Origin of the sequence: Collinsella aerofaciens, assembly GCF_039062315.1 — a bacterium.
GTDB lineage: Bacteria > Actinomycetota > Coriobacteriia > Coriobacteriales > Coriobacteriaceae > Collinsella > Collinsella aerofaciens_BG.
Window position 1 is genome coordinate 1 of sequence record NZ_JBCJBG010000001.1, and the last position, 57,671, is coordinate 57,671.

At 62.6% G+C, this 57,671-nt stretch carries 46 protein-coding genes and 4 tRNA genes (1 of these 50 running past the window's edge); 7 read left to right on the forward strand and 43 right to left on the reverse strand.

What is annotated here, in order from left to right:
* Nucleotides 1-192: 192 nt before the first annotated feature.
* From ABCP74_RS00005 to ABCP74_RS00050, 10 genes are all read right to left on the reverse strand, one after another.
* Nucleotides 193-1,614 carry a lipopolysaccharide biosynthesis protein gene (locus tag ABCP74_RS00005; RefSeq protein ID WP_343001627.1) on the reverse strand — a complete coding sequence of 474 codons (1,422 nt, stop codon included), beginning with the start codon at nt 1,612-1,614 and terminating at the stop codon, nt 193-195.
* Nucleotides 1,611-2,804, reverse strand: a complete 1,194-nt coding sequence (locus ABCP74_RS00010; RefSeq protein WP_158553172.1) for an O-antigen ligase family protein — start codon at nt 2,802-2,804, stop codon at nt 1,611-1,613. Before ABCP74_RS00010 ends, ABCP74_RS00005 begins: the two co-directional genes overlap by 4 nt.
* Nucleotides 2,805-2,868: 64 nt before the next feature.
* The gene (locus tag ABCP74_RS00015) at nt 2,869-3,393 is read right to left on the reverse strand and encodes an acyltransferase (RefSeq protein ID WP_117743633.1); all 525 of its coding nucleotides are present in this window, start codon (nt 3,391-3,393) and stop codon (nt 2,869-2,871) included.
* A complete protein-coding gene (locus ABCP74_RS00020) occupies nt 3,390-4,508 on the reverse strand; it encodes a glycosyltransferase (RefSeq protein ID WP_333790145.1) in 1,119 nt (372 codons plus the stop codon). Before ABCP74_RS00020 ends, ABCP74_RS00015 begins: the two co-directional genes overlap by 4 nt.
* On the reverse strand, nt 4,508-5,827 hold the full coding sequence (locus ABCP74_RS00025; protein ID WP_117743631.1) for a nucleotide sugar dehydrogenase: 1,320 nt from the start codon (nt 5,825-5,827) through the stop codon (nt 4,508-4,510). The genes ABCP74_RS00020 and ABCP74_RS00025 overlap by 1 nt, the downstream gene beginning before the upstream one ends.
* Nucleotides 5,828-6,652 (reverse strand): glycosyltransferase family 2 protein, encoded by an 825-nt coding sequence (locus ABCP74_RS00030; protein ID WP_343001626.1) that lies wholly within the window; start codon nt 6,650-6,652, stop codon nt 5,828-5,830.
* A complete protein-coding gene (locus tag ABCP74_RS00035; protein ID WP_343001625.1) occupies nt 6,598-7,242 on the reverse strand; it encodes a sugar transferase in 645 nt (214 codons plus the stop codon). Before ABCP74_RS00035 ends, ABCP74_RS00030 begins: the two co-directional genes overlap by 55 nt.
* A gap of 177 nt (nt 7,243-7,419) precedes the next feature.
* Nucleotides 7,420-8,010, reverse strand: coding sequence for a hypothetical protein (locus ABCP74_RS00040; protein ID WP_343001624.1), 591 nt, complete (start codon nt 8,008-8,010; stop codon nt 7,420-7,422).
* 326 nt (nt 8,011-8,336) lie between these two features.
* Nucleotides 8,337-10,100 (reverse strand): threonine--tRNA ligase, encoded by a 1,764-nt coding sequence (gene thrS / locus ABCP74_RS00045; protein ID WP_055251577.1) that lies wholly within the window; start codon nt 10,098-10,100, stop codon nt 8,337-8,339.
* Between the two features lie 220 nt (nt 10,101-10,320).
* Entirely contained in the window at nt 10,321-10,752 is a 432-nt protein-coding gene (locus tag ABCP74_RS00050) for a double zinc ribbon domain-containing protein (protein ID WP_055251579.1), read from the reverse strand.
* A gap of 326 nt (nt 10,753-11,078) precedes the next feature.
* Between ABCP74_RS00050 and ABCP74_RS00055 the strand changes: the two genes are divergently transcribed.
* From ABCP74_RS00055 to ABCP74_RS00070, 4 genes are all read left to right on the forward strand, one after another.
* Nucleotides 11,079-12,533, forward strand: a complete 1,455-nt coding sequence (locus ABCP74_RS00055; RefSeq protein ID WP_343001623.1) for an NAD(P)/FAD-dependent oxidoreductase — start codon at nt 11,079-11,081, stop codon at nt 12,531-12,533.
* Between the two features lies 1 nt (nt 12,534).
* Nucleotides 12,535-13,881 carry an NAD(P)/FAD-dependent oxidoreductase gene (locus ABCP74_RS00060; RefSeq protein ID WP_343001622.1) on the forward strand — a complete coding sequence of 449 codons (1,347 nt, stop codon included), beginning with the start codon at nt 12,535-12,537 and terminating at the stop codon, nt 13,879-13,881.
* Nucleotides 13,882-13,884: 3 nt separating this feature from the next.
* Entirely contained in the window at nt 13,885-14,283 is a 399-nt protein-coding gene (locus tag ABCP74_RS00065; protein WP_343001621.1) for a DUF1667 domain-containing protein, read from the forward strand.
* Nucleotides 14,284-14,789: 506 nt separating this feature from the next.
* Nucleotides 14,790-15,878 (forward strand): M24 family metallopeptidase, encoded by a 1,089-nt coding sequence (locus ABCP74_RS00070; RefSeq protein ID WP_343004399.1) that lies wholly within the window; start codon nt 14,790-14,792, stop codon nt 15,876-15,878.
* 350 nt (nt 15,879-16,228) lie between these two features.
* On the opposite strand, the gene ABCP74_RS00075 is transcribed toward ABCP74_RS00070, so the two are convergent.
* From ABCP74_RS00075 to ABCP74_RS00215, 29 genes are all read right to left on the reverse strand, one after another.
* Nucleotides 16,229-17,572 carry a bifunctional folylpolyglutamate synthase/dihydrofolate synthase gene (locus ABCP74_RS00075; RefSeq protein WP_343001205.1) on the reverse strand — a complete coding sequence of 448 codons (1,344 nt, stop codon included), beginning with the start codon at nt 17,570-17,572 and terminating at the stop codon, nt 16,229-16,231.
* Nucleotides 17,573-17,852: 280 nt separating this feature from the next.
* Nucleotides 17,853-20,549 (reverse strand): valine--tRNA ligase, encoded by a 2,697-nt coding sequence (locus ABCP74_RS00080; protein WP_343001206.1) that lies wholly within the window; start codon nt 20,547-20,549, stop codon nt 17,853-17,855.
* A gap of 352 nt (nt 20,550-20,901) precedes the next feature.
* On the reverse strand, nt 20,902-22,308 hold the full coding sequence (gene clpX / locus ABCP74_RS00085; RefSeq protein ID WP_343001207.1) for an ATP-dependent Clp protease ATP-binding subunit ClpX: 1,407 nt from the start codon (nt 22,306-22,308) through the stop codon (nt 20,902-20,904).
* A gap of 1 nt (nt 22,309) precedes the next feature.
* Nucleotides 22,310-22,930 (reverse strand): ATP-dependent Clp protease proteolytic subunit, encoded by a 621-nt coding sequence (locus ABCP74_RS00090; protein ID WP_022095182.1) that lies wholly within the window; start codon nt 22,928-22,930, stop codon nt 22,310-22,312.
* 163 nt (nt 22,931-23,093) lie between these two features.
* Nucleotides 23,094-24,395, reverse strand: a complete 1,302-nt coding sequence (gene tig / locus ABCP74_RS00095; protein WP_343001208.1) for a trigger factor — start codon at nt 24,393-24,395, stop codon at nt 23,094-23,096.
* A gap of 88 nt (nt 24,396-24,483) precedes the next feature.
* Nucleotides 24,484-24,567, reverse strand: a tRNA-Leu gene (locus ABCP74_RS00100).
* A 140-nt stretch (nt 24,568-24,707) separates the two neighbouring features.
* Nucleotides 24,708-27,539, reverse strand: a complete 2,832-nt coding sequence (locus ABCP74_RS00105; protein WP_343001209.1) for a molybdopterin-dependent oxidoreductase — start codon at nt 27,537-27,539, stop codon at nt 24,708-24,710.
* A complete protein-coding gene (locus ABCP74_RS00110) occupies nt 27,539-28,441 on the reverse strand; it encodes an FAD binding domain-containing protein (RefSeq protein ID WP_343001210.1) in 903 nt (300 codons plus the stop codon). The genes ABCP74_RS00105 and ABCP74_RS00110 overlap by 1 nt, the downstream gene beginning before the upstream one ends.
* Nucleotides 28,442-28,608: 167 nt before the next feature.
* Nucleotides 28,609-29,964 (reverse strand): NADP-specific glutamate dehydrogenase, encoded by a 1,356-nt coding sequence (gene gdhA / locus ABCP74_RS00115; RefSeq protein ID WP_195239674.1) that lies wholly within the window; start codon nt 29,962-29,964, stop codon nt 28,609-28,611.
* Nucleotides 29,965-30,221: 257 nt separating this feature from the next.
* The gene (locus ABCP74_RS00120) at nt 30,222-30,617 is read right to left on the reverse strand and encodes a putative Se/S carrier protein (RefSeq protein ID WP_343001211.1); all 396 of its coding nucleotides are present in this window, start codon (nt 30,615-30,617) and stop codon (nt 30,222-30,224) included.
* 15 nt (nt 30,618-30,632) lie between these two features.
* Nucleotides 30,633-31,265 (reverse strand): molybdenum cofactor guanylyltransferase, encoded by a 633-nt coding sequence (gene mobA / locus ABCP74_RS00125; protein WP_343001212.1) that lies wholly within the window; start codon nt 31,263-31,265, stop codon nt 30,633-30,635.
* 154 nt (nt 31,266-31,419) lie between these two features.
* Nucleotides 31,420-31,516: transfer RNA gene (locus tag ABCP74_RS00130), tRNA-Sec, on the reverse strand.
* Nucleotides 31,517-31,552: 36 nt separating this feature from the next.
* On the reverse strand, nt 31,553-33,520 hold the full coding sequence (selB, locus tag ABCP74_RS00135; RefSeq protein WP_343001213.1) for a selenocysteine-specific translation elongation factor: 1,968 nt from the start codon (nt 33,518-33,520) through the stop codon (nt 31,553-31,555).
* Nucleotides 33,517-34,974 carry an L-seryl-tRNA(Sec) selenium transferase gene (selA, locus tag ABCP74_RS00140; protein ID WP_343001214.1) on the reverse strand — a complete coding sequence of 486 codons (1,458 nt, stop codon included), beginning with the start codon at nt 34,972-34,974 and terminating at the stop codon, nt 33,517-33,519. The genes selB and selA overlap by 4 nt, the downstream gene beginning before the upstream one ends.
* A 76-nt stretch (nt 34,975-35,050) precedes the next feature.
* Nucleotides 35,051-37,168, reverse strand: a complete 2,118-nt coding sequence (locus ABCP74_RS00145) for a molybdopterin-containing oxidoreductase family protein (RefSeq protein WP_343001215.1) — start codon at nt 37,166-37,168, stop codon at nt 35,051-35,053.
* 122 nt (nt 37,169-37,290) lie between these two features.
* Nucleotides 37,291-38,130, reverse strand: coding sequence for a formate/nitrite transporter family protein (locus tag ABCP74_RS00150; protein ID WP_343001216.1), 840 nt, complete (start codon nt 38,128-38,130; stop codon nt 37,291-37,293).
* Between the two features lie 39 nt (nt 38,131-38,169).
* A complete protein-coding gene (gene hycI / locus ABCP74_RS00155) occupies nt 38,170-38,673 on the reverse strand; it encodes a hydrogenase maturation peptidase HycI (RefSeq protein WP_343001217.1) in 504 nt (167 codons plus the stop codon).
* The gene (locus ABCP74_RS00160; protein WP_343001218.1) at nt 38,673-39,254 is read right to left on the reverse strand and encodes a formate hydrogenlyase maturation HycH family protein; all 582 of its coding nucleotides are present in this window, start codon (nt 39,252-39,254) and stop codon (nt 38,673-38,675) included. The genes hycI and ABCP74_RS00160 overlap by 1 nt, the downstream gene beginning before the upstream one ends.
* Complete coding sequence (locus ABCP74_RS00165) at nt 39,255-40,037, reverse strand: NADH-quinone oxidoreductase subunit B family protein (protein ID WP_022095195.1); 783 nt, start codon at nt 40,035-40,037, stop codon at nt 39,255-39,257.
* A gap of 2 nt (nt 40,038-40,039) precedes the next feature.
* Nucleotides 40,040-40,756, reverse strand: coding sequence for a formate hydrogenlyase complex iron-sulfur subunit (locus ABCP74_RS00170; protein ID WP_124786290.1), 717 nt, complete (start codon nt 40,754-40,756; stop codon nt 40,040-40,042).
* Nucleotide 40,757: 1 nt separating this feature from the next.
* Nucleotides 40,758-42,530: a hydrogenase large subunit gene (locus tag ABCP74_RS00175; protein WP_196031942.1), complete on the reverse strand. Its 1,773-nt coding sequence runs from the start codon at nt 42,528-42,530 to the stop codon at nt 40,758-40,760.
* Between the two features lie 3 nt (nt 42,531-42,533).
* A complete protein-coding gene (locus tag ABCP74_RS00180; protein WP_343001219.1) occupies nt 42,534-44,093 on the reverse strand; it encodes a hydrogenase 4 subunit F in 1,560 nt (519 codons plus the stop codon).
* A 3-nt stretch (nt 44,094-44,096) separates the two neighbouring features.
* Entirely contained in the window at nt 44,097-44,750 is a 654-nt protein-coding gene (gene hyfE / locus ABCP74_RS00185; protein ID WP_055286167.1) for a hydrogenase 4 membrane subunit, read from the reverse strand.
* Nucleotides 44,751-44,763: 13 nt separating this feature from the next.
* Nucleotides 44,764-46,221 carry a hydrogenase 4 subunit D gene (locus ABCP74_RS00190; RefSeq protein ID WP_343001220.1) on the reverse strand — a complete coding sequence of 486 codons (1,458 nt, stop codon included), beginning with the start codon at nt 46,219-46,221 and terminating at the stop codon, nt 44,764-44,766.
* A gap of 15 nt (nt 46,222-46,236) precedes the next feature.
* Nucleotides 46,237-47,163 carry a respiratory chain complex I subunit 1 family protein gene (locus ABCP74_RS00195; RefSeq protein ID WP_343001221.1) on the reverse strand — a complete coding sequence of 309 codons (927 nt, stop codon included), beginning with the start codon at nt 47,161-47,163 and terminating at the stop codon, nt 46,237-46,239.
* A gap of 12 nt (nt 47,164-47,175) precedes the next feature.
* Nucleotides 47,176-49,194 (reverse strand): hydrogenase 4 subunit B, encoded by a 2,019-nt coding sequence (gene hyfB, locus ABCP74_RS00200; protein ID WP_343001222.1) that lies wholly within the window; start codon nt 49,192-49,194, stop codon nt 47,176-47,178.
* Nucleotides 49,187-49,804, reverse strand: coding sequence for a 4Fe-4S dicluster domain-containing protein (locus ABCP74_RS00205; RefSeq protein ID WP_022095203.1), 618 nt, complete (start codon nt 49,802-49,804; stop codon nt 49,187-49,189). Before ABCP74_RS00205 ends, hyfB begins: the two co-directional genes overlap by 8 nt.
* Nucleotides 49,805-49,882: 78 nt before the next feature.
* Nucleotides 49,883-52,105, reverse strand: a complete 2,223-nt coding sequence (gene fdhF, locus ABCP74_RS00210; protein WP_226790557.1) for a formate dehydrogenase subunit alpha — start codon at nt 52,103-52,105, stop codon at nt 49,883-49,885.
* A 74-nt stretch (nt 52,106-52,179) separates the two neighbouring features.
* Nucleotides 52,180-52,698, reverse strand: coding sequence for a 4Fe-4S dicluster domain-containing protein (locus ABCP74_RS00215; RefSeq protein WP_022095206.1), 519 nt, complete (start codon nt 52,696-52,698; stop codon nt 52,180-52,182).
* 427 nt (nt 52,699-53,125) lie between these two features.
* Between ABCP74_RS00215 and ABCP74_RS00220 the strand changes: the two genes are divergently transcribed.
* The 3 genes from ABCP74_RS00220 to ABCP74_RS00230 all read left to right on the forward strand — a co-directional run bounded on the left by ABCP74_RS00220 (nt 53,126) and on the right by ABCP74_RS00230 (nt 55,235).
* Nucleotides 53,126-53,449 carry a type II toxin-antitoxin system RelB/DinJ family antitoxin gene (locus tag ABCP74_RS00220; protein WP_117765829.1) on the forward strand — a complete coding sequence of 108 codons (324 nt, stop codon included), beginning with the start codon at nt 53,126-53,128 and terminating at the stop codon, nt 53,447-53,449.
* Nucleotides 53,442-53,897 (forward strand): type II toxin-antitoxin system VapC family toxin, encoded by a 456-nt coding sequence (locus tag ABCP74_RS00225; RefSeq protein ID WP_343001223.1) that lies wholly within the window; start codon nt 53,442-53,444, stop codon nt 53,895-53,897. Before ABCP74_RS00220 ends, ABCP74_RS00225 begins: the two co-directional genes overlap by 8 nt.
* 267 nt (nt 53,898-54,164) lie before the next feature.
* On the forward strand, nt 54,165-55,235 hold the full coding sequence (locus ABCP74_RS00230; protein WP_343001224.1) for a hypothetical protein: 1,071 nt from the start codon (nt 54,165-54,167) through the stop codon (nt 55,233-55,235).
* Nucleotides 55,236-55,372: 137 nt separating this feature from the next.
* On the opposite strand, the gene ABCP74_RS00235 is transcribed toward ABCP74_RS00230, so the two are convergent.
* From ABCP74_RS00235 to ABCP74_RS00250, 4 genes are all read right to left on the reverse strand, one after another.
* A tRNA-Gly gene (locus tag ABCP74_RS00235) sits at nt 55,373-55,446 on the reverse strand.
* A 6-nt stretch (nt 55,447-55,452) separates the two neighbouring features.
* Nucleotides 55,453-55,529 (reverse strand) — tRNA-Pro (locus ABCP74_RS00240).
* A 91-nt stretch (nt 55,530-55,620) separates the two neighbouring features.
* Nucleotides 55,621-56,979, reverse strand: a complete 1,359-nt coding sequence (brnQ, locus tag ABCP74_RS00245; protein WP_343001225.1) for a branched-chain amino acid transport system II carrier protein — start codon at nt 56,977-56,979, stop codon at nt 55,621-55,623.
* A 77-nt stretch (nt 56,980-57,056) separates the two neighbouring features.
* Nucleotides 57,057-57,671, reverse strand: partial view of an aminotransferase class V-fold PLP-dependent enzyme gene (locus ABCP74_RS00250; RefSeq protein WP_343001226.1) — the 3' portion only. The gene runs 525 nt beyond the window's last position; only the last 615 of its 1,140 coding nucleotides appear in the window; its start codon lies off the right edge, out of view — the gene reads right to left on this strand; its stop codon occupies nt 57,057-57,059.

Consider the following 57,671-nt stretch of genomic DNA (forward strand, 5'->3'; position numbering starts at 1 on the left):
TGGCTTGGCGTCAGCATGCCGCGATTCGGTCGCACGGAGAGCATTTCCCAATTGACAAAACTATAGGAACACCCCCCACGTAACTATTCTCCCCGCAGCGGCACAGCGAGGTCTTGTAGGTCCCTAGGCACCTCATGCGGAGTCTCTCGAGGTTGTAGAAGAGCCAGCCGAGGGCGCGAAGCAGCATGCGAATCATCTCCCGACGAAGGACTTGAGGTAGCCTGCGAGCGCGCGCAGCCTAGACGGGCCATACAGCGCGAGTGAGAGGACGAGCAGCGCAGCATCGATAGCGAGCCGAAGGGCCAGTCGATCGGGCAGCGCGAGTGCGACGACGCAGACTGCGACGTAGGGCAGAAGCCCCCTGAGCATGAACGAGCGGTCGCGTATGCTCTGGTAGTAGTGCTCGCCTATCGCCGTCTTGAGCGCGAGGCCCACGGCCGCCGCGCCCCCGACCGAGACGGCTCCGCCGCCCAGCCCGAGCACGGGCACGAGCGCCAGCGAGAGCGCCACGCTCGAGGCGAGCGTGGCGGCAGAGATCAGCAGATTCAGCCCCGACTTCATCTTGAGGTTGATGCCCACCCCCGCCGTCTCGCCGATGGTGTAGCACAGAGGCCCCAGCGCTAGGAACGGTACAAGGCGCGCCCCCGCGGCGTAGTTCGGCTTGAACAGCAGGAACGCGAGGTCGACGATCATGGCGAGCAGCATGCAGGCGCTCACAGCCACCATGACCACGGCCTCGTGTACGCGCATGATTTTCCCCTGCTCGTCGCGCGCATGCTGGTAGACGTAGGGAGCCCAGAAGGCGTTGAAGCCGCTCTGGATGAGGTTGACGGCCAGTGACACGGTGAGGGCCGCCGTGAACACGCTGATGTTGGAGAAGCCTATGAGGGAGCGGATAGCGAACTGCGGCACATAGTTGGTGAGTATCGCGACCAGCCCCGACGCCAAGAGAGGCAGCGAGAAGCGGGCCTCGTCGCAGTAGAGGGAAGCCTCCCCGCGCAGGTCAGGGGCGGCGAGCTGCGCGCGCTCGTGCGCGGCGGCGGCCACCAGGATCGGCAGACAGGCGAGCGCAACCCAGCCGACCGCCACTACGTAGCTCGTGGACACGACCGCCGAGACGATGTAAAGACCCTTTTGGATGACCGATACGGCGCCGGCAAAGATGGTGTAGCCCCACACGTCCTCCGCCATCCGGTAGCGCAGCGAGAAGAACCTGAGCGCGACGACGCACAGCGTGACCAAGCAGATCATCGCCGTCGCTGGCATGCCGGCCTCCCCGAACAACCACACCGACAGCGAGTCGTCGAACGCCCACGCCACGAGGCCCGCGGCCACGACGACGCACAAGCACGCCGAGACGCTAAACGTCAGCAGCCTCCTGCGCTGCCCCTCGTCCTTCGCGAGTGGGTAGAAGCGCACGTAGCCCTGGTCGAGCCCGAGGCAGAACAGGGTAAGCAGGACGTTGGTTACCGAGAAGAAGAAGTTGATCTTGCCGAGCGCGTCCTGGTCGTACAGGTGCGTCGACACCGGAACGACGACGAGCGAAAGCACCGCGCTCACGACGCTCACCATCGAGAAGCCGACTATCTTGCCGAGCAGGCCCCCGCGACTCATGAGCCGTCACCCCCGCGCGCAGTTCGCAGTGAGGAGGCCGAGACCGAGATCCCCAGCACCACCCAGAAGAGCAATCCAACGTCGAAGTTGTTCTGCGTGAGCGACACTTCGAGGCACTCGTGCACGAGCACGCCCACCAGCAGGGAGGCACCCACGCACGCCTGCCAGCCGCCTTCCTTCCCGAGGCGCTCCAAGACGAGCCATAGGAGGAGGAGCACAAACACGAGGCCGACCGCGCCGGACTGAAGGATGGTCTGCAGGTAGAGGTTGTGCGAGGAGAAGGACGTCTCGTACACCATGCTTGGGACCATGGAGAGCCCCAGGCCGAACACCTCGTGCCCCTTCACGGCGTCCAAGATCATCTTCCAGACGACCTCGCGGCCCGAGAAAAAGTTCTTGTTCAGCCACTCGCGCGACAACATCTCCAGGGAGTAACCCAGCTGCGTGCCGATCAGCGAGGGGTAGACGACCGTGAAGGCAAGCACCGCGACGAGCACGACGAAGAAGGCAACGCGCGCCACTGCGAGAAACGACCGTTTCTTGGAGACTGCGTGCAGCAGATAGGGTAAGGCCACTACCACGAGAAGCGCGAGCATCGCCGAGCGGCTGTTCGCGAACAGGAGCAGGACGAGCGCCATGGCGAAGACGCATAGGTCGGAGACCTTCGGCTTCGGCCCATCCATGGAGAGTAGCGAAAGGGCGCAGGCGCATATAAGCACGACGGCGAACGCGTTGCTGTGGACATAGAATGCAGCGTAGTAGTTCGTGACCCGTCCGGACACAAACCAGTAGACCAGGGCAGCGAAGAGCAGGGCGGCGAAGAGCCTCTTAACCTTTGACACGCGCGCGGGCGTCCATTCATAGCTCGAGAAGGCCAGGAGTGTCGCGAGATAGACCGCAGTCTGCACGAGGCGCTCCGCCGCGCTGCCGCCATTCAGCAGCCAGCATATGATTAGATAGCAGAAGAGTCCGACGGATGTCCAGACAAGCCCCCCGTCGAGCCTCATCTTGGTAGCCCCGGCCGAGGCGACGAGGAGCAAGAGCAGGTCCAGCGCAAGGATTGCGGCGTAGAGGGGCGTCTTGAGCGACGAGAGCGCGGCGATCGGCAGGCAAACCAAGCATACGAGGAGGAGGAAGACTATCGTGTTCTCCTCCCGCTCGACCTCCCGCGCCCTCACCAGCGCGCGCACGCGCCCCTTTTCTCGCGAGGGGATCAGGCCCGACCCCCTCGGGCCCGCTCCGCAAAAAGATATGTCAGCAGCACCGCGCATCCGCGCCCCTTTTCTTGATGAGCCGTGCCGGAACCCCACCAACGACGGAGTACGGCTCGACGTCCTTGGTCACGACGGCGCCAGCGGAGAGGATGGAGTGCGCACCCACGTTCACGCCGGGCAGGATGGTGACGCGCCGACCAATCCACACGTCGTCCTCTATGGTCACGGGGCGGTAGTCCTCGTAACCCTGCTCAATCATGGGCACGTCAACGCGGTCGTGCCTGTGATTGCGGGTAAGCACAACGCAATCCGGCCCCATCATCACGTCGCGACCGATGGTCACCGGCCCGAAGCACTCCGAGTCAATGCCCACCGACGAGCGGTCGCCCACAACGAGGCGAGAGTCGAACTCCGCGCCGTGCTCGATGTTCACGTCACGGCCCAGCTTACAGCCCATCAATCGAGCCACCCCGCCCCGCAGCTTCTTGGCCGGCGGGAAGCGGCGCGAGCGCGGCAGCAGTTTCGCAAGCATGCAGTACAGGCCCCTCGCGACCTTCTCCCTCATCGCGCTTCCTCCATGTTCCTACGGTAAATCTCCTCCACGCGGTCGAAGCAGGCGCCCACCTCGTAGGCGCGCTCCACGTAGGCTCGGCCCTCGGCCCCCATGCGGGCGCGGCGAGCCGGGTCGTCGGCAAGCGCCTCCAAGGCATCGGCGAGGGCCGCCGGGTCGCGCCGGGGCGTGACGACGGCCGTGTGCCCGCCGTCGCAGGCCTCCATAAGGCCAGGGATGTCCGATATGATAAGTGGGGTTCCGCTCGCCTGCGCCTCGACCGCGGAGACGCCAAAGCTTTCGCTTTCGCTTTCGCTTTCTACTATTGCGATGTCGAGGCCCGCCCACTCCCGCGCGGCCTCCTCCTGCGGGATGAAGCCGAGCCAGTCGAGGTACCCGTCCATGCCTAGCCTCGTGGCGAGTGCCTTCAGCTCGGCCTCCATGGTGCCCTTGCCCGCGATGCGCACGCGCACGCCCAGGTCTGGCCTGCGGTCATGCAGGAGCGCGCAGCCGCGCAGCAGCGTGTCGATGCCGTACTTGCGTTCAAGCGCCTTCACGGTGCCCACCACGAGGCCCTCGTGGGGCTCACGCTTGCGAGGCGAGAAGAGCCCCATGTCCACGCCGAAGGGCGTTATCTCGAAGTCGCGCCCCGTGTACTTGGCACACTCCTCGGCCATAGCGCGGCTCGTGGACATGAGCCAGGCAGGCTTGGCGAGCGAGCGCCGGACGACGGCGCGGTGCAGTGGGGACTTGCGCGGGAAATCGTAGACGTCGGAGCCCCAGACCGAGAGGTAGTACGGGCGCCTGCACGCGAGCGACGCCACAAGCCCGTAGCTCGAGGCATAGTGAGCGTGCACGACGTCGGGGTCCAGCTCCTCGATGAGGCGGCGCGCCACGCCGACGGTGGAGAGGTAGCCGAGCTTCTGCAACTCCGAACCCTGGCGGGCGCTGGGGTTTTGCAGGTAATGGACGGTGACGTTTTTCAGTTCGCGGATGGCTTCGGAGCGGCACTCCTCAAGGGAGAGGACGTGAACCCCGTAGCCCCGGAGCGAAAACTGGGACGCCCACTTGTAGGTGTGGTAGTTGTCGGCATTCGCTAAGTAACATATCGTCGTGGTCTTCTGCCGCACTACAGCCTCCAGTACCGGTACCCAGCGAACTCCGCCTTAGGCAGGACGCTCTTCACGTCCACGAGCACCTTCTCGGCGTCGGGCTTGTCAGCGAAGAGGGCCTTCACGTCGTCGCTGCTCATATCGCGGAACTGGCGGTGCGCCACCGCGACGATGAGGCAGTCGAGGTCGCGCAGCTCCTCCATGGGAACAAGGTCAACCCCGTAGGCAGCCTTGGCGTCAGCCGGGTCAGCCCAGGGGTCGCAGACCTGGGGCGCGATGCCGTACTGGCGCAGGCGAGCGAGAATGTCGTCCACCTTGGAGTTGCGCACGTCGGGACAGTCCTCCTTGAAGGTGAGTCCAAGCACGGCCACGCGCGACTTCGCGGGGGCAAGCCCGGCCTGTACCATCTCGCGGATGGCCGCGTCGGCCACGAATCCGCCCATGCCGTCGTTCACCTTGCGGCCGGAAAGGATAATCTGGCTGTGGTAGCCGAGCTTCTCGGCCTCGTAGGTGAAGTAGTAGGGGTCGACGCCGATGCAGTGCCCGCCCACCAGGCCCGGTCGGAAGCCCAAGGCGTTCCACTTGGTGTTCATGCCCTCGATGACCTCGGAGGTGTCGATGCCCATGCGGTCGAACACCATCGCGAGCTCGTTCATGAAGGCAATGTTTATGTCGCGCTGCGAGTTCTCGACGACCTTCACGGCCTCGGCGGTCTTGATGGTCGAGACCGGGAAGGTCCCAGCGGCGATCACGATGTCGTAGACCCTGCGGATGAGCTCGGCGGACTCGTCGTCCATGCCCGAGACCACCTTGCGGATGGTCGTAAGGGTATGCACGCGGTCGCCGGGGTTGATGCGTTCGGGGCTGTAGCCCACCTTGAAGTCCTCTCCGCACCTGAGGCCGGATTCACGCTCGAGAATCGGCACGCAGACGTCCTCGGTGACGCCCGGGTAGACGGTGGACTCGTAGACCACGATGCTGCCGGGCTTCAGGTGCTTGCCCAGCGTCTCCGACGCGCCGATGACGGGCGTTAGGTCGGGCGTCTTGTCCTGGTTCACGGGCGTGGGCACGGCCACGATGTGGAAGCGGGCCTCCTCTAGGCGCGTCGGGTCGGCCGTGAAGTCCACGGTCGTGTGAGCCAGGGCCTCGTCGCCTACCTCATTGGTGGCATCGTGGCCCTGCTTGTACTGCTCGACCTTGGCCTCGTTGATGTCGAAGCCGATGACGGGGACGTGCTTGGCGAACTCGACGGCGATGGGCATGCCAACGTAGCCGAGGCCTACGAGCGAGAGCTTGGCGTCACCTGCGAGCAGATCTTCGTAAAGGGTTGTGAACATTTAAATACTTCCTATTCTCTTGAGGGTTGCGTGGAACATCTGCCAGAACAGACAGTAGGCGGCGTACGGTAGCCACAGCCGCTCGATCTGTCTGTAGAGCATCCATGTGTTGCGGACGGCGGAGAGCTTGTTCGAACTGAGCGAGCCCGCCCGCTTACGGTTCGCCGCGAGTACTTCGTCGAGGCCGTGCAGCCTGTGGCCCGCCTTGATGACCTGGAGCCATGTGGCGGCGTCCTGCCTTTTGCGGATGTCGGGCATCACGAGAAGCGCCCGGTCCACGACGGCGGTGTCGAACATGACGGTGTGGCTGCACGTGGGCGGCTTGGTGAGAAAGCGGTGGTAGCCCACCTCGGCGTCCACGTGGACGTAGTTGCGATGATCCCCGTCCTCGTTCACCGTCTCGTAGGAGGTAAAGCACGCGCCTATGCGGCGGTCGCGCATGAAGCCGAGCTGGCGCTCGAGCTTCTCCGGCATCCAGTAATCGTCGGAGTCGAGGTAGGCGATGAAGCGGCCGCGCGCGTTCTCGAGGGCTCTGTTGCGGGCCTTGGCAGCGCCGCCGTTCTCGGGCTGTCGAAAAACGCGGAAGCGCGGGTCGCGGGCGGCGTAGGCGTCGGCCATCGCCGCGGAGCCGTCCGCGGAGCAGTCGTCCACGAGGATGGCCTCCCAGTCAGGCACCGTCTGCGCGACGAGCGAGTCCAAGGCCTCGGGAAGATACTTCTCGCAGTTGTAGAGCGGGATGATCACGCTCACCAAGGGCTTTGCATCCATGGTCATCGCCCAGTCCTCCTTTTTCCAAACATGGCACCGAAAGTGCCTGTAAAACATTTCCAGTCCATTCCGAAGCAACGGTTCCGCACGTAATGGAGCTCGATCTTCTGGCGCAGGCCACTCTCAAAGGTCGCGCCGTTGCGCTCAGTGGCCTGCCATAGGCCCGTGATGCCCGGGGCAACGCTCAACAGCTCTTCCTTCTCCTCGTCGGAGAAGTGCTGTTCCAGCTCATCACGTGTGATGGGACGTGGTCCGATAACGGACAAATCGCCCTTGAGCACGTTGAGGAACTGCGGCACCTCGTCGATGGAGCACTTACGGATGAACCTGCCCACCCTGGTGATGCGCGGGTCATCGTCGACCTTGCGCTCAACTTCCCACTGGTGCAGCTGCTCGGGACTAAGGTACTTGTGTACGTCGCTGGCGTCTGCCACCATGCTGCGGAGCTTAAGCACGCGGATCACCCGGCCTCCCCTGCCCACGCGCTCCTGCGTGTAGACCGGGCAGCCCGGCGACTCCGCGCAGATCGCGGCGCAGACGCAGGCCATGGGAATCGCCAGCACCACGGTGCACCCGGCGCTGAAGGCTATGTCGAACGCTCTCTTGCATATGCGGTAGAAGAGGGTCCCCGTCGGTTTCCTAGGCACGGGCTAGCACCCAACCAAGGAAATAGTCGTGGGAAATGCCTCTAGCAGGCACCCCCACGGGCGTATTACTTTCTGTTACTTCTTTAGCAGCCACAATAAAACTTACGTTCCTGTCCCCAGGAACCCCCCCCATCCACGGATTCAAAAACCAAATAAATTGCCAGTGCAACGTCTCCCCTACGTTTTGCTGGGGACGTCCAGCGCAAGCAGCTCCCTAAATGCGGAGTCGCCTTCGCCAAAGTCGACCAGGCACCAGCGCTTATGACGGTCGATCTTTTTAACGCGCGCCTCTTGCCCCACAAGTGGGCCCTGCTCTATGTGCAGCACGCCGTCTTCTATGCGCGCAACGCTGTTACGCACCACGCCGTCTTCGTCCAGCACGCTGCGGTACCAGTCCTGTGCGTCGTCCGGCATGGGCATGTACGCCCGCTCCCTACTGCCGGCAATGCGGCAGCCAAAGCTCAGTTGTGCCAAAGCCCTATCGAGCGCTGCGGCATCGTGCGTGGCAACGAAGAAATATTCCTTGTACATGGGTTTGGTTTGGAGCGACCATGCGCCGTCCCGCTTAAACCAGAACTCCTTTTGCATCACAAAAGCGTCCTGCATCAGCTCGTGCGGGATAATGCGGCGGACCTTTTCGCAGGTCTCGCGCTCTTTACCATTGGGGGTGTGGACCAGATACCAGCGGACGCGGCCGTGCTGGCTGTTGGTGGTGGCGCCGTTAAATGCGCCCGGCAGCTGCTCTTGGCGCCGTGCCGTCTGTTCCATGTTCTCGCCCCCTCTTTTTGGCTTTGCGATGCACGCAAATGCAGGGGCGTTTAGAACAGGCTTCTCGCTCGCAGCTAGGCGCAGTCGCAAAAGTACAGGTTTTTGTAGAGGCGTATGGAGATGCACCCATTCGCGGCACATTTTGTGCAATCTGGGAAAACGCGAGCAGTTTGCTCGTATAATGAAGCCCGTCGAAAGATACAAAAACCTGTACCTTTTTGCACAACAAAAAAGCCGCTCTAACCAGCGGCTTTTCTTCTATAGACAACAAAAAAGGCGACCGCCCGCGAGGACGATCGCCTTTGTTAATTCTTGTATTGTTTGTGCTAGGCGCGGGTCTTGATCTCCTCGGTCACCTTGGCAACAAACTCGTCAACACTCATCTGAACGGTCTCGTTGGAGCGATCGCGGACGGAGATGTTGCCGGCCTCGACCTCCTTCTCGCCCAGGATGAGCATGTAGGGCACACGGTCGATGCTGCGGGCCTCACGGATCTTGTAGCCGATCTTCTCGTCGCGGTCGTCGCAGACCACGCGAATGCCGGCCTCCTCCAGCTTAGCGCACACCTCGTGGGCGTAGTCGCGGCTCTTCTCAGAGACGGGAAGCGCCTTAACCTGAACGGGAGCCAGCCAGGTGGGGAACTTGCCCGCAAAGTGCTCAATCAGAATACCGATGAAGCGCTCGATGGAGCCAAAGCACACGCGATGCAGCATGATGGGGCGCTTCTTGGTGCCGTCGGCGTCCACGTACTCCAGGTCAAAGTTGAGTGGCATCTGGAAGTCGAGCTGGACGGTGCCGCACTGCCAGGTACGGCCGAGCGAGTCCTCCAGGTGGAAGTCGATCTTGGGGCCGTAGAAGGCGCCGTCGCCCTCGTTGACCTCGTAGTCCATGCCCAGCTTCTCCAGAGCGGTGCGCAGGCCCTCCTCGGCGCGAGCCCAATCCTCGTCCGAACCCATGGAGTCCTCGGGGCGGGTGGAAAGCTCAACGTGGTACTTAAAGCCAAACTTCTGGTACACGGAGTCGATAAGGTTGACCACGCCCACGATCTCGTCGGTCAGCTGGTCGGGGCGCACAAACAGGTGGGCGTCGTCCTGGTTAAAGCAACGCACGCGGAACAGGCCGTGCAGGGCGCCGCGCAGCTCGTGGCGGTGCACCAGGCCAATCTCGCCGGCGCGGATGGGCAGCTCGCGGTAGGAGTGCGGCTTGGAGGCGTACACCAGCACGCCGCCCGGGCAGTTCATGGGCTTAATGCAGTACTCTTCGTCGTCAATGACGGTGGAGTACATGTTGTCCTTGTAGTGATCCCAGTGGCCCGAGGTCTTCCACAGCTGCTTGTTCATGATGAGCGGCGTGGAGATCTCCACATAGCCGGCCTTGTGGTGGATCTCGCGCCAGTAGTCCAGCAGCGTGTTCTTAAGGATCATGCCGTTGGGCAGGAAGAACGGGAAGCCGGGGGCCTCGTCGCGCATCATAAAGAGGTCCATCTCGCGGCCGATCTTGCGGTGGTCGCGCTTCTTGGCCTCCTCCAGCATGTGCATGTGCTCGTCGAGCTCTTCCTTGGTGGCAAAGGCGACGCCGTTGATGCGGGTGAGCATCTTGTTGTCCTTATCGCCCTTCCAGTAGGCGCCCGAGACGCCGGTGAGCTTAAAGGCCTTCAGCGCCTTGGTGTAGCAGATGTGGGGGCCGACGCACATGTCGATGTAGTCACCCTGCTGGTAGAAAGTGATGCGGGCGTCGTCGTCCAGGTCGCCGATGTGCTCGACCTTGTACTTCTCGCCGCGCTCCTCCATAAGGGCGATGGCCTCGGCGCGGGGCTTCTCATACACGGAGAACTTGAGGTTCTCCTTGACGATCTTCTTCATCTCGGCCTCGATCGCGGGGAAGTCGTCCTCGCTGATCTTGACGCCCTCGGGCAGGTCGACGTCGTAGTAAAAACCGTTGTCGGTCGCGGGACCGTAGGCAAAGTCGGCCTCGGGGTACAGGCGCTTGATGGCCTGCGCCATGATGTGCGCGGCAGAGTGGCGGATGACGTGCGTGACCTCGTCCTGCGGGAGCTCGGCCACCGAACCGTCATTGTAGAGTGCCTTCATGGGTATGTTTTCTCCTCTCGGATGCCTGATGCAAGTGCGTGCGATGCGCTCGGCGTTTTTGACTTGCATCATTATAGGCAGGTTGCCTTGGTATACAAGCGCCCGCCGCACCTTAATGGCACGGCGGGCGATTTTCTACGCATGCTTCATCGTGTGGGGCGGGTTGCGCGTGTGGCTTGCGCGGTGCCCGTGGTTTGCGGCCGGCCCGGCGATGGATGCGTTACTGGATGCGAGTTCGGCAGTAGGGGCAAACCTTCCAGTGCGCATCGAGCGGGCGATGGCAGCTGGGGCACACGTTGCGAACCTGGGTGTCGCACACCGGGCAGACGACGAAGTCCTTCTCGATGGGCGCACCGCACTGCGGGCAGGTGCCGTACTGGGCAAGCTGGCGCTCGCGCAGGGCCATGTCCAGCTCCTGCTCCTCGCGGTCGGACGCGTAAGAGTGCGGACGCAGGACCAGGTAGGCAATGAGACCTACAAACGGGATGAGGGCGATGATGCCCCATGCCACGTAGGCGCTGGCGCCGCGGCGGCGAGCGTCGATGAACACATAGACGACCGACAGCACATACAGGGCGATGATAAAGCCAACGAAGGCATAGACGACGCCCATAAGCTGCGGCGACATGAGCTCGGAGATGTACTTGGACATTGGGGTGTACCTTTCGGATTATTTACAGTCCGGACAAGTTTACCACGGGGTTTGTTTATATGGGACCACGGCTGGATACGGGGCTGGCGCGGACACAAACATCTCAATCTGTAACAGGTGGAGGCGAAATCCGGGTCTAGATGTTACAGATCGAGACAAAACTTCAACGTGGTAGCCGGCAGACGAAGTTGTCGACGTCGCCGGGTCTCCCCTCGTCTGCCGTTGGCGGGTGTTGCGGGGCTGTTCGCCGCATTGCCGCCGCACTGGGGGTATGCAGACCGTAGGATAGTCCTATTGACAGCCTGTCAACTTGTCTGGGAGGCACCGTGGCAGAAACGTTTGATATCGCAATTGTGGGCGCAGGCATCACCGGGTGCGCCATTGCGCGGCAACTCGCGCGCTATGACCTATCCGTTTGCGTGGTCGAGGCAGCAAACGATATCGCGTTAGGGGCGTCGAAGGCCAACGGCGGTCTGGTGCATGCCGGTTACGATCCGGCACCGGGCACGATGAAGGCGCAGGTCAACGCCCGGGGTTGCGAGTTGTACGGTACATGGGCACAGGAACTGGGCTTTCTGTTCTGCCGCACTGGGTCGATGGTGTTGGGCTTTAACGACGAGGACCGCGCGCATCTGGAGAAGCTGCGGTGCAACGGCCATGTCAACGGTGTGCCCGAGCTGTCGATCGTCGGACCCGACCGCATCCACGAACTGGAGCCGCGCGCCAGTGCCGATGCAACGTGCGCGTTGTGGTGCCCCTCCACTGGCTTTGTCGACCCGTTTGAGGTTGCCATCGCCGCGCTGGAGAACGCCGTGGCCAACGGGGTGACGTTTATGCGGTCCGCTCCGGTGGAAGCGATTGAAGTCGCAGGCTCAGGCGACGACGCGCGCTTTACGCTGGCGACCCCCGCTGGCAACGTGCGCTGCCGCTACCTGATCAACGCCGCGGGCAACGGCGCCGCGAACATCTCGCATATGGCGGGTGCCGAGGAGTTCCAGATGGTCTGGCGTCAGGGCAACATCGTGGTGCTGGACAAGGAGCCGCGCACGCTTATGCCGCTCTACCCCGTACCGACGCCGATATCGAAGGGCGTTATCGTGACGGGCACCGTGCATGGCAACACCGTGATCACCGCCACGGCCGCCGTGCGCGAGGCAGGCGATACGCAGACCTATGCGAGCGATGTGAACGCGCTGCTGACCGGCGCGCGCAAGCTGGTGCCCGATCTGGATACGCGCCGCGTGGTGCGCGCATTTGCCGGCGGGCGTCCGGTCATTCAGGGAACGAACGACTTCTTTATTGGACAGTCGACTGTGGTGCCGGGGCTGTTCCAGGCGGCGGGCATTCAGTCGCCGGGCGTGGCGAGCGCGCCAGCCATTGCCGAGCGCATGGAGCTTGTGATGCGTGAGGCGGGCGTGGAACTGCACGAGCGGGCGGACTGGAACCCAATTCGCCGCGCGCCGGACGACTTTGACCGCACGCCGCTGGCGCGCAAGGAGGAGCTGATCGAGTCCGAACCCGCGTGGGGACAGATTGTCTGCCGCTGCGAGACGGTGCCCGAGGCCGAGATTGTGGCCGCGATCCGACGCCAGCCGGGCGCGGTTTCGGTCGAAGGCGTCAAACGCCGCTGTCGCGCCGGCATGGGTCGGTGCCAAAGTGGCTTTTGCCAGAGCCGCGTGGTAACGATTCTGGCCCGCGAGCTGGGGTGTGACCCTAGCGAGGTGCTGTTAGAGGATGTCGGATCTTGGCTGGTTGAGGGGCCGCTGAAGGGGGTGCGCTAGGATGGCGGAGTTCAAATCGAGCGCGATTGATAGCGATGCCGTTGAGGCAGTGCCAACGCAGGCATTCGACGTGATCGTTATCGGCGGCGGACCTGCCGGCATGGCGGCCGCACTGGCCGCGCATAAGGCCGGAGCGCGCGTGGCCATCGTGGAGCGCGAGCAGCACCTGGGCGGCATCCTCCGCCAGTGCATCCACCCCGGCTTTGGCCTGTCGCACTTTAAACAGGAACTCACCGGTCCTGAGTACGCGCAGCGCTTTATCGACCACGTGCACGCAACCGACATTGCGCTGTTCCTGGACAGCATGGTGCTTGGAATCGATTCGGGCGAGCCTACGGAAGACACCACAGTCCATACCGTCACGCTCATGAGCCGCGCCGGCATGTTGCAACTCACCGGACGCGCAGTCGTCCTTGCCATGGGTTGCCGCGAGCGCACGCGCAGCGAGATCAAAATCCCCGGCAGCCGACCCGCCGGCGTGTTTACGGCGGGTCTGGCGCAGCGATACATCAATATCGAGAACCTCAAACCCGGCTCGCGCGCCGTCATTTTGGGTTCGGGCGATATCGGGATGATCATGGCACGTCGCTGCACGCTCGAGGGGATTTCGGTCGAGGGCGTGTACGAGCTCATGCCGTACGCCAACGGTCTGCGCCGCAATGTGAAGAACTGCCTGGACGACTTTGGCATTCCGCTGCATCTGTCTACCACAGTCACGCGCGTGATCGGGCACGACCACGTGGAAGCCGTCGAGGTGAGCCAAGTAGACGAGCGCCTGGCGCCCATTCCGGGGACCGAGCGCATTGTTCCGTGCGACACGCTGCTGCTTTCGGTGGGCTTGATTCCCGAGAACGAGCTTTCGGTTGCCGCAGGCGTGGAGCTTGACCCACGCACGCGCGGCGCCGTGGTGGATCAGAGTCTGCAGACGGGCGTGCCGGGCATCTTTGCCTGCGGCAACGTGCTGCACGTGCACGACCTGGCCGACAACGTGACGAGTGAGTCCGAGAGGGCTGGCACGGCTGCGGCGGCGTACGCGCTGGGGACCGGTGCGGGCGCCGTTCCGGGCTGCGAGCTTACGGTCTCCCCTGCTGGCATCGCGGGATACGCGCTGCCGGGACGCATTACGGCCGCGGCGCTCACCAAGCTGAACTTCCGCGTGCGCCGGCCAGTCGATGCCGCCTGTGTGCGTATTCTGGCAGGCGACGAGGAACTGCTTACAGGCAAGGTCCGCCCGTTTAAACCGAGCGTCATGGAGAGCTTCCCGCTGCCGCCAAAGGTGATTCAGCGCGCACTCGACCTAGGTGCTAGCGAAATTGTCCTGTCCGTCGATCCCGTTGAAGAGGCATAGCTCATGAGCACCAATGCGACCGAAACGCTGCAGTTCAACTGCACGACCTGCCCATCCGAATGCCTTCTGACCGTAGAGGTGGAGCGCGTCGCCAATGGCGCCGCGGTGGAAGTGCGCTCCGTAACCGGCAACAACTGCCCGCGCGGCGATAAGTTCGCACATCAGGAGCTCACCTGCCCCATGCGCGTGCTCACGACGACCGTGGCCGCCTCCGGCGGCGACGAAGCCCTGCTCCCCGTGCGCACATCCGAAGCCATCCCGCTAGAACTCCACGCCCAAGCCATGGCCCTCATCCGAGGCCTAGTCGTCAACGCCCCCATCCGCATGGGCGACGTCGTCCTCCCCAACCTCCTCAACACGGGCATCGACCTCATCGCCAGCATGGACATCGACCCAGCCTAAGCAGCACATTTAGGACGAGGCTCTTTTAACTACCCCGCCATCCACCCCGCCCCTCCTCAATTGCGGTGAAATAGTTCCTGATTTCCGCCAAAACCCCGACATCCAGGAACTATTCCACCGCAACTATCCTTGGAATCGGTATATAGCCTGTGCCCACTTTAGTGCCATTTCAAAACTATGCTGGATTACGGGGCTGATTCGGAGACCCCCATCCATACCGGCAATTTTCGATTTTTGATAAGCCGTCTACCTGCGGTTTTAATTTCGCGATTCTTCTCATGGTCAAGTAATACAGGTCCAGCCCCGTAATCCACCATACTTTTGAAACCAGCCCATTTGGGACGGGCCTCTTTTAGCTACTTTTGCCCGAACGTTCGCTCAAATGATTTTTCTGGGACGGGGATGAAATAATCATTCCGCATGTTGGACGCAGCTAAAACCCCGTCGCAAATTGACTACCCTGGCATTGGGGATACCATGGTGGCACCCTAGCGAAAGGATGTTTCATGGCACATGTCGATGACCAGCGTGTGGCGCGCGTGCTCGATGCGCTCGAGGCTCAGCACCCCGGCGCACAGCTGCTCGTAAACGACCCGTGGTCGATTTATTACCTGACCGGTTTTTATGCCGATATGTTCGAGCGTTTTTGCGGTGTGCTGCTCGCGCGCGATGACGAGCCCGTAATCTTGGTCAACGCCCTGCATCAGCTACCCGAGTACGACAATGCCCGCGTAGCCTACCACACCGATACCGATGTCGTGGCCGATGCCATCGCGCGCGAGATCGATCCGACCAAGCCGCTTGGCATCGATACCGTCATGCGCTCCGGCTTTTTGATGCCCCTTCTGGAGCGCCATGCCGCCAGCGAGTTTTTCCTGGGCGACTTTGCCGTCACCGCCGCACGCACCTACAAGGATGCCACCGAGCAGGAGCTCATGCGCGCGTCCTCGGCCGCCAACGACGCCGTGATGGCCGACGCCATCGAGCTCGTCCACGAGGGCGTAACGGAGCGCGAAATTGCCGACCAGATGCTCGGCCTGTACCGTAATCACGGCTGCGAGGGCTTTAGCTTTCCGCCCATCGTGAGCTTTGGCGCCAACGCTGGAGACCCGCATCACGAGCCCGACGACACCGTACTCAAGCGAGGCGACGTGGTGCTATTCGACATTGGCGGACGTCGCCGCAACTACTGCTCGGACATGACACGCACGTTCTTTTGGGGCGAGACGGACGAGGAGACGGCACATATCTACGACATCGTGCGCCGCGCCAACGAGGCCGCCGAGGCGCTCATCGCCCCGGGCGTGCGCATGTGCGGCCTGGACCGCGTCGCGCGCGACGTAATTGAGGAAGCGGGCTATGGGCAGTACTTTACGCATCGCTTGGGACACTCGATCGGCCTGCAGGACCACGAGCCGGGAGACGTCTCGCTCGTCAACGAGCAAGTTGTAGAGCCGGGCATGACCTTCTCTATCGAGCCAGGCATCTACCTCCCCGGCCGCACCGGCGTCCGCATCGAGGACCTGGCCCTGGTTACCGAGTCCGGCGTCGAGATTCTCAACGTCTACCCCCACGATTCGGTCCGCCTAGACTAGACAATGCGGCAAAGGGACAGCCCCTTTGCCGCATCACATGAATGTCGCCACAAAAAACGGCCTATCTACTACGTTTAACCCGCACGGGTCGACCATAACCGACTTTTCGCAAAATCCGCAAGCCGTCTACCTGCGGTTTTAATTTCGCAATGTTCCGTGTGGTCGAGGGTAACCGGTCAAACGTAGTAGATAGGCCAATTTCATGGCAAGCGAGTCGACTCGGGGCACAGGGCAGCCAAAAAAGCCCCGTCCCAAATTGACTGCTTTTGAGTTGCGGTGATATACGGCCTGTTTGAGACTTCTGGCTTGTAAAACAGTCCGTATTTCACCGCAACTGATGAGGGGATGGGTTAGCGGAGCAGGCCGGCTACTTCGCCGGCTAGGGTGATGGTGCCGGCGGCAACGAAGGACTCGCCTGCGGCCTCGAAGACCGCGAGGGCCTCGGATACGCTGGGGTACACACCCGCAAGCTTATCGACGTCCACAAGAGAGGCGAGCTCCTCTGCCGGCAGGGCGCGGTCGGAATCGGTCTGGGTCACGACTACGCGGGGGAACGCCGGAACCAAAACGTCAACGATACCCGCCACGTCCTTATCGGCCAGCGCGGCACACAGCAGCGTGGGGCGGTTCTCCACGCACGGATCGATCTCGTCCAGCGCGCTCACAAAGTTCTCGCAGCTCTGAGGGTTATGACAGGCGTCGATCAGCTTGAGCGGATCAGTTCCCAGTACATCAAAGCGGCCCGGCGTGGGGCAGCCCATAAGCGACGCATCGAGCTTGTCATGATCGAGTTCGCGACCCAAATACCCCTCGCAAAGCATAATCGCGCACGCGGCATTCTGCGGCTGATAGGCCGGCTTGACCATGCTCGACGTATAGATTGCACGCGGCGTGGTGCAGCTAAACTCAATCGTGTCGCCCACATGCGCCGGCACCTTAGTCGTGGCGTGGCTCACCACGAGTGGCACGACGCCGCACTTGCGGCAACGGGCATCCATCACACGCTGAACGCTCGCCTCATGCGTGCCCTCGCCCAAAACAACCAAGCGCCCGGGTTTGATAACCGCAGCCTTCTCCCCCGCAATGACTTCGAGCGTATCGCCCAAAATGCGTGTGTGGTCGAGCCCAATACCCGTAATGGCAACGGCGACGGGATCGGTCGCGCTTGTGGCGTCCCAACGCCCGCCCATGCCAACCTCGAGCACGGCAACGTCCACCGCAGCCTCGGCAAACACCACCAGTGCGGCAGCCGTAAGCAGATCAAACGGCGTGATGGTATAGGCACGCTCCCCCGCCGCCACACGGCGCGCATTCACGCGATGCCCCGCCTCCACAGCGGCAGAAACGCCACGGGCAAACGACTCATCGCTCACAACGCGCCCGTCGACCTCCATGCGCTCGGGATAGCGAACAAGCTGCGGCGACGTATACAGCGCGGTCTTGAGCCCCTCGCCGCGAAGGATAGCAGCCGTAAAACGCGTAGTCGAAGTCTTGCCATTGGTACCGGCAACCTGAATGCAATCAAAGTACTCGTCCGGACGCCCTAGCTCATCGAGCATATCGACAACCGTCTCAAGCAGAGGCCCAGCATCCCCAGAAATCCGCCCCGTATCAGCAGCCAAAGCAACAGCCTCACCAAACGAAAGCAACTCAAACGAGAACGGCACAGAATACGACCCAGAACGCTTAGCCATAACCCAAAGTCCCCCATAACAGAAAAAGAGGCCCACCAAAAAGAATGAGCCCCTCGCGTTGACAATATCAGCCTTTACCCGCTTGCAGCGAGATCAAGGCCACAACCCAGTGGCCCTAACACGCCAGATGCAAACAACCACGTAAACGAACTAGGAGCGGCCCGATGCTTTGCTCGCCGCAAGTTCCGCACGCAAAGGACAGCACTTAATGTGCTGTCCGTCTTGCGCAGGACTGTCCGCAGCGGAGAGCAAAGCGTCGGGACGCGCCCCCAAGTTAGGCCTACGAGAAGTCAGCAACCTGAGCAGTCAGCGCCGCCAGGATCTCCTTGAGCTCAGCTGCACGGTCCCTCTTCTTCTGGACCACCGCGGGCGCGGCCTTGGCCACGAAGCCCTCGTTGGCGAGCGTCTTCTCGCAGCCGGCGAGCTCCTTCTGAGCCGCGGCAATCTCCTTCTCCAGGCGCGCCTTCTCGGCCGAAAGGTCAACCTTGCCCTCGAGCACCACAAAGACCTCGACGCCGCTGTCGACAACGGCAATGCTCGCAGCCGGCTTCTCGACGTCGGTACCCATGACCAGCGAGGCGGTGTTGGCCAGCGGCTCAATCGTGGAGCGCAGGCTCTCGAGCTTCTCGACGTCCTCGGCACCGGCGCGCACGACCACGTCGAGCTCGGCCTTGGGGCTCAAGCGATAACGCGAACGCGTGGCGCGGGCGGCGGAAACGACGGTGCGACACAGCTCAAACGCGCGCTCGGCGTCCTCGTCGACGTACTTGGCGTAGTCGGCGGGCTCGGGCCACTTGGCGATCATGAGCGCCTCGGCGCGGTCCACGTTGCCCTCAGCGTCCAGGTCGAGCACGCTCGCCGGCATGTTGCCCCAGATCTCCTCGGTGACAAACGGCATAAGCGGGTGCATCAGGCGAATGGAGGTGTCGAGCACAAAGATCAGATTGCGCTGCGCCTGCAGACGGCCCTCGCCCTTCAGGCGGGCCTTGGTGACCTCGACGTACCAGTCGCAGACCTCGTTCCAGAAGAATTGCTGCACGCCGCGGGCCATGTCGCCAAAGGTGTAGTTCTCGATGCCCTCGGTGACCATCTTCACGGCCTTTGCCAGGCGGCTGAACATCCAGGCATCGGCAGGCGTCTCCACAACGGGCTCGCCGGGCGTGTAGCCCTCCATGTTCATGAGCAGGAAGCGGCTGGCGTTCCAGATCTTGGTCACAAACGACTTAGCCTGCTCGGTGCGCGGGCTGTCGATGAGCTTCTTGGTCTTCTTATCGATGTTCGCGTCAAACTTGACGTCCTGGTTGTTGGTGCAGAGCGTCAGCAGGTTGTAGCGCATGGCGTCGGCGCCGTACATGCCAATGAGATCCATGGGGTCAACGCCGTTGCCCTTGGACTTGGACATGCGGCTGCCGTCTTTGGCCAGGATCGTCGGGTAGATGACGACGTCCTTAAACGGCACCTCGTCCAGGAAGTACAGCGAGCTCATGACCATGCGGGCGACCCACAGCGCGATGATGTCGCGCGCGGTGACGAGCGCCGTCGTGGGGTGATGCCCCTCGAGCAGCTCCGGCTTTTGCGGCCAGCCCTGCGTGGCGAAGGTCCACAGCTGAGAGCTGAACCAGGTGTCCAGCACGTTCTCGTCCTGATGCACGTGATGACCGCCGCACTTGGGGCACACGTCGGTGTCAACGGTAAGGGCGTCCTCCCAGCCGCAGTCCTCGCAGTAGAACACGGGGATGCGGTGGCCCCACCACAGCTGGCGGCTGATGCACCAGTCCTTAAGGTTCTCCATCCAGGTGGTGTAGGTCTGCGTCCAGCGCGCGGGGTGGAAGGTGACCTTGCCGGAGTTGACGGCGTCGAGTGCCGGCCCCTTGAGCTTGTCGACGGCGACAAACCACTGCTCAGAAAGCCACGGCTCAAGCGCGGCGTCGCAACGGTAGCAGTGCATGACGGAATGGTCGTGGTCCTCGACGTGGTCGAGCAGATCATGCTCCTCAAACCACTTAATGACGGCCTCGCGGCACTCCTCGCGGGTCATGCCGGTGAACTCGCCGTAGCCCTCGACGACCACCGCGTGCTCATCGAAGATATTGATTTGAGGCAGGTCGTGGGCCTGACCCATGGCGTAGTCGTTGGGGTCGTGGGCCGGGGTGACCTTGACAAAGCCGGAACCAAAGTTGGCGTCGACATGCCAATCCTCAAAGATGGGGATCTCGCGGTCGACGATGGGGAGCTTGACGGTCTTACCCACAAAGGCGGCCTTCTCGGGGTCCTTCGGGGAGACGGCGACGCCCGTGTCGCCGAGCATGGTCTCGGGGCGCGTGGTGGCGACGACGATGTAATCCTGGCCGTTGACCGGCTCGGTCAGCGGGTAGCGCAGGTGCCACAGGTGGCCCTTCTCGTCCTTGTACTCGGCCTCGTCGTCCGAGATGGCGGTGGTGCAGTTGGGACACCAGTTGACGATGCGCTTGCCGCGGTAGATCAGGCCGTCGTGGTACCAGTCGCAGAAGACCTTACGCACGGCCTGGGCGTAGTCCTCGTCCATGGTGAAGCGCTCGTTATCAAAGTCGACGGAGCAGCCCATGCGCTTGATCTGCTCGACGATGATACCGCCGTACTCGTGGGTCCAATCCCAGCAGGCGTCAACAAACTTGTCGCGACCAATCTCCAGGCGGCTGATACCCTCGCTCTTGAGCTTCTTGTCGACCTTGGTCTGCGTGGCGATACCGGCGTGATCGGTGCCCAGCACCCAGCGCGTGGACTTGCCGCGCATGCGGGCCATACGGACGATGGCGTCCTGGATGGAGTCGTCGGTGGCATGGCCCATGTGGAGCTTGCCGGTCACGTTGGGAGGCGGAATGGTGACGGTGCAGTCGCCCACGCCCTCACGGCGCTTGTAGTAGCCGCCGACGAGCCACTTCTGCAGGATCGCCGGCTCGTTGGTCGACGGATCGTAGTTCTTGGGCATCTCTTCCATATATCTCTCCCTATCCCACCGGCGTGTCCGCCTGCTTGGTTTTCGCTCGGTCAGGTCCTGACTCGCACGAAGAGCACATTTAGCGCTCTTCGGCTCGTGCGGAATCTACGAAAACCAAGCAGGCGGACACGCCTTAGGTATCGATTACTTCAGTCAGAAGGTACTAACTTGACAATCTCACAGAATAGCACAGGCATACCTGCCGAAAAGGGACAGGTTTATTTTGGTAGGTTTTATCAGGGGAAACGACATTTGCCCATATAAAACCGACCAAAATAAACCTGTCCCTAAACGGCATGTCCCTAAATGGCAGGCCCCGCGGTGGTTGCCGCAGGGCCTGGATTCAAGCTATTTACCCGTAGATGCGCTGGGGCTGTTCTTCGCCCTTTACGGAGGCTTCGGTCACGATGACCTTGGTGACGCCTTCCTCGCTGGGCAGGTCGAACATCGTCTGCTGCAGCACGTCCTCACAGATGGAACGCAGGCCGCGGGCGCCGGTCTTGCGGGCAAGCGCCATGCGGGCGATCTCATGCAGGGCGGCGTCCTCAAACTCAAGCTCAACGTCCTCGAGCTGGAACATCTTACGATACTGGCGCACCACGGCGTTCTTGGGCTCGGTCAGAATCGACACCAAGTCGTCCTCGTCAAGCGCCTGCGTCTGGGTGACGACGGGCGTACGTCCCACAAACTCGGGGATCATGCCAAAGGCGTTGAGGTCCTGCGGGAGCACCTGACGCAGCAGGTCGTTCTCGTCGACCGAGGTGGGGCCGGCGATCTCGGAGTTGAAGCCCACACCCTTGTTGCCCACGCGGTCGGCGATGATCTTATCCAGGCCCACAAAGGCACCGCCGCAGATGAACAGGATGTTCGTCGTATCGATCTGCAGCAGCTCCTGCTGGGGATGCTTGCGGCCGCCGGTGGGCGGAACGCTTGCCACCGTGCCCTCAAGAATCTTAAGCAGCGCCTGCTGAACGCCCTCGCCCGAAACATCGCGGGTGATGGAGAGGTTCTCGGCCTTTCGGGCGATCTTATCGATCTCGTCCACGTAGATAATGCCCACCTGAGCGCGCTCAATGTCGCCATCGGCAGCATTGATGAGCTTGAGCAGGATGTTCTCCACGTCCTCGCCCACATAGCCGGCCTCGGTGAGCGCGGTGGCGTCGGCAATGGCAAACGGCACCTCGAGAATGCGCGCGAGCGTCTGGGCGAGCAGGGTCTTACCGGTACCGGTGGGACCGAGCAGCAAGATGTTGGACTTGGCGAGTTCCACCTCGTCCATATCGTCATCGAACTGCGAGCCCGTGCCGTCGTCAAAGGCAGATACCGCGGCGCCGCCCTCGATCACGCGGCGATAGTGGTTGTACACGGCCACCGACATGGCGCGCTTGGCGTCCTCCTGACCCATAACATAGGCCGAAAGCTCGTCATAGATCTCGTGCGGCGTCGGCACGTGCGTGATGACCTGACGGTCGTCCTCGAGCTCAAAGCCCTCGGTCTCGGGGTCCACGGCGGGCTGAGATGCAGCCTGGCCGTGGTCGTTGAGGAAGCCCGGCAGCTTGCCGTTGCGGGCAGCGTCCATAAAGTCCGAAGCCAGCGACTCCTCCAAAATCTCGGAGCAGGCGGCAACGCACTCGTCGCAGATAAAGATGTTGGTCGGGCCCTTTACGAGGCGACGGACCTGGCCCTGCTCTTTTCCGCAGAAGGAGCAGCGGATGGGGTTGCCGTTCTCGTCAAAGTTGTCCTGCATGTTACCTGCCATCCTAGGCGTCCTTCGCGGCGAGATCGCGCGAGGTGACGATACGGTCGATCAGACCGTAGTCGAGGGCCTCGGCAGCGGTCAGGTAATTGTCGCGCTCGGTGTCGGCCTGGACCTTCTCGATGGGCTGACCCGAGGCGTCGGACAGGATCTGGTTGAGCTCGCGACGGGTCTTCTTGATCTCCTCGGCCACAATCTCGATCTCGGTCTGCTGACCCTGGGCACCGCCGCTGGGCTGGTGAATCATGACCTTGGAGTGCGGCAGGCAGAAGCGCTTGCCCTTAGCGCCGGCCGAAAGCAGCACGGCAGCCATGGACGCGGCCATACCGACGCAAATGGTGGAGACCTGCGGCTTAATGAAGTTCATGGTGTCCAGAATCGCCAGGCCGGAGTAGACCTCGCCACCGGGCGAATTGATGTAGAGCGAGATATCCTTCTCGGCATCCTGGCTCTCAAGATGCAGCAGCTGGGCAACGACCAGGTTGGCGCTGACGGAGTTGATCTCCTCGCCCAAGAAGATGATGCGGTCGTTGAGCAGGCGCGAATAGATATCGTAGCTGCGCTCGCCGCGCGGCGTCTGCTCGATAACGTATGGCACGAGGGCGGAATCGAACTTAGCGATCATACGCATCTCCATTTCTCTCTTGCGGACCAAATTGGTTCTAGATAAACGTACGGTGCCCGCATGCTATGCATTGGCTGGCACCGTACGAAGCTACCGGATAACCGGTGTATAACTTTACCCCATCACGGGCGCACGCATGCGCTCGCGGGCAAGGTGGCGAGAATTACTCGGCGTCCTTGGCGGTCTCGTCGACCTCGGTCACCTTGGCGTTCTCGACCAGGTGGTCGACGGCCTTGGAGCGACGGATGGACTCGCGGACGGCAGGCATGCGGCCATCGGCGATGAACTCGGCCTTGGAAGCCTCGACGTCCTTGACGCCAGCCTTCTCGAACTCGGCGTTGACGTCGTCCTCGGTGACCTCAATCTTGAGCTCGCGGGCGAGGGCGTCGAGAGCCAGGGACTCACGGGCAACATCGTTGGCCTGCTTGTGCAGGTCGCCGATGAACTGCTCCATGGTCAGGCCGGAAGCCGGCAGCCAGGTGTCCAGGGTCATGCCGCGGGCAGCGAGGTTGGACAGGAAGTTCTGGCCAAGCTCCTCAAAGACGGACTGCTCGTAGTCGGCGTCCATCTCGTCGAGCTGCAGACGCTCGGCGAGAGCGGCGACGCAACGGTTCTCCTTCTCGGCCGGGAGGCGGGAAGCCTTGTCCTGCTCGATCTCGATCTTGATGGCGTCGCGCATGGCGTCGATGCTGTCGAAGCCAAAGTCGGACTTGACGAGCTCGTCGGTGAGCTCGGGGGTGTTGCGGACCTTGATGCCCTTAACGGTGACCTCGACGGTGTGGGTCTCGGCCTCCTCGCCCTCCTCGACCTCGTCGGTCCAGGTGACGGACTTGACGTCGTCAACGTTAGCGCCGATCAGGGCCTCGTTAAACTCCTTGGGGTTGCTGTCGCTACCGGCGATGAGCATGCGGCCCTCGGCGGCGAAGTTGTCGGCATTCTCGACGGCCTTGAGGTCGACGGTGACGTAGTCCTCGGCCTCGACGGCGCGGCCCTCGACGTCCTCGAAGGTGGCACGGTAGTTGAGGAGCATCTCGACCTGGTTGTTGATCTCGGACTCGGTGACCTCCGCGGGAGGCATCTCGATCTCGACGGCGTCGAAGGAGGAGAGCTCAGCGGCGGGACGCAGGGAGAACTCGACGGTGTAGGTGTAGTCCTCGTGATCCTTGGCAAGGTCGAGCTCCTTGTAGTCACCGCTCTTGGTGGGGACGATGTCCAGCTCGTTGAGGACGGCGGGCTCGTTGGCGGCGATCAGGTCGTTGGTGGCCTGAGCGAGGGTAGCCTCGGCGCCAAGAGCGGAGTCGATGACCGGACGGGGAGCCTTGCCGGCACGGAAGCCCGGGAAGCGATACTTCTTGGCGGTGTCCTTGTAGGCCTTCTTGATCGCGGCGTCGACGTCGGCGGCCGGGATGGTGACCGTAGCGGTGAGCTTGGCGTCCTTGACGTCAGAAGCGGTGATGTTCAACACGTTCCTCCTCATACTGCCCAGCTTATCTGAGGTGCTGGTACCTTTATGCAACAAAGTGTCACGACGGCCAGGGCCGACGCAAGTGCGATGGTGCGGGCGAAAGGACTCGAACCTTCACGGGAATCCCACCAGAACCTAAATCTGGCGCGTCTACCAATTCCGCCACGCCCGCATGAGCGCACAGACTAGGAATGATAGCAGATACGAACGGCAAGCGCACGCACACCTTTTACAGGCTCACGACCTCACCACGAGTGCGAAAGGCGAGACGAGTTGCCCCGCCCCGCCCATTACGAATTGTTCGCCGAGCCGCTACTCCCCCAGCAGGGCCTTCTCGGGCGTGATGGGCAGCGAGCGAACCTGATGGCCGGTGGCGTGCGCCACGGCCGAGGCCACGGCGGCGAGCGGCGTGTTGATGACGACCTCGCCGATCGACTTGGCGCCAAACGGGCCCGTCGGCTCGTAACTCGGCTCAAAGGCCACGCGAATGCTACCGATATCCAGGCGCGTGGGCAGCTTGTAGCTCATAAAGTTGCCGGTGCGCAGACGGCCGCGCTCATCGTGCTCGACGATCTCGTAGAGCGCGTGGCCGATACCCTGGGCAATGCCGCCCTCGGCCTGGACGCGCGCGAGCGCCTCATTGATCACGGTGCCGCAGTCGACGGCCGCCGCGTAGTCCACCACGGTCACCTTGCCGGTGGCCTTGTCGACCTCGACCTCGGCAATGCCGGCCATAAACGGCGGAGGCGAAACGGGCAGGCAGGCAGAGGCATGCGAGGTGAGCGCGTCGCCGCCCGCGATGTTCTTGACGCACAGGTTGGCAAAGTCGCGCAGCGTGAGGTAGCGGTTCTGCTCGCGCGCGGCACGCTCGTCGGACAGGCGCACGTACTGGCCATCAAAGACCACGTCGACGGCGTCCACGTCCCACATCTGGGCGGCCTTGGCGCAAATCTTCTCGCGCAGCTCGGTCGCGGCGTTCTTGGCGGCAAGGCCCGTCACGTACGTACCCGAGCTCGCGTACGAGCCGGCGTCAAACGGCGACACATCGGTGTCCACGCCGCGCACCACGATAAGCGAGCTCTCCACGCCCAGCTCCTCGGCGGCAATCTGCGCCAGGATCGTGTCGACGCCCATGCCGTTATCGGTGGCGCCGGTACCGATGGTAATGAAGCCGTCCTCTTCCAAGCGCATGTCGATGCCGGCGATATCCACGTTGGAGATGCCCGAGCCCTGCATGGTGAGCGCGCAGCCGAGGGCGCGCACGCGGTCGCCCAGGTCGACGGCCAGCGGCTTGTCGCGCCAACCGATCATGTCCATCGCGCGCAGCAGGCAGCGGTCGAGCGCGCAGGCGTTGAGCTTCTCGTTGTAGTACTGCGGCATGATCTCGCCCTCGCGCACGATGTTCTTAAGGCGCAGGTCGGCGGGGTCCATGTGCAGCATGTCGGCGAGCTCGTTGACGGCGCTCTCCACGGCAAACTGGCCCTGGGTGGCACCGTAGCCGCGATACGCGCCGCCGCGGTTGGTGTTGGTGTAGACGGCGTCCCAGCTAAAGCGGCTCGCCTTCACATGGTTGTAGATGGGCAGGCTCTTGTGGCCCGAAAGGCCGATCGTCGTGGTGGCGTGCTCGCCGTACGCGCCGGCGTTAGACAGCGTGTGAAGATCGATGGCCGTGATGGTGCCGTCGTTCATGGCGCCCAGCTTGACGGTCATCTGCATCTGGTGGCGCGAGTTGCCCGCAGTGATGGTCTCCTCGCGGGTGTAGCAGCAATAGCTCGGACGGCCAGTCTGCTGGGTCACGAACGCCACGAAAATCTCGCAGCAGCCCGTCTGCTTGGAGCCAAAGCCGCCGCCGATGCGCGGCTTGATGACCTGCACCTGCGACTGCGGAATGTCGAGCGACTGCGCGACCATGCGGCGCACATGGAAGGGCACCTGCGTGGAGGTGGTCACCGAGATGCGGCCGAACGCGTCGGTCGTCGCGAAGGCGCGGAAGGTTTCCATGGGCGCGGTCTGCGTGGCCTGGCTGGTGTAGGTGCGCTCAAAGACGATGTCGCTCTGGGCGAAGGCCTCGTCCAAGTCACCAAAGTCGCTCGTGCCGCTGCACACCAGGTTGCGCGAAACATCGCCGCCCTGCGGGAACATAAAGGTCACGTCGCCCTCGGGGTGGACCACGATGTCGTTATCGAGTGCCTGGGTAAAGTCGAGCAGCGGCTCGAGCACCTCATAGTCAACCTTGATGAGCTTAAGCGCCTTGTCGGCGGCTTCCTCGGTTTCGGCGGCGACAATCGCCACCTCCTCGTTTTGGTAGCGCACGAGGTTCTCGAGGATCAGGCGGTCGTAGGGACTCGGCTGCGGATAGCTCTGACCGGCGATGGTAAAGCGGCGCTTGGGCACGTCCTCGTAGGTGTAGACGCCCACGACGCCCGGCACCTTCAGGGCGCGCGAGGTGTCGATGGAGCGGATCTTGGCGCGGGCATAGGGGCTGCGCTTGAGTTTGACGATGAGCGCGCCGGCGGGCACCATATCGCCCGTGTAGACGGGACGGCCCTCGAGCAGGGCCTTCGAATCCTTCTTGGGCTGCTTGTGGGTGATCTGCTTGTAGGTGACGCCATCGCAGCTGGTATCGTTGACCGGCAGCTCGGGCATCTCAAAGCCCACCTGTACGCCCGATTCGTTGAGGAAGCGGACGATGGCGCGCAGCTGGCTCTCGTAGCCGCTGCAGCGGCAGAGGTTGCCGGCGAGCTGGCGCGACAGCTCCTCGCGCGTGGCGACGAGGCTCGGGTCCTCCTTGGCGGCGCGGGCAAGCGCCAGCACGTTCATGATAAGACCGGGGGCGCAAAAACCGCACTGCTCGGCACCTTCGGCAGCCATGGCGCGGGCAAGCGCCTCGGACTCGACCTTGAGGCCCTCGAGCGTGGTGACGGTATGTCCCTCAACACGGGCGGCGGGAACTGAGCAGCTCAGCACCGGGTCGCCGTCGAGCCACACCGTACACAGGCCGCAGTTGGTGGTCTCGCAGGCGCAGCGCACCGACGCGCAGCCCTGCTCGCGCAGCAGCGCAAAGAGCATGGTGTCGGGGGCAATCTGAACCTTGACCTTGCGGCCGTTGAGCGTAAAGGAAAGATCGATGAGTTTGGCAGCCATTAGCGCACCTCGCTAGAATCGACGCCGGGCACGCGGCGGCAGGAATACTCGTCCGTGGCGAACTTAGGGATCTGCACGGTCTCGAGCTCGCGGGCAAGCGCGGCCGAAAGCTCGATGCCGGCGGCGCGGCGCACAGCCTGCACGGCAAGCGGCGCCGAGATGCGACGGCGGTACTCGGCCGAGCCCCACAGGTTGGTGCCGTAGCTCAGGGCACGCACGGATGCGGCAAGGGCGCGAAGCTCGTCCTCGGAAGGCTGCTCGTTCACCAGGCCGCACGCCTCGCCCTGCAGCAGGGTCGCGCGCAGCGGACGGGCGCCCACGGTGACATGCCAGGTGTTGTCCCACCAGGCAGCGGTGACGTTGAGCGAGGGGAAGTCGGTCGCGGCCTTGCGCACGGCCTCATAGCTCGCGCGGTAGTCGTGCTTAACGACCACGACGTGCTCGATCACGTCGCGCACGTAGCCCATGTCCACGAACTCGGCGAGCGGCACGCGGCCGGCGCCCGTCAGCTCAACATAGGAATCGAGCGCGAGAAAGGCGGAGAGAACGTCCGAGAAGCCAAAGCGGCCGTAGATGCTTCCGCCAACCGTGGCGGTATTGCGCAGCTGCACGCCCACGATATCGTGGACGGCAAACTCAAAGACATTGTTGACAAGCGCGTTGAGCCCGGCATGACGCTCGAGCTGGCGCAGGGTACACATGGCACCGATGCGAAACTCGGTCTCGGTCTCCTCGATCTGATCGAGTCCGCAGGCCGAAAGGTCAATCGCCGTCGCCACACGACGCGAACCCAGGCGCATCCAGATGCCGCCGCCCACAATCTTGTTGTTGCGGTTCTTCTGTAAGAGCTCATAGGCTTCGGCCGCGTTTCCAACACGGACGTAGGTACCGAACTTGAGCACGTTCTCCCCCATCTCTTCACTTGTCCAGTACCTTTAAGTGTACCAAACGAGGGGGCATAGCTCGTGTCGGGACAAAATGAACCGTTTTCCTCCGTCGCATGCGGATCAAAAAAGGCTCCCAGCCAAGATGACTGGAAGCCTTCTGCGATGCTATATCGAGCGAAGATTTAGCAGACGCCCTGGGCGAGCATGGCGTCGGCAACCTTCAGGAAGCCGGCGATGTTGGCGCCCATGACAAAGTTGCCCTCCTGGCCATACTCCTTGGCGGTGTCGTCCACGTTGTGGAACATGCCGCGCATGAGCTGCTCGAGCTTGCCGTCGACCTCCTCGAAGGTCCAGGACAGGTGCTCGGCGTTCTGGCTCATCTCCAGGCCGGACACGAGCACGCCGCCGGCGTTAGCAGCCTTACCGGGCATGAAGGCGACGCCGTTCTCCTGGAAGTAGGTCGTGGCCTCGATGGTCGTGGGCATGTTCGCGCCCTCGCCGACCACCTTGCAGCCGTTGGCGACGAGCGCCTGGGCGTCCTCGAGCAGCAGCGTGTTCTCGCGAGCGCAGGGCAGCGCGATGTCGCAGGGCAGCTGCCACACGCCGCGGCCGTCGCCCTCGTGCCACACGGCGTTGGGCTTCTCGTCAACGTACATGGCGAGCGTGACGCCCTTGTCGTGGCCGGAGCGCTTCTTGTTGTAGACATGCTCGAGCACAGTGTAGTCGATGCCGTCGGGATCCTCGACCCAGCCATGGGTGTCGGAGCAGGCCAGCACCTTGCCGCCGAGCTGGGAGACCTTCTGGACCGCGTAGATGGCGACGTTACCGGAGCCGTGAACGACGACGTTCTTGCCCTCGAAGGAGTCGCCGCGGCTCTTGAGGTACTCGTCCACAAAGTAGACCAGACCGTAACCGGTGGCCTCGGTACGGGCGAGCGAACCGCCAAAGGAGAGGCCCTTGCCAGTGAGGACGCCGGTCCACTCGTTGGTCAGGCGCTTGTACTGACCGAACAGGTAGGCAACCTCGCGGCCGCCAACGCCCAGGTCGCCGGCGGGAACGTCGGTGTTGGGGCCGATGTGGCGATAGAGCTCGGTCATGAAGGACTGGCAGAAGTGCATGATCTCGTTGTTGGACTTGCCCTTGGGGTCAAAGTCGGAACCGCCCTTGCCGCCGCCCATGGGAAGGGTGGTCAGGCTGTTCTTGAGGATCTGCTCCAGGCCCAGGAACTTGAGCATGCCCAGGGTGACCGTCGGGTTAAAGCGCAGGCCGCCCTTGTAGGGTCCAATGGCAGAGTTGAACTCGACGCGGTAACCGCGGTTGACCTGGACCTTGCCCTGGTCGTCGACCCAGGGGACACGGAACATGACGATACGCTCGGGCTCGACGAGGCGCTCCAGCAGGGCGGCCTCCTCGTACTCGGGGTGGGCGTCGAGCGCCGGCTGGATGGTGCCGAGGATCTCGGTCGCGGCCTGGATGAACTCAGGCTGCTCGGGATAGCGGGCCTTGAGCTCTTCGAGAACTTTCTGCGTGTAGCTCATGCTTCCTCCAATGATGGGAAACGAAAAGTGTCGGTCGCGGCACCCCATGCGCCGCGAGCTTTATCGTGTATGGATAATATCGCACTGTTGCGGGAAAGTTTCGCATAAGCCGACGAGCAGATGTTTCGTTTTGATTACGATGCAGGTAGAGGCGTTTTTGAGTGCCTGACATGCAAAACCCGTGTTTCAAACCTGTTTCGTCCACGTGTTCCAAGCCACCACATTGGGGACAGGCACCTTTGTGGTGATGTTGGTGGTTAGAGGACGAGCTGATGGTAGTCGGCGGGGGTTATGCGGCCTTCGGTGGCAGCGCGGAAGGCGGCGAGTGCATCGCCCGAGAACGGCATGGCCCAGCACAGGCCGCAACCTGCGGTAATGGAGCCGGGCAGCGGCATGATGCGCCCGGGCACGCCGGCGGCAATACACAGCTGTTCGCATTCCATCACATCGAAGGTGCTGTCGAACGAAACGATGATTTTGCGTTCGCGATCGGGGGCATCGCCGAACGAGGCCTCGCGGTGTGACTCGCGATACGCAGCCGCCGCTGCCTCTTCCTCGGCCGTATGTCCACAGCCGCCACAGCCGCAGGTGCAAGGCTCGGACCCGTCGCAAGTGCAAGGTTCTCCCGTGTCGGGACAAATATCGTGAGACATGGCAACTCCAATCGTCTAGGCGAGTAACTCGGCCGCCGCAAACTCCTCGGGCGTATTGACGTTTTCGAAGCAGAGCGTCGAGCCGGCGACCGCGACAATCTGAGGCTCGTCCAAATACCCGGCGTTCACCCGGTCGATCAGGCAGCGGATTCGCTGACGGTCACCGGCGAGCAGCTCTTGGGCAACCGGCGCACACGCGTCACGGCGCCAGACGGCGCAAAGCGGCTCAATCCCCCGCTCCTCGCGCGGCACGCACACATCGAGCGCCTCGGCCTCAACATGATCGGCAAGCACGCCGATGAGTTCCGGCGAGACAAACGGCATATCGCAGGCGACAATCGCCACGAGCGGCAATCGGGCCGCGGTCAACGAGCTCGCGATGCCGCGCATGGCGCCCGCCGGCCCCTCAAGGTCCGACACTATTCGCGGCACCAGGCCGCCAAACGCGCGCTCCCTAAGGTAGGCAAGCTCGCTGGGACGCGAAGTCGTCACGACCAACTCGCCGGCAACTGGCGCCAGCCGACCCAGCACGCGTTCGATGAGCGGCTCGCCGCAAAACGCCATGCGCGCCTTATCGCAGCCCATGCGCGAGGACAGACCGCCCGCTTGGACGACACAAGAAAGATCGGCGCGTCTTACGGTAGTCATACGGCAAAACACCTCCATCGGCATGCTCGAAACCCGGTGCACGAAGCTAAATACAGCCGCCGAAATAGCGGCGCTACGAAAAGCTCGTGCAAAAACAAAACAGCGCCTTTGCGGCACGCAGCAAGACCGCGAGCACAAAAGCGCTGGTAGCGTATGGCGGGAACGTATGTGAATCGAACACATCCAAGACGTTTTGCACGCCTCGCAACGGTTTTGAGGACCGCGGAGCCCACCGGAGCCCATCCGTTCCCAAGTGCGGCGGTATTTTACCAAACCGAGAAACCAATCTAGCGCAGGGAGCGCAGGCCGCCGGCATTCTTGTCGAGCACCGTAAAGCGCACGGCATCCAGGTGCTCCAAGATGCTGATGGCGCGTTTGCGCGACACGCCCAGGGCCTCGCGCAGCACGCTCGTGGTGGCAGCGCCGCCGGCCGCCTCAATGGCGGCGGCAACGAGTTCGCGCGCATGGGCCTCGGCGGCAGCGGACAGGGCAACATCGCGCTCGACCTTCACGATCGAGCGGTTGAGCGAAAGCTCGCGCAGGGCACGCGTCATGGTGTCGCGATCGAGCTGCAGCTGCTCGCCCACCTCGGGCAACGTCGGTGCATCGAGGCCAGCTTCGTCCAGCAAGGCAACGATACGTTCGCAAGCCTCTCGCACCACGCGTGCCGCCGCGGCGGCCGAATGCGGATCGAATACCTCAGCGCCCTCGGCGGCGCACACGCCACGCGAACAGCCCTCGGCAATCAGAGCCGCGGCAACGCCTTCATCAGCGGCAGGCCACGCAGCATGGGCAACGGCGCCGGGCGTAAAGCCCGTCTCCTTGGGAGCCGCCGCGTGCATGGCTGACAGGGTCGCCGCCAGTGCATCCATCGCAGCGTCGAGCACGGAAGCATCTGCATACAGCGAACCATCCGAGCCAGCAAGCGCGCAAGCAGCGCCCTTCGCCACCAAATCGCGCAACGCCGCCTCAGCCTCACCGGGAACAAGATCGAGCGCCGCGGCAACATCAGCCGCCGTAACCGGCAGCATCTGCAGCGCCAGCCAAGCGCCCACACCGCCCGCGGTATCGCCGGACTCAAGCGCCGCAAACAGTGCGCGCTCGCCGGCAGAAAGCTCGCGCGAGCGACGGCAGCGCGAAAGCAGCACGCGCCCGCCGCCAATAAGCATAACGGGCGAATACGACAGCACCACGGCATGGTCTCCGGCACACAGCGGCAACGGGTCCTCCAGGCGCACCTGCACGGTACGGGTCTCGCCCACCGCCATGGGGGCCTCGCCCTCCAAAAGCATGATGCGGCCGACGACCTCGGCCGTGCCGGCCAACACATGCACACGCGCGCCCGACTCGAGCACGCGCGGCTTGGTGCCCTCGCGGCCCAGGTAGGTGAACGTCATCATAAAGCGCAACGTCTGGCCAAAGCGGTCCGCCACGCCCAGCATCTCGCCACGGTCAAGCGCCGCGACACCGTCACCAACTAGGTTGAGCGCCACACGCTGACCAGGCAGCGCGCGCGGCGTATCGCCATGCACCTGAATCCCGCGCACGCGACAGACCGTACGCGACGGCAAAGCCATTAGCTCGTCGCCCACCGCAACCGGCGCATCGTGCAGCGTTCCCGTTACGACAGTGCCGACGCCCTTAATCGTAAAGCAGCGGTCAATCGGCAGGCGCGGCGCGGCATCGGTGCGCTCGGCACGGTCGCGGCAGGCATCCCAGCAGGCACTTACCTGCTCGTCGAGCACCGCAAGCAGCCCGTCGATCCCCTCGCCCGTCTTAGACGACACGGGCACAATCGGCGCGCCCGCAAACACGGTACCCGACAAAAAGTCATCGACATCGAGCTCGGCAAGCTCGGTCATCTCGGCATCGGCAAGGTCGCACATCGTCAGCGCGACCACCATATGCGTAACGCCCAGCAGCTCCAGCACATGCACGTGCTCGCGGGTCTGCGGCATCACGCCCTCGACGGCAGAGACCACCAACACGGCAACATCAATGCCCGTGGCACCCTGCACCATGGCGCGCAGGTAATGCGCGTGGCCCGGCACGTCGACCAGGCCGACGATCTTGCCGCTCGGCAGCGCCAGCTCGCCAAAGCCAAGCTCCACCGTCATGCCGCGACGACGCTCGACCTCAAGGCGATCGGGATTCTTGCCGGTCAGTGCCTCGATCAGTGCCGACTTACCGTGGTCGACGTGGCCCGCCGTGCCAACGATAACGGGACACTCCACCAACGCCTGAACCTCACTCATCGAGCAATCGCCTTCTCAACGCACGCGGCGAGCGTCGATGCCGCCGTCTCGATATCGCGGTCACCCACGAGTGTGCGCACGTCAAACAGGACGCGATCGTGCGAGGCGCGCGTGACGACCGGCGTGTCGAAATCTTGGACGAGCGAGCGCTTGAGTGCGTCAACGGAAAGACGCTCATCGACGAGGCGCACGGCAACGCACATGGTGGGCAGCTCCACGGTAGGCAGCGAGCCGCCACCAGGGGTCGACGATTCCTCGACGATCTCCACCTGAACGGCACACGGGTAGCCAGCCTTATCGAGCCCGGCGACCATACGATCGCGCAGCTTGCGGGCACGTCGCTCCAAATGGGCCTGCGGCAGCGTAAGCATGCTGAGCACCGGAATATCGCGATGGGCAACATCGGCGCCGTCCATGTAGATACGCAGCGTGGCCTCGAGCGCCGTCAGCGCGAGCTTGCCCGGACGCAGGGCGCGCATAAGCGGATGTGACCCACAGGCCTGGACCAGATTGCGACGGCCCATGATAATGCCCGCTTGTGCGGCACCGAGCAGTTTATCGCCCGAGCACGACACCAGATCGAGCCCCGCCGCAACCGAAGCCGGCGTAGGCTCCTCGCCGCCGCGCACCAGGATGTCATCGGGCAACAGCGCGCCCGAACCCTGGTCCTCGTAGAACAGCAGACCATGCTTGTGGGCCAGGGCGGCGAGCTCCCTTGAGCTCACTTCCTCGTGAAAACCCTCGATGCGATAGTTGGAAGGATGGACCTTAAGGATCATGGCCGTTTCGGGCGTGATGGCGCGCTCGTAGTCGCCCAGGTGCGTGCGGTTGGTGGCGCCGACCTCGACGAGTTTGGCGCCCGAAGCCGCCATGACATCGGGGATGCGGAAGCTGCCGCCGATCTCGACAAGCTCGCCGCGGCTGACGATGACCTCTTTGCCTGCGGCATGGGTCGCCAGCACCAGCAGCACCGCGGCGGCGTTGTTGTTAACGACCAGCGCGTCCTCGGCACCGGTAAGCGAGCGGATCAGTTGCGCCACATGTTCCTTGCGCGACCCGCGCGAACAAGTGTCCACACTGTACTCGAGCGTGCTGTACCCGCGCGCAACCTCGGCCACGGCCTTGGCGACCGACTCCGCGAGCGGGGCGCGGCCCAAGTTGGTATGGATGACCACACCCGTGGCATTAACTGCTGGGCGCAGGCTCGGCAGCGCAGAGCGATGCGCACGCCACTCGATGGCCGAGGCCAGGTCGCGCTTGGAACGCGGGGCGGCACCGGCACGAATCGCAGCGCGCTCCTCGTCGAGCTCGGCCGTCACGGCAGCATGGACCACCGCGTCGCAGGTCTCCCCCGCCGCCTTCACCACCGGCCACTCGGCAAGCAGCTCGTTGACGGAAGGAATAGCGCGAAGGCGGGCGCGTACCTCATCGGACATGTTCTGGCTATCGCTCATGTGCGGCCTTTCAAAACCAAAGGTGAATCAATCGTTCGAACGTCAAACTATCAGCCAATTCGATCGGCTGAGTCAATCAATCGCTATTATCCTCGCGCGCCGCGATCTTTTCCACGCGAACGGCGTTTTCCTGAGTGAGCGCGGCGCCCGTCAACGGGTCCCAACGCAACGGTGTATGGTCGAGCGGGCCCACGCCCAAGGCTTGGGCGCCATCCGCGCCGGCGCCAAACGAACGACCACCGGGAGCAGCCGACGTAAAGATGCACGCCGGATGCAGATACGGCGTCGTCTCCACGCGCACGCGGTCGCGGCCCATTTCGCTCACGAGTTCGACGACCTCGCCGTCGGCGATGCCCATGTGCGCAGCAGCATCGGCATTCATCTGCACGGCGTCCAAGTCCGACCCCGCCTCGGCGGCACCGGCCGCCGCAAGCCTGCGCGAGGTATGCGACTCAAAGGGCCGGTTACCGCTAATGAGGCGAAACATCCCCAGGCCGGGCTCCACCATGGGCGCGACCCAACCGGGAACGCGGCCCAGGCCGGCTCGTTCCCATACGTCGCTTGCCAGCGCAATTTTGCCGCCATCCAAGGGAATCGCCGGCTCGCCCGTACGCGACGGCAACGCAACACCCGTGTCGGCCCAGCCGCGTTCCTTGAGCTCGTCCAGATCGATCCCAAAAGGCGCCACCTGGGCAGCCGCCAGATCGTCAGACGTAAACTGGAAATACTCGCCCACGCCACACGCCTGCGCCAGACCGGCAAAAATCTCCCGACCGGGACGTGTGCCGTCATGCTGCACGGGCAGCACGGCGTTGCGGTAGAACACGCGCGCATCGTTGGCGCCCGCCACCGTTCCCACGCCGCGGTCGACCTCCAGATACGTCACATCGGGCAGCACGAAGTCAGAAGCACGCGCCGTCTCGGACCAGCGAATATCAATCGTCACGAGCAAGTCGAGCTGCTGCAAAATACCCAACCAAGCCTGCGCATTGCCATAGCCCGCACCGGGGTTACTGGCATAGACGATGAGCCCACGCAAATCGCCGGCAAGAATCGACTGGCCGATGGTCGTGCACAGACCGCGCTCGGGGTCGACGAGCGGATAGCGTTCGGACCCCAACTTGGGCTCACGTGGCATCGACGGCGTCGCGAAACGCGCAGGGTCCAAATCGCCCAACGCAAGCGGTGTGGGCGGGTTGAGGGCACCGCCCGCATGTCCGATGCAGCCCAGCAGCACATCGACCAAACAGATAGCGCGCGCCGTCTGCGTACTGTTGGCATACGCGATACCGATGCCGCCATGAAAGCCCTCATCCACCACGGCGGCAGGCGCGGCGGCAGCCAGATCGCGCGCCGTGGCGACAATCTCTTCGGCCGGCACGTCGGACATCGACTCAGCCCACTCGGGCATCCAAGCACTGGCCGCCTGCGCCAGCTCATCAAAGCCCGTGGTATAGCGGGCAACGAACTCGTGATCGTACAGACCCTCGGCAATCAACACGTGTGCGATACCCAGCAGCAACGCCAGATCGCATCCGGGACGCACGCGGAGCCAGCGATCGGCAATAGCAGCCGAACCGCTGCGCCGAGGGTCAACCACGATGATTTTCGCCCCACGCCGGCGCGCGTCGTTGAGCGCATCGACCGACCCCATCGACGACGAATCCACCAAGGAACGCCCCAGGTACATGATGCAGTCGGTATGCGCAAGGTCGGAGGCGGGACTATAGCCCAGGCTGTGCTCCCAACCGGTAAGTCGGCTTACCTCGCAGGCACCGTCGGCACCGTACACGTTGGGCGAGCCCAGCGCATGCATAAAACGATAGGCCCAGTAGCGGTCGAACGAGGGCACGCCGAGTGTCATGCCCAGCGCACGAGGCCCGCGCTCGTCAACAATCCCCAAAAGGCGCTCGGCAATCTGGGCAAACGCCTCATCCCAGGAAATCGCATCAAACCCCGAGCCATCAGCTCGGCGGCGCATGGGATGCAAAATCCGGTCGCGCTCGTCAAACGGCATGTCCAGGCGATGCCGCCCGCGGGCGCACAGGGCACGCGCCGCGCACGGGTGCCCCGGCACCGGCAACTCGGCCACCACGCGACCGTCCTCAACGCGTGCCGCAAAGGCGCAATCGGCATAGCATCCCCCGCATGTAGTCACCACGGCGCGACCATCACGCTTCACAGCAGATGCCATCTCGATTACCCCTTTCATCAGCCAAACACAGCAGGCCAAAAGCCCGGCAACGAGTCCCGGACCCAAAAAGCCTCCCGCACGGCAACGCCCCGCGGGAGGCCCAACGTCAAACAGACGATACCTTACGCCTCGGACTTCTTGGCGTAGATAAACCAGTAGCCGAGCGCGACCAGAACCGCGCCGCCCACGATGTTGCCCAGCGTGGCAGCGGACAGGTTAAACGCAATGCCCGCGGCGTTGAGCGCATCGGCGCCGGCGACCTTGGCACCGTAGCCGCATGCATGCATCACGGCGCCCATGGGCAAAAAGTACATGTTGGCGACGCAGTGCTCAAAACCGCAGGCCACAAAGGCGGCGATGGGCAGCAGAATGCCCACGACCTTATCGACCACGGTCTTGCCGGCGGTACCGATCCACACGGCCAGGCACACAAAGATGTTGCACAGGATGCCGCGGAAGAAGATCGTCACCCAGTCGACCGTCACCTTGCCGGCGGCGACGCTCACCATGGAATTGGCGACCGCCTCGCCGTTGAGCTTGTAAATGCCGGCCATGTACACCAAAAAGACGATGAACAGGGCGCCGACAAAATTACCGACCCATACGACGACCCAAGCCTTGAGCATCTGAGCCAGAGTGATCTTTTTGCTCTTGAGCGCGCAGACCATAAGCGAATTGCCCGTGAACAGCTCGGCGCCGCACACCAGCACCAGCACCAGGCCCAGGCAAAAGCACAGGCCGCCCACGACACGCTGAGCGCCCCAGCCCAGCGTGCTATCGCTCAAGAACACGGTAAAGAACAGGCCGCCGAAGGCAATGAACGCACCGGCGAACATCGCCAACAGAAAGGCCTTAGCGACCGGCAGGTTGGCCTTGGTCACGCCGGCGGCCTCGGTCTTGGCCTCGATCGCGGCGGGCGCCAGGCAATCGGGAGCGGGATATTCTGCCTTGGAATCTGCCATGTCAATCACTTCTTTCCTAATCAGCAGGGACAAGCGCTCCTATTGCTCTTGTCCCAAGCGGACAAAGTGGGAAAAGTCGTTGGCGGCCACGGCGTCGTACACGGCGTCGACGGCGTCAAAGACCTCCGGGGACATAGGGTTGTAAAACTCCGTATCGCCCGGCTGAATCCCTATGAAGACGATATCTTCGCACGATTGCTCGATTTCCTCGATCAGAATCGACAAAGGGAGCGAATGCGTGGTGAACATCGACTTGCGGGCCACATCGCGCTTGTCGAGCAAGCGGATGGACCCGACGGGCAGTGCCATGTCGGCGGCATCGACCAAGACTAGGCGAGGCGGACGCTCGCGCTTGACCTCGATGATGTCGTCCTCGGGCGTTTGCCCGCCGTCGATGGTGTACCAACCGGCAAGCGGCGCGTCCTCCATCTTTTTGGAGAGCACGGGGCCGGCAGCATCGTCGGCACGCAGCACGCTTCCCGCCGTGAGCACGATACCCGCAAACGGGGCGCCGTTCACACGACCATCCACAACGCGACCCATTACTGCAACCTCCCCGTCAGATACACGCCCGACACATCGCGCACGCGCTCCACCAGATCGCGGAACTTCATTAAGAATGCGACCTGCTGGGCATGCAGGCCAAAGTCGTCGTCGAACACCGAGATGCCGGCCTTGGCCGACCCGCGAAAACCGCGCTCGTCGAGCAGCGTGTCGCAGGCCTCGAGCAGCGACGGCACCGCTGCCTTGTCAAGCTGGCACTCGCCAAAGGAGCGGATGGCCTCGAACTTGGTTTTGGCCTCCCCCTCCGGCAACGCGTCGACGAGCGAATAGAACACATCCACCGGCACCGACAGGCGCGGCTCAAAGCAGTCGAGCACGCCGGTGTGGTGGCCCACGGCGAGCGTGTAGTACAGCACGTCGCAGGCCTCCTGGGGAACGTCTTCCTCGGTCTCCACAAACTTACGCGTGAGCTCGTAGAAGACCACCTGGTCGGGCGCGTGGTCCAGGCAGGGGTCGGCGACGCCCTCGGCGGCCTCGTCGCTTGCGCGTGAGGCATCGCCAAAGGAGCCGCCGAGCATGCCGGGACCCGCAAAGTAACCAGAGCGGTCCGTGAGCTCCATCTAGCGACCTCCGGCCAGCACCAGATCCTGCAGCGCCGAGTACACCTCGACGCGGCGTGGATCGTCCTGCTTGTCGATGAGCAGCGCCATGGCACCGCGGATATCGCCCTTGGGCGCGCCCTCGAGCGTATCCATGAACTCGTTGGCCAGGTCGCGGCCGTAACGATAGCCGCTCATGGCGCGAGCTTCGCGCTCGATGGCAACGCGCAGCTTGTACGGCACGCCGGGGTGCAGGATATCGGCCTGCTCGCCGGCGGCCTCCACCGTGGTCTCGGCATGGAGCTTTTGGTCCAGCAGACCGAGCGCCATGGCAAAGCCGTAGATGGTCTGCGCGGGGCTGGGCGGGCAGCCGGGGATGTAGACATCGACCGGCAAGATCTTGTCCGTGCCGCCCCAGACGCAGTAGTTGTCGTAGAAGATGCCGCCCGTGCAGCCGCACGCGCCATAGGACACCACGATCTTGGGATCGGGTGCGGCCTCAAAGGCGCGCAGGGCCGGCATGCGCATGGCACGCGTCACGGCGCCGGTGTACAGCAGCACATCGGCGTGACGGGGCGAGGGCACGACCTTGATGCCAAAGCGCTCGACGTCGAAGACGGGCGTGATGGAACCGAAGATCTCGATCTCGCAGCCGTTGCAGCCGCCGCAGTCAACACGGTAGACGTACACCGAGCGCTTGATCTTCTTAAGAAGGGTCGCCTTGGCCTTCTCGATGCTCTCGTCGAGCTCGATCTTGGTCGGGCGGTACTGAAGCCGCTCGGGCAAAAGCGTGGGTTCGGCCATGGTTACTCCTCCTTCGTATCAAAATCCATGATGATGCCCTCGACCGGCGCCGGACCGGCGGGAATCTCGGGCGCATCGGGGTTGAGCTCGCGGTCGATATACTCCGGGTTCACGCCGTGGCCGCCCAGGTACTCCATGCCGGGGCCCTGGGGCTCGCCGGACGCAAGCGTCTCGTTGGCAGCCATGCCGGCAGCGTTGCCGGTCTTTACGGCCGAAGCGGCGCGCAGGGCGTCGAGCTCGCGTTTGCACTCCTGGCACATACCGACGGTGCGGGCGGCCTGCTCGGCCTCCATGCCGCCGGCCTTTTGCAGCAGGCGCTTGGCGTAGTCGATCTCCTTGTGCGGGGCAAACGGCTTGCCGCAGCGCGAGCAGTGCTCGAGCGTATAGACGCTCTTGCTGGTGAGGTCGTCCTTACTCATGACGGCCAGCTCAAACTCCTCGGTGAGCTTGATGGCCTCCATGGGGCAGGCTTCCTCGCAACGACCGCAGAAGATGCAGCGACCGTAGTCGATCGACCAGGTGATGGTATCGGCCGCAAGGTCGGTGTCCATGCGAATGGCATCGGCCGGGCACGCCACGCCGCAGGCACCGCAGGCGATGCAGAGCTCGGCGTTGTGCTCGGGCTTGCCGCGCATGTCCTTGTTGGTGGGGAACGGCGCAAACGGGTACTTGACCGTCGCGTCGCCTGCCTTGGCGTTAACCTTCCAAAGCTTCAGCATATTAGAGCGCCTCCTCATCGAGCGGAGCGGCCATGGTGCCCTCGCCCGCAAGCGGCGACTTGTCGCGCCAGACGTTCTCGAACTGCTCCTTGTCGAGCACGTGGTCGCGCTTGGCAGCGACATCGGTCACCGTCACGCGGTCGGTGCAGGAGTAGCACGGGTCGAGCGATCCGACGATCAGCGCCGCGTCGCCCACGGTGTTGCCGCGGAACATGTAACGCAGGACCGGCCAGTTGCTGTACGTGGCCGCCTTGGCGCGCCAGCGGTAGCACTTCTGGTTATTACCGAGCATGGCCCAGTGCACGTCCTCGCCGCGCGGCGCCTCGGTGGCGCCGATAGCGTACTTGTGCGGGGTGTACTCCCAATCCGTGGTGAGGATGGGGCCCGACGGGCAGTTCTCGAGCATGGTCTCGATCATGTCGATCGAATCGTAGACTTCCTGGATGCGAACGGCGGTACGGCCGAAGGCATCGCAGGTGTCGGCCGTAGCGGCGTGCATCTTTTGGACGTCCGGATCGGCATAGCCATCGAAGGGATGGTCAAAGCGCACGTCGCGGGCATAGCCCGAGCCACGCATGAGCGGGCCAACCGGCGAGAAGTCGCGTGCGATCTTGCGGTCCAGAATGCCGATACCGCTCGTACGCTCGATAAAGTTGGGCGTGGAGAGCAAGACGTCGACGAGCTCCTGAACCTCGGAGCGCAGCTGATGGATGGTCGTGAGCGTGGAAAGCTTCTGCTCGGCCAAAATGTCGCGACGCACGCCGCCAATCACGTTGAGGCCGTAGGTCTTGCGGTGACCGGAGAGCTTCTCGGCCAGGTCCATGGACTTCTCGCGGACGCGGAAGAACTGCTGGAAGCCGGAGTCGAAGCCCGTGTAGTGCGACGCCAGGCCAATGTTGAGCAGATGCGAGTGCAGGCGCTCGACCTCGAGCATGATGGCGCGGATATACTGGGCGCGCGGCGGGACATGGATACCCTGGGCGCGCTCAACGGCCTCGGCGTAGGCCACCGAGTGGGCGCAGCCGCAGATGCCGCAGATGCGGTCGGCGAGGAAAGTCACGGCGTCATAGTTCAAGCGCGTCTCGGCGACCTTCTCCATGCCGCGGTGCACGTAGAACAGACGGTAGTCGGCGTCGACGATCGTCTCGCCCTCAACGAACAGGCGGAAGTGGCCGGGCTCGTCGGAGGTAATGTGCAACGGGCCCATGGGGACAAGCGTCGTCTCCTTGCCCTTGGTATCGGCCAAGAACTCGTAGTTTTCCATATCACTCGCGGGAGCGGGACGGAAGCGGTAGTCCATGGAGTCCTTGCGCAGCGGATACAGACCGCTGGGCCAATCGTCGGGCAGTACCAGGCGACGACGGTCGGGCAGGCCTTCGGGAATCAGGCCGAACATGTCGCGAAGCTCGCGCTCGCCCCACACGCAGGCGGGGACGAACGGCGTCACGGACGGGAACGTCATCTTGGCAGGATCGACCTCGGCGCGGACGGTCACCCAGCCGGGGTCCTCCCCCTCCATGGAGATGACGTAGTACACGGCATAGCGACCGCACAGGCTGCGCTCATCGTTGCCGATGATCACGGGAATCCAGCCGTAGCGCTCGTAGTACAGGTAGTGGACGGCCTCGGGCAGCTTGTCCTGCTTGACGGTAATCGTCAGCTGGTCCTCGCACTGCCACTCGACCTTCTCGATGCAGCCCGGAACGGCGCGGCGCAGGGCCTCGACATGGCTCTCGCAGCGACGGGCATACACCTTGTTCTCAGTTTCAATCATTCGTTACTCCACCTCGCTCTGAGCGGTCTCGGTACCGAACACAGCGCGGTACATCGGCGTCGCGTGAAGTTCCTCGGTGCTCTGCTCGAGCACGATGCCGGTCGCGGTCTCCACACCGTGCACGAGAGGCAGCGGGGTGGCGATGCCAAACCACAAGATCATGACAGCCAGGATGATTTCGGGGATAAGCATGAGCGCCGGGGCCTCATGCTTGCCCATGCCCTGGGGCGCATGGCCGAATACCGACTTGAGTGCGATGCGGGTGAGCGCGGAGATGGCCACGGTAAGACCGAGGGCGACCACGACGACCAGCCACATGGGACCGGCGGTAACACCGGCGACAAAAGTCAGGAACTCGGAGATAAACATGCCAAAGGGCGGGAAGGCACCAAGACCGAGCAGCGCCAGGACGGCGAGCGCGGCGGTTGCGGGGGCAACCTCGACGACGCCCTGGATCTTGGCCAGGCTACGCGTGCCAAAAGCGTGCTGGATGTTGCCGGACACGCAGAAGGCAAGCGTCTTGGTAAAGCCGTGGAACACGCAGTGCAGCAGGGCCGTGGCGATACCCAGCGGGCCACCGATACCCAGGCACAGGGCAATAACGCCCACGTTCTCCACAGACGAGTACGCAAAGCGGCGCTTGAGGTCGTCCTGGCGAAACATCGAAAGTGCCGCCACCAAAATGGACAGCGTTCCGACGATCAACAGCAAAAGTTGCGGATACTCGGCGCCCACGGCCTGGATGGTAAAGCCGTAGAAGCGCATGATCACAAGCATGGCGCACTTAAGCAGCACGCCCGAAAGCAGGGCCGAGACAGGGCTCGGGGCCTGGGAGTGGGCATCGGGCAGCCAAGTGTGCATGGGGAAAAGGCCGGCCTTGGTGCCAAAGCCGATCACGATAAACGCAAAGGCGAGGCGCATGAGCGTCGGGTCGAACTGGTCGGCATACGGCAGCACGCACGACAGGAACGCGGCCTCGTGGGCGTTGGGGATCACGTCGGCGGCATTGGCGTAGATCAGCAGCGTACCGAACAGGCCAAAGGCCACGCCGGCGGTGCAGACCATCGCATACTTCCAAGAAGCCTCGAGGGCCGTCTTGTTCTTGTAGATACCCACCAGGAACACGGTGGAAAGCGTGGTTGCCTCCACGGCGGCCCACGTGAGGATCATGTTGTTGGACAGGCACGCGAGCAGCATGGTGAACACAAACAGGCTAAACAGCGCAAAATACTGCTTGGCGCGCTCGGCGGGCATGGAGCCCTCCTCGATATCGGCCTTTACATAGGGAAGTGAGAACAGCCCGGTAAGAAAACCGATAAAGCCGATGAGCAGCACAAAGATGGCGCCCAGCGAATCGAGGTGGAACCACAGGCCAAGAGCGCTCGCGGTGTCGCCGCTCATAAGGACGTCACCGGCCGTCACAATCGACAGCACCAGGACGGCTGCGACGGAGACCAGGTTGAGACCGGCAAACACGTTATAGGACGTGTTCTTGGGCAAAAACGCCATGACCAGCGAGAACACCAAAGGAGTCGCGAGCAGGGCGAGAATCAACGTTTCCATGGACTACCCCCTCAGCTCGGACAGGTCGCGCGCATCGAGCGAGTGGGAGTCGTCCCAAATGCGACGCACGACGATGGACATGATGATGACGGCAAAGATGGCGTCGGTGGCGATACCGATCTCGATGATCTCGGGAGCGGTGGGGGCCAAAAGCGCGAGCGTCACATGGCTGCCGTTTTCCATGAGGCAGTATCCAAAGATCTGCTTCATGATGTTGCGCTGCGAAATAATGCAGGTGAGGCCCACAAAGAAGTGAGCGAAGCTAATAGCGAGCGCAGGCGTTGCGACCTCGGCCGTGGGCAGGCTGATCTGCGTCACGACGGCAAAGCAGATCGCGACCTCGACGGCGATGATGCAAATGGCCCACGCGGGCTTAAGGCCGGCCTTGAGCGATGCGTCGCTCGGCTCGCCCATCTTCTTGTATGCGCGGTTGAGGATGTAAGGGACCAGGACGACCTTAGTGATAAAGGCAGATCCAGCCCACATAAGCAGCTCCTGCGCACCGGTGGTAACACCGAGCGTAGCGAGCAGCCCCACGAGCACCAGCGACTGCACCGCATACCAGCTGATGGCGTGCTTGATGTTCTTTGAGACAACCACCATGGTGGACGTGACGATCAGAAGGCCGCCAAGGATGTTGACGATCGAATAACCCATGTCGTTCTACCTCCTAACCGATCCAGCTGGCCGAAAGCGGGCCGCTGACGATGACCATGATGATGAGCACGATGAACACGAACGCCATCGCGCGGGGAAGCGGGGCACCCGCAGCGACCTCTTCGCTCGGCTCGCCGGGCAGGCAATAGCCCATCCACTTGAGGAACCAGGCAAAGGTGGCGACGGTCTCGGCGACCATGATGCACACGAGCACCAGGATCGCGACGTTGCCGGCACCCACAGAAAAGCCGCCGGCGATGATCTGGAACTTCGAGAAGAACGTGTTCATGGGCGGCACGCCGGCAATGGCGAGCGCCGCGACACCAAAGCCCACGCCCGAGATCGGGTACTTCTTTACGATGCCGCGAAGCTTGGGCAGCATACGCGTGCCGAGCGTAAAGGAGAACGAACCGGCGATCAGGAAGAACAGCGTCTTGGCGAAAGCGTGGTTAAAGATGTGGCACACGGCGCCATCAAAGGCCAGCTGGCTGCCAAAGACCGAAAGGCCCAGACCAAAGAACACATAGGAGAGCTGGGCGATCGTCGAGAAGGCCAGCAGGCGCTTCATGTCCTTTTGCGGCAGGTACATCAGGAAACCAAAGAGCATGGTGACCATGGCGTCGACAATGGCGACCCAGCCCACGATCTCGGGAATCTCGCCGGCAGAGACGAGTGCACGCGCGAACACGCACACGCCGACCTTGACCATCGAGGCACCATGCAGGTAGGCCGAAACAGGCGTCGGCGCCTCCATGGCCGAAGGCAGCCACATGTACATGGGAACCTGTGCGGACTTGGCCCAGGCCGCAAACAGCACGAGCAAAAGGACGATGGCCTTGAGCTTGGCGTCGAGGCCGGCAATCGCGGTAATGGCGAAGGTGCCGGTGTGGGCAAACACGATAGCGGCGCCCAGATACAGGCCGAGCGCACCGATATGCGTGATAATCAGGGCCTTCATGCCGGCCTTCTTGGCCGTAGGCGTCATGTAGTAGCTAATGAGGCCCCAAGAGCACGCACCCGTGATCTCAAAGAACACGAGCTGGCCCAAAAGGGTCGAGCTGTACACGAGGCCGGCCATGGCACCGATGAAGGTCGCGAGGTACGCGTAGAAGCGGCGACGCGGCGCGTCGGGATGCTCACGGTTATTCTCGCTCATATAGGGGATCGAATAGATCACGACAAGCAGGCCGATACCCACAAAGGCGGGCGCGAGCAGCGTGCTCATGCGATCGAAGGTGAATCCCATGACGAGGGTCTGCCCAAACGAGATCAGGGGGACCTGCGTGTCGGGCATGCCGGCGCCAGCGAAATTCGCGGCGAGGGCAATGGTGCAGACCGTCGAGACGGCGGCACCCAAAACGCTGAACCACTTGGCGTACGGACGGGGGAACAGGGCGACGAGCACCGAGGCCACCATCGGGGCCGCGATAGCGACCAAGCCGAGAAGGGACAGACTGACTGCAAATGACATTGTTTCTCCCTTCTCCTACACGCCGACGACCACGAAGACAAACGCCAGAACGGCGATGCCCACGACGGCCCAGGTCTGATTGCCGAGCACCTTAAAACGCGAGCGCGAGCAGGAGTTCTCGATCACGCCGCATACGACAAAGTCGATCAGGCACTTCACCAGGAAGATGACCGCGCCCAGAACGGCGGCGGCGCCCATGGTCGCGGGCTCGCCCCAGGGGACGAAGATCGCGCAGAACCAGGCGACGACCAGGACCTGCTTCATGGACATGGCGAGCTTGGCCATCGCAAGCGACGGGCCGGAAAGCTCGGCGAGCGGACCTTCCTGGAGCTCTTGCTCGGCCTCTGCCTGATCAAACGGCAGCTTGCCGAGTTCCATGTAGCAGGCGATCGCAAAGGCGATGCCGGCGAGGATCACGGCGACCGGCGCATCGATCGCGCCCGTCATGATGTGCTGACCCATGGTAGCGATGTCGGTGGAGCCGCACACCAGGGCGGCGGCAAACAGCGCCAGCAGCATGGACGGCTCGATGAGCACGCTCATGAGCAGCTCGCGGACGCCGCCGATACCGGCGTAGGCGTTGGACGAATCCACGCCGCAAAGGGCGAAAAAGAAGCGGGCGAGCGCCAGGCTGTACATGATGGTGATGGCGTCACCAAAGACCGGGATGGGGCTTTGTGCCGTAAAAAGCGGCAGACCCATCGCGAGCATAAAGGCGACGGCGAAGAACAGCGGCGGCATAATGCGCAGCGCAAAGCTCGCGTCCTCGCTCTGGGACTCGGGGCGCGCAAAGAGCTTGGCCAGGTCGCGGTAGTCCTGCATGATGCTGGGGCCGCGACGGTTGTGCATCTTGGCGCGGATCACGCGACCGAGACCGGAGAAGAACGGCGCGACGGCCATGACGACCACGCCCTGCAGAACGGCAAGTACGATGTTGTTCATGCTCTCCCCTCCTTAACCCATTTGCACGGCGAGCACGAGGAACACCACGAGTGCCGCGACGATGTAGCAGATATAGATGCTGTAGTTGCCGCCCTCGAGCTTAGTCGCGAGGTCGGCGAGCTTTTCGACACCCTTATGCGGGGCATCGACGAGAACCTTGTCGGGTACGGGCTCCACAGCCTCGGCCACACCGGTGAGCTTCTGGAAGAAGTGCGCGATGGACCAGCAGACGGCCGTGCAGCGGTCGCGCAGCGTGTAGAGCGGCTGCATAAACCAGGACACCTCGGAGGCAAAGGTCGTGGCCACGACGGGCATATGCTCGTTGGGAGCATAGCCGCATGCCCACGGCTGGGACTTCTGCACCTTACCGACGGTCTTGAGCTTGCGATAGCCGCAGGCAAGGCCGACGAGCACCACGAGCGCAATAGCGATCGCGGGCGTGGAGGTGGCAGCGCCGGAGTACTGGTTCATGAGCTCCATGCCCTCGGCGGCAAACACGCCACCGTACGGATGCAGCACGGACGCGGCGACATCGACCAGCACGGGTGCGATCACGGGAGCGCCAATGCCCAGCACGACGCAGATGGCCGCGAGCAGGCCCTGCGCAAACACCATGGGGGCGGGAACCTCCTTGGCATTGGCCGCGGCCTCGGAGCGGGGCGCGGAGGCAAAGGAGACGCCATAGGCCTTGACGAAGCACGTGACAGCCAGCGCGCCGGTAATGGCAAGCGCGACGGCAGCGAACACGGCCACGATCATGACGGCCTTGTCACCCTGCATGGCGGCATTAAACAGCGACTGATAGGTAAACCACTCGGACACAAAGCCGTTGAAGGGCGGGATGGCCGAGATGGCAAGCGCGCCAATAAGGAAGCAGATGGCCGTTGCCGGCATACGACGGAACAGGCCGCCCATCTTCTCCATATTGCGGGTACCCGTGGAGTACAGCAGCGCACCGGCGCCCAAGAACAGCTCGCCCTTAAACATCGCGTGGTTAAACGTGTGGTAGAGGGCGGCCATCAGAGCCAGGACGGCGATGCCGACAGAGTTGAGCGCCATGGCGGCCATGGAGGCGCCGACGCCGAGCAGAATGATGCCGATGTTCTCGACGGAGTGATAGGCCAGCAGGCGCTTGATGTCATGCTCCTGCAGGGCGAAGGCCACGCCGAGGACCGACGAGATCGCACCGAAGACCATGACCATAAGGCCCCACCAGACCTGAACGCCCGAGGCGGAGAGCAGGTCGAGACCAACCTTGAGGATACCGAAGATACCGATCTTGATCATGCCGCCGGACATGAGGGCCGACACGTTGGACGGCGCCTCGGGATGTGCCTTGGGCAGCCAGCCGTGCAGCGGAATGATACCGGCCTTGGCGCCAAAGCCAAAGAAGGCGAGCACGAAGCACACGGATGCAACCGCGGGGCTAAACTGCGTGGCGCGGAAATCCGCAAAGGCAAACGAGCCGCCGGCGCAGTTGGTCATGGTGAGGAAGCTCGCCATGATGAGCACAAAGCCCACGTGCGCGATCACAAAGTAGAGCCAACCGCCATGGATGGAGTTCTCGTTCTCCTCGATCACGACCAGGAAGTACGAGGTCAGCGACATGAGCTCAAAGGCGACCAGGAACCAAAACACGTTGTCGGCGGTGATGACGAGCATCATGGACGCCACGAAGGTGTTAAAGAAGAAGCCGGCGCGGCCCTTTTTGCCCGGGTACTCATCAAAATAGTTGAGACCGTAGATCGAACCGGCAAACGCGAGCACCGAGATGAGCGACACGAACAGACCGGACAGCTGATTGAGCAGCAGCTGGAAATGGGCAAACGGGAAGAACACGATGGTGTCGACCGACGTGACATCGCCCAGCACGGCCTGGACACCGGCCACAAACGACAGCACGGCCGCGACGGCGCCGATCAGGCAGCCGGCGGTCTTGGCGGCGTTGTCGGCCTTAATCAGCAGAACCGAGGCGAGCGCACCGATGCACGAGACGGCAAGCGATGCGATAAACAGCGTCATGCTATCCATTGTTTACGCTCCCTTCTGCTTTCTCGGACAGGCCCTGGGCCACAGCGGTAACGTCGACGACCGGACCGTTTTCGATCGAGCGCAGGCGCTTGGCCTCGTCGAGCTCGCGATCGGCCGCGCCGCCCATGACGGTCAGCGCCTTGGTGGGGCACGCCGCCACACAATGCGGGCCGTCCGGATCGAAGGCGCACAGGTCGCACTTGACAGCGCAGGTGTACTGGCCGGGAGCCCACGTAAGCAGGCTGCTCAGGGACTTAGGATACGAAGGCGTCGGGTCGCACATGCCTGCGACACCGGCGATAGACGTGCCATCAGGATGGATGGCTCCGAAGGGGCACGCGATGGCGCACAGCCTGCACCCGATGCACTCCTGCTCCTTGACGTGGATGCGATCGCCATCGTGCTCGATGGCATTCACCGGGCAGACCTCGGCGCAGGGGGCACCCTCGCAATGGTGGCAGGCAAGGGCGGCCGAAATACCGCCGGTCTTCACGAGCGCCAGACGCGGCGTATCCTGAAGACCCTGCATCCGGTGGGCGTCGGCACAGGCGGACTGGCATGTTCCGCAGCCGATGCACCTCTCCGGGTTGATGTCGATGAAGCGGTTCATCCCCACTTCCTTTCAAAATAACGGGCCGGGCTCCCGAACGTACGGGACGCCCGGCCCAAAAAGCCAACGAGAACGGGACTACACGATTTGATTCACGTGTGTCTCGTCGTCGAACTTGGCGGCGCCGGGCTCAACATCCTGGGGAGCGGCGGCGTCCACCAGAGCCTGCTTGAGCTCGGTGTACTGACGCTCGACCTCGCCCTCGGCCCAGACCTGGTCGGCGATAGCGTCGACCTGGCAGGCGGAGAACTTGTCCTCGGGCGTATGCGAGACCGGGTCGACCTTGTGCATGGTCAGCTCGTTGCACTTGCCGATCCACCACTGGTAGGTCATATAGACCGTGCCCTTGTTGATACGGTCGCTCACGTCGGCGCGGCTATATACCTGGCCGCGGCGGCTGTGAATCGAGACGATGTCGCCGTTCTTGATGCCGCGCGCCTGGGCGTCCGCGGGATTCATGCGGACAAAGCCGGGCTCGTCGGCAAGCAGCGCCAGCGTCTTGCAGTTGCCGGTCATCGAACGGCAGCTGTAGTGGCCGACCTCGCGGACGGTGCACAGGATGAGCGGGTACTCATCGTCGGGAAGCTCGGAGGGCGCCTCCCAGTCGTGCGCCATCAGGTTGGCGCGGCCGTCCTTGGTGGTGAACTTGCCACCAGCGAACATGTCGGCCGTGCCGTGGTCGTTCACATCGGTGCTCTTGACCGGCCACTGGGCGTAACCGCCCTCGGGAGCCATCTTCTCGTAGGTCGCGCCCACAAAGTTGGGGCACAGGCTAATGCACTCGTTCCAGATCTGCTCGGTGTTGTCATAGTGCATGGGATAGCCCATGCGCGTGGACAGGTCCGCGAAGATCTCCCAGTCGTGACGGCACTCGCCCTTGGGCGGAACGGCCGCGTCAAAGTGCTGGAAGCTACGGTCGGATGCGGTAAAGACACCCTCGTGCTCGCCCCAAGAGGTGGCAGGCAGGATGACGTCGGCGAGCATGGTCGTCTGCGTCATAAAGATGTCCTGGCAAATGAACAGATCCAGCTCGGAGAGCGTCTTGCGCATACCGGCCGAATCGGGCTCGGTCTGCACCGGGTCCTCGCCGTAGTTGTAGAAGCAGTGCACCTTGCCCTCGTCGACCAGGTGGCCCAGGTCGGTGAGCTTGTAGCCTTCCTCGAGCGGGAGCTTTTCCTCGGGTACGCCCCAAGCCTTGGCAAACTTGGCACGCACTGCCGGGTCGGTGACTTTCTGGTAGCCAGGGTACAGGTTGGGCAGCATGCCCATATCGCAGGAGCCCTGGACGTTATTCTGGCCACGCACGGGCGCGAGACCGGAATTGGGTTTGCCGATCTGGCCGGCAACGCAGGCGATGGAGGCGATGGTGTGCACCGTCTTCAGGTTCTGCTTCTGCTGGCATACGCCCATACCCCAGCCAATGATGGCAGAAGGCTTCGCCGTGGCGTACATCTCGGCAGCTTGGTGGATCAACGCGGGCTCGACACCCGTGATGTCCTGTACGGATTCGGGAGTGTAGTTCTTGATGGTCTCCCACCACTCGTCAAAGCCGTTCGTATGCTCGGCGACGAATTCCTTGTCGTAGAGGCCATCGTTGACCAAGCAGTTGGCAAAGGCGTTGAGGAACGCGACGTTGCAACCGTTCTTGATCGGAAGGTAGAGATCGGCGATACGCGCGGTTTCGATATGGCGCGGATCGGCGACGATGATCTTGCAACCCTTTTCTTTGGCTCGCACGATACGCCTTGCGACGATGGGGTGCGAATCGGCAGGGTTATAGCCGAAGAGGAAAATGCAGCCCGCATCCTCCATACCGGGGATGGAGCATGACATGCAACCTGAACCAACCGTGTCCATCAGACCGAGGACAGTAGGGCCGTGTCAAGTACGGGCGCAGTTGTCTACGCTGTGGGTGCCGATGCACGCACGCGTAAACTTCTGCATGACGTAATTCGCCTCATTGCCGCCGCCTCGCGAGGAGCCGGTGGTCATGACAGCGTTAGGACCATATTCGTCAATTATGGCCTGCATCTTAGATGCGGTGAAATCCAGTGCCTCGTCCCAGCTTACGCGCTCAAGATCCGCGCCCTTGGTGCGGCGGATCATCGGGTGCAGTACGCGAGGAGTCAAGATCTTGGTGTCGTTGATGAAGTCGTAGCCGCTCATGCCCTTAAGGCACAGCTCGCCCTGATTGGTGATGCCGTTGAGCGGTTCGGTACCCACAACCTGGCCGTTTTGGACCAAGAGGTTAAACTGGCAACCGGCGCCGCAGTACGGGCAGATCACTTTATGCTTCTCCATGACACCCTCCTTCCTTTCTCTGCTACCGAATACTCGGTACTTATTTGACAATCATTGGGCCTGTCGTCCGACGCTTACGCCTCGTTTTCGATGGTGGCGCGGGCACGCTCGGCAGTCAGTTCCGCCAAGCGTTCCTCGTCTACCAGGGTGAGGCCCTTGGTCGGGCACGCCTCGGCACACGCCGGACCGCCGGGACGGTCCACGCACAGGTCGCACTTGAGCACGAAGCTCTTGGTCTGCGAACCCACGCGCACGTCGCCCATCAAGACGGGGACCTGCGTGGTCGCCACGCTCACGGCGCCAAAGGGGCAGGCCATGACGCAGCTCTTGCAGCCGATGCAGTTATCCTCGTTGACGCCGATACGATGGTTCTTTGGATCAAAGAACAAGGCGCCCGTGGGGCAGGCCTTGGCGCACGGGGCATCCTCGCAGTGATGGCAAGCCACCGGTGCGGAGATCTCGTAGGTGCGCGTCACGCGCAGGCGAGGTGCGGCGATGTTGCCGGGGATGTCGTGTGCCTCGATACACGCCGCCATGCAGGTTTGACACCCAATGCAGCGCGAGGAATCGGCTACGACTCGTTTATTGCCCATGTTGTTCACTCCCTCCTGAATCCCATGCCGGAGAAACCCTGTCGACGTTGCCCCGGACCGCCCGTGGTCCGGCATCGGCGTATCGAGCGCATGCGGCGAAACAGGCACTTCGATAGAGTTCCTCCAACGATATACAGGCTAAATATACGCAGCTGCAGGTGGCAAACTTGAGCATAGGCCCTGCAATACGGGTGTATTGCAGGGGTTTTGGCAGGTTGGAATTATTCTTGGGTAGCTATAAAGGTGAGTGTATTACATGCGTACGCTTCAGAGATTTTTACACACTCTCATTATGGATGTAATACGCATGTATTCATGTTCATGGTTATCAACTTGAGTGAAATAAAGTAATCGTTATAAGATGCTCAAGTATCGGCACATGCCGCATTTGACCGACTATATTGCACGCTCATTAAGGGGGCCAGTGATGTCATCGACTCAAAAACGAGCCATCCTGCAGGTGCGCATTCGCGAGGAAGACAAACAGCATGCCGAGCGACTCTACGACGCCATGGGCACATCGCTTGCCGAGGCCGTTCGTCTTTTTGTCGCGCAAAGCATTTTGATGCGCAAGCTCCCCTTTCAGCCGGTCGCCGTGCGCTCAAAGGACGGCACCGCCGCCTATGGATCGCTCAAAGCATATGGGGACCCCAATCGCCGCTCCGAGGAGCGCAATGCCTGGATTGAATACCTTGCTACAGAAAGCGACGATTCGATTTTGGGTCCCGAGGAAGTAGATATCCATGAGTAGCACCATCATCGACGAGACCGTCATCCTGCGCTACCTGCTTAACGACGACGAGGTCCTGTCACCGCGCGCCGCCAAGGTCATCGCCACGCGCACCGCTCGTGTCTACCCCGAAATCATCACGCGCGTCGTAGTCACGCTGCGCGACGTCTATAAGGTTCCCCGCGTTGAGATTGCCGCGGCCATGAAAAGGCTGCTCGATGACGTCATGGTCGACGAGCCCACCGTTGTCGCCCTTGCCGTCAAACTCTTTGGCAAGACCCATATGGACTTTACCGACTGCCTCCTCGCAGCCCGAACCGCCATCTACAACGATGATGTCGTGAGCTTTGGCAAGCCCATCATCCAAGGCATGATCGATTACCGCCACAAGCGCCAAACCGCAGCCGAAGCCCGCAACCGAAGCACCGACTCCACCATCGACAAGCTCCGCCACCAATCCCGCCACTAACCTCATCCCCGCCTAAGTTGCGGTGAAATAGTTCCTGGATTTAGGCTTATTCGAGCTTTTCAGGAACTATTTCACCGCAACTTTCTGTAAGGGTGGTTTTTAGTGCCGCCGAGGGGCACAAATCAACCATTTGCCGATATGTTTGGCTCTGACTCATGACTCTGACCTGCCCCGTCAAGCTTTTGGTCAGTTCATGGCAAGGTCTGACGGACCAAATATGGGATAGCGTAGTGTCATTCACTCCCCCTCGAGACCATGGGGTCGAAAATGAGTCATGATAAACGCTGTTCCAAACCGCAAGTAGAGCTGTTCTTCCGGTTATTCGAGGCCCATCATGGCGGGCGCCTGTTTGTAGCTACCAAAAAATGGGATGAACGCTGTGCCTACGCGCTCATGCAAAAAGAGATGATTATTCGACTCTACAACCATGTCTACGCTGATCCCGCGTATTGGAATGACCTCGGCGTCGAAGATCGCATCTTTCAATTGGCATCCGCTATTGCGGTCGTTGAACCGGATGCCGTGTTTTGTGGAGCAACGGCGGCACTGCTCTATGGCATCGGTTCTGCATATTCGCTTCTCGACAAGGTGCAAGTGCTGCTGCCGCGTTCCACCAGGCGCGATACGTACGAATTCGTTGAATACCGACGCTGGCGGCCGGGCGACGTATGGCAGCTCGGCCCGTTTACGTTAACGGATCCATATCGCACGGTGGTCGACATCGCCCGAACGAGCGCCTTTCGATATGCACTAGGCTATGTCGACGGGCTGGCTCGTGAGTACGGTGTCGAGCGTGAAGAATTGCGTTCATATGCACAAGCGAACTGCCGTGGACTGCACGGCATCGCGCGTGCATTTGAGGTTTTTGAACACATGGATGGCAGATCGGATAACGGTGGAGAATCCGAAGCGCGGGCGGCAATGATTCTGGCGGGAGTTGCCGCTCCCGAACTTCAGGTTGAAATCACTCGGCCTGGAAACGCCGGCTATTATTTGGCAGATTACGGCTGGCAAATGCCAAACGGCTCTTGGATGCTGGCTGAGCTGCATGGACTAGGCAAGTTTGAGGACGATGCCCAAAATGATCCGGAACATGCTGCGGCAAAAAACCTATCGAGATGCCCTCGTGCGCGACGCGAACCTGCGTGCCATGGGCCACAACGTCATTCATTTCAAGCTCTCAGACACCTACGATGTCAAAGCGTTCGGCTCCATGATGCGCGGCTACGGTATTCCAACCACAAAACCCTACGCAGACTCCTGACCGGCTGTCCTCATCTTCTCGACAACAGAACCCATCATCGACCCAGACCGCTCAGCCTCAATAAGTTGCGGTGAAATAGTTCCTGGATAACAGCTTTTGCGCCTAATCCAGGAACTATTTCACCGCAACTTAGGAGGGGATGCGGGGTCCCCGGCATGTTTACGAAAATGGCTCTGATTCCAAAAGGAACCAGAGCCATTCATCTATCTTATGGAGCGGGCGACGGGAATCGAACCCGCGTCATCAGCTTGGAAGGCTGGGGTTCTACCATTGAACTACGCCCGCAAGATATGGTCGGGACGACAGGATTTGAACCTGCGACATCCTGCTCCCAAAGCAGGCGCGCTACCAAACTGCGCCACGTCCCGAAGGTGTTGAGCAGCTAAGGTCTAAACCTTGCGTGTCCCAAAGCGAAGGAAATTATAGGGGAGACTTCCCGCCTGTGCAAGCGACGATACCCTAGCTCCTCGAATGTGCGACAAACCGGCTATGAAGTAGACCGATCACAAACGCCACCACGGCGACTGGTGCCCACGCAGCACCGATATCTGCCAGCGGCAACGCATCGAACGGCAGCCACGCGCCAGCAAAGAACGCATCGCGGACCGAAGTGATTACGCTCTGCACCGCGACAACGCCGCCGACCCAGACCCACACCTGCGGATGCGCGTCGCAAAAGCCGTGAGCCAGGCCCATAAGCACCAGCACAATGGCAACGGGATACAGGGCATTGAGCATGGGCACCGAGAACATGAGGATCACGTCGAGGCCCACGTTGGAGAGCACGCACGAAAACGCCGCGAACACAAAGGCGAGAATCGCAAAGGGACGGCGCATGGCCTCCTCGGAAGCCTCCGCTCCCCCTTCGACCACATACGTCTCGCAGAAGTAACGCGAGCAGCAGCTGATGAGGCCGATGCACACGTTCATGCAGGCGAGGAAAAAAATCGCAAAGACGACAACCGTGCCAGCAAGACCAAAGTGCATAGAGGCCGAACGCGCAAGGATCGCGGCGCCGTTGGTGGCATCGGGCATAACCGTGCCGAGCTGCATGCCGGCAAGCGCCAGGCCGCAGTAGATGATGGCCATGAGCACGCCGGCAATCACACCGGAGCGCGAAATCTCAAAGGCCACGCGCTTATCGTCGGTAACACCAAGCTCATGGATGGTCTCGGCGATGATGATGCCAAAGGCGAGCGACGCGAGCAGGTCCATGGTCTGGTAGCCGGTCAAAAAGCCCTGCACGGCAGCACCGGCATTGTAGGGAGTCTGCGGCGCGGCAGCGGGACCCAACGGCGAGATCACGGCAGCACCCACGACCAGCACGATGAGCGCAATGAGCGCGGGGCCCGTAATGCGCCCGAGCACGCGCGTGATGACGCCCGGACGCAGCGTGAGCGCAAACGCGACGACAAAGAAGCCAACGGCAAACACCAGGCGAGCCGTGCCGAGCGAGACACCCTCGGGCAGCAGCGGCACCAGCATCTCGAAGGCCGTAGAGCTTGTGCGCGGAATAGCCAGGCACGGGCCAATGGCCAGATACACCGCCGCGACAAAGAACTCACCGAACTTGGGGTGCACGCGGCCGGCAAGCTCGCGCGCCGTTCCGGCAAGCGCCACGGCGATAAAGCCCATGACGGGCAGGCCGATGGCGGCGATGAGAAAACCGAGCATGGCGACCGGCGTGGCAGAACCTGCCTGCAGCGCCAGCAGTGGTGGAATAATGAGGTTGCCGGCGCCAAAGAGCATCGAGAACAGGGCGATGCCGACGGTGACGACATGGTCGGAGCGCAGACCGCGCGGCGCGGATGAGGCCATAGACACACCTTTCGGGTCGAAACAAAAACGGGACGGGCAAAAACACCCGTCCCGCAAGTATAAACGGTCTAGCAGCTTTAGCAGGCTAAATCGCACAGAGCATCGATAGCAGTGTCGACTTCTTCGGTCGTGTTGAAATACCCAAACGAGAAGCGGACGACGCCCTGGCGCTCGGTCCCCAGCGCACGGTGCATGAGCGGAGCGCAATGGGCACCGGGGCGCGTCGCAATCCCCCACCCTTGCATGAGCGCGTCCGAGATCTCGGCAGAGTCGATATCGCCCACGTTGAGCGACACGATCGCCGAGCGCGTCAGCTGGTCAAAGGCGCCGTAGAGCTTAATACCCGGAATCTCGCGCACACCGGCAAGGAAGCGATCAGCGAGCGCACGCTCACGCGCCGCAATCGCCTCGACCCCGCCTTGTGCCTCGATAAAGTCGAGGCCGGCAGAAAGGCCGGCGATGCCGTGACCGTTGAGCGTGCCCGCCTCAAGGCGCGTGGGCCACTCAAGCGGCTGCAGCGCATCGAAGCTGTGCACGCCCGTGCCGCCCATGGCCCACGGAGCCACGTCAACGCCCTCCGCCACGGCCAGGCCGCCGGTGCCTTGAGGTCCCATGAGCCCTTTGTGGCCGGTAAAGCACACCACGTCGAGCCCCATGGCATCCATGTCAATCTTCGCCGTACCGGCAGACTG

Excerpts from the sequence above, each read along its gene's own strand:
- ABCP74_RS00005 (WP_343001627.1), bottom strand. The coding sequence starts at position 1,614 with ATGAGTCGCGGGGGCCTGCTCGGCAAGATAGTCGGCTTCTCGATGGTG.
- ABCP74_RS00015 (WP_117743633.1), bottom strand. The coding sequence starts at position 3,393 with ATGAGGGAGAAGGTCGCGAGGGGCCTGTACTGCATGCTTGCGAAACTG.
- ABCP74_RS00025 (WP_117743631.1), bottom strand. The coding sequence starts at position 5,827 with ATGTTCACAACCCTTTACGAAGATCTGCTCGCAGGTGACGCCAAGCTC.
- ABCP74_RS00030 (WP_343001626.1), bottom strand. The coding sequence starts at position 6,652 with ATGTTTTACAGGCACTTTCGGTGCCATGTTTGGAAAAAGGAGGACTGG.
- ABCP74_RS00040 (WP_343001624.1), bottom strand. The coding sequence starts at position 8,010 with ATGGAACAGACGGCACGGCGCCAAGAGCAGCTGCCGGGCGCATTTAAC.
- thrS (WP_055251577.1), bottom strand. The coding sequence starts at position 10,100 with ATGAAGGCACTCTACAATGACGGTTCGGTGGCCGAGCTCCCGCAGGAC.
- ABCP74_RS00050 (WP_055251579.1), bottom strand. The coding sequence starts at position 10,752 with ATGTCCAAGTACATCTCCGAGCTCATGTCGCCGCAGCTTATGGGCGTC.
- ABCP74_RS00060 (WP_343001622.1), top strand. The coding sequence starts at position 12,535 with ATGGCGGAGTTCAAATCGAGCGCGATTGATAGCGATGCCGTTGAGGCA.
- ABCP74_RS00065 (WP_343001621.1), top strand. The coding sequence starts at position 13,885 with ATGAGCACCAATGCGACCGAAACGCTGCAGTTCAACTGCACGACCTGC.
- ABCP74_RS00070 (WP_343004399.1), top strand. The coding sequence starts at position 14,790 with ATGGCACATGTCGATGACCAGCGTGTGGCGCGCGTGCTCGATGCGCTC.
- ABCP74_RS00075 (WP_343001205.1), bottom strand. The coding sequence starts at position 17,572 with ATGGCTAAGCGTTCTGGGTCGTATTCTGTGCCGTTCTCGTTTGAGTTG.
- ABCP74_RS00080 (WP_343001206.1), bottom strand. The coding sequence starts at position 20,549 with ATGGAAGAGATGCCCAAGAACTACGATCCGTCGACCAACGAGCCGGCG.
- clpX (WP_343001207.1), bottom strand. The coding sequence starts at position 22,308 with ATGGCAGGTAACATGCAGGACAACTTTGACGAGAACGGCAACCCCATC.
- ABCP74_RS00090 (WP_022095182.1), bottom strand. The coding sequence starts at position 22,930 with ATGATCGCTAAGTTCGATTCCGCCCTCGTGCCATACGTTATCGAGCAG.
- ABCP74_RS00105 (WP_343001209.1), bottom strand. The coding sequence starts at position 27,539 with ATGGCTGCCAAACTCATCGATCTTTCCTTTACGCTCAACGGCCGCAAG.
- gdhA (WP_195239674.1), bottom strand. The coding sequence starts at position 29,964 with ATGAGCTACACGCAGAAAGTTCTCGAAGAGCTCAAGGCCCGCTATCCC.
- ABCP74_RS00120 (WP_343001211.1), bottom strand. The coding sequence starts at position 30,617 with ATGTCTCACGATATTTGTCCCGACACGGGAGAACCTTGCACTTGCGAC.
- mobA (WP_343001212.1), bottom strand. The coding sequence starts at position 31,265 with ATGACTACCGTAAGACGCGCCGATCTTTCTTGTGTCGTCCAAGCGGGC.
- selB (WP_343001213.1), bottom strand. The coding sequence starts at position 33,520 with ATGAGTGAGGTTCAGGCGTTGGTGGAGTGTCCCGTTATCGTTGGCACG.
- selA (WP_343001214.1), bottom strand. The coding sequence starts at position 34,974 with ATGAGCGATAGCCAGAACATGTCCGATGAGGTACGCGCCCGCCTTCGC.
- ABCP74_RS00145 (WP_343001215.1), bottom strand. The coding sequence starts at position 37,168 with ATGGCATCTGCTGTGAAGCGTGATGGTCGCGCCGTGGTGACTACATGC.
- ABCP74_RS00150 (WP_343001216.1), bottom strand. The coding sequence starts at position 38,130 with ATGGCAGATTCCAAGGCAGAATATCCCGCTCCCGATTGCCTGGCGCCC.
- hycI (WP_343001217.1), bottom strand. The coding sequence starts at position 38,673 with ATGGGTCGCGTTGTGGATGGTCGTGTGAACGGCGCCCCGTTTGCGGGT.
- ABCP74_RS00160 (WP_343001218.1), bottom strand. The coding sequence starts at position 39,254 with ATGGAGCTCACGGACCGCTCTGGTTACTTTGCGGGTCCCGGCATGCTC.
- ABCP74_RS00165 (WP_022095195.1), bottom strand. The coding sequence starts at position 40,037 with ATGGCCGAACCCACGCTTTTGCCCGAGCGGCTTCAGTACCGCCCGACC.
- ABCP74_RS00170 (WP_124786290.1), bottom strand. The coding sequence starts at position 40,756 with ATGCTGAAGCTTTGGAAGGTTAACGCCAAGGCAGGCGACGCGACGGTC.
- ABCP74_RS00175 (WP_196031942.1), bottom strand. The coding sequence starts at position 42,530 with ATGATTGAAACTGAGAACAAGGTGTATGCCCGTCGCTGCGAGAGCCAT.
- ABCP74_RS00180 (WP_343001219.1), bottom strand. The coding sequence starts at position 44,093 with ATGGAAACGTTGATTCTCGCCCTGCTCGCGACTCCTTTGGTGTTCTCG.
- hyfE (WP_055286167.1), bottom strand. The coding sequence starts at position 44,750 with ATGGGTTATTCGATCGTCAACATCCTTGGCGGCCTTCTGATCGTCACG.
- ABCP74_RS00190 (WP_343001220.1), bottom strand. The coding sequence starts at position 46,221 with ATGTCATTTGCAGTCAGTCTGTCCCTTCTCGGCTTGGTCGCTATCGCG.
- ABCP74_RS00195 (WP_343001221.1), bottom strand. The coding sequence starts at position 47,163 with ATGAACAACATCGTACTTGCCGTTCTGCAGGGCGTGGTCGTCATGGCC.
- hyfB (WP_343001222.1), bottom strand. The coding sequence starts at position 49,194 with ATGGATAGCATGACGCTGTTTATCGCATCGCTTGCCGTCTCGTGCATC.
- ABCP74_RS00205 (WP_022095203.1), bottom strand. The coding sequence starts at position 49,804 with ATGAACCGCTTCATCGACATCAACCCGGAGAGGTGCATCGGCTGCGGA.
- ABCP74_RS00215 (WP_022095206.1), bottom strand. The coding sequence starts at position 52,698 with ATGGGCAATAAACGAGTCGTAGCCGATTCCTCGCGCTGCATTGGGTGT.
- ABCP74_RS00220 (WP_117765829.1), top strand. The coding sequence starts at position 53,126 with ATGTCATCGACTCAAAAACGAGCCATCCTGCAGGTGCGCATTCGCGAG.
- ABCP74_RS00225 (WP_343001223.1), top strand. The coding sequence starts at position 53,442 with ATGAGTAGCACCATCATCGACGAGACCGTCATCCTGCGCTACCTGCTT.
- ABCP74_RS00230 (WP_343001224.1), top strand. The coding sequence starts at position 54,165 with ATGAGTCATGATAAACGCTGTTCCAAACCGCAAGTAGAGCTGTTCTTC.
- brnQ (WP_343001225.1), bottom strand. The coding sequence starts at position 56,979 with ATGGCCTCATCCGCGCCGCGCGGTCTGCGCTCCGACCATGTCGTCACC.